Annotated in this window: 47 protein-coding genes, 2 tRNA genes and 1 other RNA gene (2 of these 50 cut by a window edge); 21 read left to right on the forward strand and 29 right to left on the reverse strand. The window is 45.3% G+C overall.

The window, feature by feature from the left end; genetic code table 11:
• From ACVA6Q_RS14435 to ACVA6Q_RS14470, 8 genes are all read right to left on the reverse strand, one after another.
• Positions 1–808, reverse strand: partial view of a di-heme-cytochrome C peroxidase gene (locus ACVA6Q_RS14435; protein ID WP_446647964.1) — the beginning only. It extends 1,241 nt beyond the left edge of the window; the window shows 808 of its 2,049 coding nt (coding positions 1–808); its start codon is at positions 806–808; its stop codon lies beyond the left edge, outside the window.
• Between the two features lie 276 nt (positions 809–1,084).
• Complete coding sequence (locus ACVA6Q_RS14440) at positions 1,085–2,086, reverse strand: LacI family DNA-binding transcriptional regulator (RefSeq protein ID WP_446647965.1); 1,002 nt, start codon at positions 2,084–2,086, stop codon at positions 1,085–1,087.
• Positions 2,087–2,175: 89 nt separating this feature from the next.
• Entirely contained in the window at positions 2,176–3,615 is a 1,440-nt protein-coding gene (locus ACVA6Q_RS14445) for a 6-phospho-beta-glucosidase (protein ID WP_446647966.1), read from the reverse strand.
• Between the two features lie 11 nt (positions 3,616–3,626).
• Positions 3,627–5,504, reverse strand: a complete 1,878-nt coding sequence (locus ACVA6Q_RS14450; protein WP_446647967.1) for a beta-glucoside-specific PTS transporter subunit IIABC — start codon at positions 5,502–5,504, stop codon at positions 3,627–3,629.
• A 285-nt stretch (positions 5,505–5,789) separates the two neighbouring features.
• Positions 5,790–6,671: a 5'/3'-nucleotidase SurE gene (gene surE, locus ACVA6Q_RS14455; protein ID WP_446647968.1), complete on the reverse strand. Its 882-nt coding sequence runs from the start codon at positions 6,669–6,671 to the stop codon at positions 5,790–5,792.
• 16 nt (positions 6,672–6,687) lie between these two features.
• The gene (locus ACVA6Q_RS14460) at positions 6,688–7,986 is read right to left on the reverse strand and encodes an OprD family outer membrane porin (RefSeq protein ID WP_446647969.1); all 1,299 of its coding nucleotides are present in this window, start codon (positions 7,984–7,986) and stop codon (positions 6,688–6,690) included.
• Between the two features lie 103 nt (positions 7,987–8,089).
• Entirely contained in the window at positions 8,090–8,740 is a 651-nt protein-coding gene (gene pgmB, locus ACVA6Q_RS14465) for a beta-phosphoglucomutase (protein WP_446647970.1), read from the reverse strand.
• A gap of 58 nt (positions 8,741–8,798) precedes the next feature.
• Positions 8,799–10,484, reverse strand: coding sequence for a glycoside hydrolase family 3 protein (locus tag ACVA6Q_RS14470; RefSeq protein ID WP_446647971.1), 1,686 nt, complete (start codon positions 10,482–10,484; stop codon positions 8,799–8,801).
• 361 nt (positions 10,485–10,845) lie between these two features.
• Between ACVA6Q_RS14470 and ACVA6Q_RS14475 the strand changes: the two genes are divergently transcribed.
• Together ACVA6Q_RS14475 and ACVA6Q_RS14480 are read left to right on the forward strand one after the other, a co-directional pair.
• Positions 10,846–12,180, forward strand: a complete 1,335-nt coding sequence (locus tag ACVA6Q_RS14475) for an MFS transporter (protein WP_446647972.1) — start codon at positions 10,846–10,848, stop codon at positions 12,178–12,180.
• Positions 12,181–12,396: 216 nt separating this feature from the next.
• Entirely contained in the window at positions 12,397–14,847 is a 2,451-nt protein-coding gene (locus ACVA6Q_RS14480; protein ID WP_446647973.1) for a GH39 family glycosyl hydrolase, read from the forward strand.
• A gap of 81 nt (positions 14,848–14,928) precedes the next feature.
• Here the strand turns inward: ACVA6Q_RS14480 and ACVA6Q_RS14485 are convergent, their stop codons facing one another.
• Together ACVA6Q_RS14485 and ACVA6Q_RS14490 are read right to left on the reverse strand one after the other, a co-directional pair.
• Positions 14,929–15,180: a hypothetical protein gene (locus tag ACVA6Q_RS14485; RefSeq protein WP_446647974.1), complete on the reverse strand. Its 252-nt coding sequence runs from the start codon at positions 15,178–15,180 to the stop codon at positions 14,929–14,931.
• Positions 15,181–15,410: 230 nt separating this feature from the next.
• Positions 15,411–16,154: a hypothetical protein gene (locus ACVA6Q_RS14490; RefSeq protein ID WP_446647975.1), complete on the reverse strand. Its 744-nt coding sequence runs from the start codon at positions 16,152–16,154 to the stop codon at positions 15,411–15,413.
• Between the two features lie 383 nt (positions 16,155–16,537).
• Between ACVA6Q_RS14490 and ACVA6Q_RS14495 the strand changes: the two genes are divergently transcribed.
• On the forward strand, positions 16,538–17,404 hold the full coding sequence (locus ACVA6Q_RS14495; RefSeq protein ID WP_446647976.1) for a GNAT family N-acetyltransferase: 867 nt from the start codon (positions 16,538–16,540) through the stop codon (positions 17,402–17,404).
• A 339-nt stretch (positions 17,405–17,743) separates the two neighbouring features.
• The gene (gene nagE, locus ACVA6Q_RS14500) at positions 17,744–19,192 is read left to right on the forward strand and encodes an N-acetylglucosamine-specific PTS transporter subunit IIBC (protein WP_446647977.1); all 1,449 of its coding nucleotides are present in this window, start codon (positions 17,744–17,746) and stop codon (positions 19,190–19,192) included.
• Positions 19,193–19,381: 189 nt separating this feature from the next.
• On the opposite strand, the gene ACVA6Q_RS14505 is transcribed toward nagE, so the two are convergent.
• Both ACVA6Q_RS14505 and ACVA6Q_RS14510 read right to left on the reverse strand, forming a co-directional pair.
• Positions 19,382–20,605 carry an HlyD family secretion protein gene (locus tag ACVA6Q_RS14505; RefSeq protein ID WP_446647978.1) on the reverse strand — a complete coding sequence of 408 codons (1,224 nt, stop codon included), beginning with the start codon at positions 20,603–20,605 and terminating at the stop codon, positions 19,382–19,384.
• Positions 20,599–20,919, reverse strand: a complete 321-nt coding sequence (locus tag ACVA6Q_RS14510) for an MFS transporter (RefSeq protein ID WP_446647979.1) — start codon at positions 20,917–20,919, stop codon at positions 20,599–20,601. Before ACVA6Q_RS14510 ends, ACVA6Q_RS14505 begins: the two co-directional genes overlap by 7 nt.
• 122 nt (positions 20,920–21,041) lie before the next feature.
• On the opposite strand from ACVA6Q_RS14510, the gene ACVA6Q_RS14515 reads away from it, so the two are divergent.
• Positions 21,042–22,052: an AraC family transcriptional regulator ligand-binding domain-containing protein gene (locus ACVA6Q_RS14515; RefSeq protein ID WP_446647980.1), complete on the forward strand. Its 1,011-nt coding sequence runs from the start codon at positions 21,042–21,044 to the stop codon at positions 22,050–22,052.
• A 58-nt stretch (positions 22,053–22,110) separates the two neighbouring features.
• Here the strand turns inward: ACVA6Q_RS14515 and ffs are convergent.
• Together ffs and ACVA6Q_RS14525 are read right to left on the reverse strand one after the other, a co-directional pair.
• Positions 22,111–22,207: signal recognition particle sRNA small type (ffs, locus tag ACVA6Q_RS14520), an RNA gene on the reverse strand.
• Between the two features lie 217 nt (positions 22,208–22,424).
• Entirely contained in the window at positions 22,425–23,165 is a 741-nt protein-coding gene (locus tag ACVA6Q_RS14525; RefSeq protein ID WP_446647981.1) for a hypothetical protein, read from the reverse strand.
• 51 nt (positions 23,166–23,216) lie between these two features.
• Between ACVA6Q_RS14525 and ACVA6Q_RS14530 the strand changes: the two genes are divergently transcribed.
• Positions 23,217–23,519 (forward strand): MGMT family protein, encoded by a 303-nt coding sequence (locus ACVA6Q_RS14530; RefSeq protein ID WP_446647982.1) that lies wholly within the window; start codon positions 23,217–23,219, stop codon positions 23,517–23,519.
• 19 nt (positions 23,520–23,538) lie between these two features.
• Here ACVA6Q_RS14530 and ACVA6Q_RS14535 read toward each other — a convergent pair whose 3' ends face one another.
• Positions 23,539–24,012 carry a YbaY family lipoprotein gene (locus tag ACVA6Q_RS14535; protein ID WP_446647983.1) on the reverse strand — a complete coding sequence of 158 codons (474 nt, stop codon included), beginning with the start codon at positions 24,010–24,012 and terminating at the stop codon, positions 23,539–23,541.
• 222 nt (positions 24,013–24,234) lie between these two features.
• Between ACVA6Q_RS14535 and tesB the strand changes: the two genes are divergently transcribed.
• A complete protein-coding gene (tesB, locus tag ACVA6Q_RS14540) occupies positions 24,235–25,095 on the forward strand; it encodes an acyl-CoA thioesterase II (protein WP_353498212.1) in 861 nt (286 codons plus the stop codon).
• 59 nt (positions 25,096–25,154) lie between these two features.
• Here tesB and ACVA6Q_RS14545 read toward each other — a convergent pair whose 3' ends face one another.
• From ACVA6Q_RS14545 to ACVA6Q_RS14555, 3 genes are all read right to left on the reverse strand, one after another.
• A complete protein-coding gene (locus tag ACVA6Q_RS14545; protein WP_446647984.1) occupies positions 25,155–26,603 on the reverse strand; it encodes a coniferyl aldehyde dehydrogenase in 1,449 nt (482 codons plus the stop codon).
• Positions 26,604–27,779: an iron-containing alcohol dehydrogenase gene (locus ACVA6Q_RS14550; protein WP_446647985.1), complete on the reverse strand. Its 1,176-nt coding sequence runs from the start codon at positions 27,777–27,779 to the stop codon at positions 26,604–26,606. It lies immediately after the preceding gene.
• A 172-nt stretch (positions 27,780–27,951) separates the two neighbouring features.
• Positions 27,952–28,413 (reverse strand): Lrp/AsnC family transcriptional regulator, encoded by a 462-nt coding sequence (locus ACVA6Q_RS14555; protein WP_446647986.1) that lies wholly within the window; start codon positions 28,411–28,413, stop codon positions 27,952–27,954.
• 123 nt (positions 28,414–28,536) lie between these two features.
• Between ACVA6Q_RS14555 and ACVA6Q_RS14560 the strand changes: the two genes are divergently transcribed.
• The gene (locus tag ACVA6Q_RS14560; protein ID WP_418641627.1) at positions 28,537–29,604 is read left to right on the forward strand and encodes a PLP-dependent cysteine synthase family protein; all 1,068 of its coding nucleotides are present in this window, start codon (positions 28,537–28,539) and stop codon (positions 29,602–29,604) included.
• A 71-nt stretch (positions 29,605–29,675) separates the two neighbouring features.
• Here ACVA6Q_RS14560 and ACVA6Q_RS14565 read toward each other — a convergent pair whose 3' ends face one another.
• Positions 29,676–30,419, reverse strand: a complete 744-nt coding sequence (locus ACVA6Q_RS14565) for a methyl-accepting chemotaxis protein (protein WP_446648070.1) — start codon at positions 30,417–30,419, stop codon at positions 29,676–29,678.
• Positions 30,420–31,222: 803 nt separating this feature from the next.
• Positions 31,223–31,561 carry a Grx4 family monothiol glutaredoxin gene (locus ACVA6Q_RS14570; RefSeq protein WP_446647987.1) on the reverse strand — a complete coding sequence of 113 codons (339 nt, stop codon included), beginning with the start codon at positions 31,559–31,561 and terminating at the stop codon, positions 31,223–31,225.
• 299 nt (positions 31,562–31,860) lie between these two features.
• Between ACVA6Q_RS14570 and sodB the strand changes: the two genes are divergently transcribed.
• The 3 genes from sodB (at position 31,861) to ACVA6Q_RS14585 (ending at position 33,964) form a co-directional block, all read left to right on the forward strand.
• Positions 31,861–32,445 (forward strand): superoxide dismutase [Fe], encoded by a 585-nt coding sequence (gene sodB, locus ACVA6Q_RS14575; protein WP_042499104.1) that lies wholly within the window; start codon positions 31,861–31,863, stop codon positions 32,443–32,445.
• Between the two features lie 111 nt (positions 32,446–32,556).
• Positions 32,557–33,060, forward strand: a complete 504-nt coding sequence (locus ACVA6Q_RS14580) for a VC2046/SO_2500 family protein (protein ID WP_353498205.1) — start codon at positions 32,557–32,559, stop codon at positions 33,058–33,060.
• 229 nt (positions 33,061–33,289) lie between these two features.
• On the forward strand, positions 33,290–33,964 hold the full coding sequence (locus ACVA6Q_RS14585) for an SDR family oxidoreductase (RefSeq protein ID WP_446647988.1): 675 nt from the start codon (positions 33,290–33,292) through the stop codon (positions 33,962–33,964).
• A gap of 124 nt (positions 33,965–34,088) precedes the next feature.
• On the opposite strand, the gene adhE is transcribed toward ACVA6Q_RS14585, so the two are convergent.
• Positions 34,089–36,788, reverse strand: coding sequence for a bifunctional acetaldehyde-CoA/alcohol dehydrogenase (gene adhE, locus ACVA6Q_RS14590; protein WP_446647989.1), 2,700 nt, complete (start codon positions 36,786–36,788; stop codon positions 34,089–34,091).
• A gap of 657 nt (positions 36,789–37,445) precedes the next feature.
• On the opposite strand from adhE, the gene ACVA6Q_RS14595 reads away from it, so the two are divergent.
• Positions 37,446–38,084: a YchE family NAAT transporter gene (locus ACVA6Q_RS14595; RefSeq protein ID WP_353498202.1), complete on the forward strand. Its 639-nt coding sequence runs from the start codon at positions 37,446–37,448 to the stop codon at positions 38,082–38,084.
• A gap of 195 nt (positions 38,085–38,279) precedes the next feature.
• Positions 38,280–39,134 carry an ion transporter gene (locus tag ACVA6Q_RS14600; RefSeq protein WP_353498201.1) on the forward strand — a complete coding sequence of 285 codons (855 nt, stop codon included), beginning with the start codon at positions 38,280–38,282 and terminating at the stop codon, positions 39,132–39,134.
• 63 nt (positions 39,135–39,197) lie between these two features.
• On the opposite strand, the gene asd is transcribed toward ACVA6Q_RS14600, so the two are convergent.
• From asd to yejK, 4 genes are all read right to left on the reverse strand, one after another.
• Complete coding sequence (gene asd, locus ACVA6Q_RS14605) at positions 39,198–40,316, reverse strand: aspartate-semialdehyde dehydrogenase (RefSeq protein WP_446647990.1); 1,119 nt, start codon at positions 40,314–40,316, stop codon at positions 39,198–39,200.
• 175 nt (positions 40,317–40,491) lie between these two features.
• On the reverse strand, positions 40,492–41,685 hold the full coding sequence (locus tag ACVA6Q_RS14610) for a chemotaxis protein (RefSeq protein WP_446648071.1): 1,194 nt from the start codon (positions 41,683–41,685) through the stop codon (positions 40,492–40,494).
• A gap of 163 nt (positions 41,686–41,848) precedes the next feature.
• Complete coding sequence (locus ACVA6Q_RS14615) at positions 41,849–43,201, reverse strand: Hpt domain-containing protein (RefSeq protein ID WP_446647991.1); 1,353 nt, start codon at positions 43,199–43,201, stop codon at positions 41,849–41,851.
• Positions 43,202–43,290: 89 nt separating this feature from the next.
• Positions 43,291–44,289, reverse strand: a complete 999-nt coding sequence (gene yejK / locus ACVA6Q_RS14620) for a nucleoid-associated protein YejK (protein ID WP_112462213.1) — start codon at positions 44,287–44,289, stop codon at positions 43,291–43,293.
• Between the two features lie 84 nt (positions 44,290–44,373).
• On the opposite strand from yejK, the gene ACVA6Q_RS14625 reads away from it, so the two are divergent.
• The 4 genes from ACVA6Q_RS14625 to ACVA6Q_RS14640 all read left to right on the forward strand — a co-directional run bounded on the left by ACVA6Q_RS14625 (position 44,374) and on the right by ACVA6Q_RS14640 (position 46,843).
• Positions 44,374–44,601, forward strand: a complete 228-nt coding sequence (locus ACVA6Q_RS14625; RefSeq protein WP_042474173.1) for a YejL family protein — start codon at positions 44,374–44,376, stop codon at positions 44,599–44,601.
• Positions 44,602–44,629: 28 nt separating this feature from the next.
• Positions 44,630–46,450, forward strand: coding sequence for a DUF3413 domain-containing protein (locus ACVA6Q_RS14630; RefSeq protein WP_446647992.1), 1,821 nt, complete (start codon positions 44,630–44,632; stop codon positions 46,448–46,450).
• 65 nt (positions 46,451–46,515) lie between these two features.
• Positions 46,516–46,592: transfer RNA gene (locus tag ACVA6Q_RS14635), tRNA-Pro, on the forward strand.
• Between the two features lie 160 nt (positions 46,593–46,752).
• Positions 46,753–46,843 (forward strand) — tRNA-Ser (locus ACVA6Q_RS14640).
• 131 nt (positions 46,844–46,974) lie between these two features.
• Here ACVA6Q_RS14640 and ascB read toward each other — a convergent pair.
• Positions 46,975–48,405 (reverse strand): 6-phospho-beta-glucosidase, encoded by a 1,431-nt coding sequence (ascB, locus tag ACVA6Q_RS14645; protein WP_446647993.1) that lies wholly within the window; start codon positions 48,403–48,405, stop codon positions 46,975–46,977.
• A gap of 142 nt (positions 48,406–48,547) precedes the next feature.
• Here ascB and ACVA6Q_RS14650 point away from each other — a divergent pair, with 142 nt between their 5' ends.
• The 4 genes from ACVA6Q_RS14650 to ACVA6Q_RS14665 all read left to right on the forward strand — a co-directional run bounded on the left by ACVA6Q_RS14650 (position 48,548) and on the right by ACVA6Q_RS14665 (position 55,194).
• Complete coding sequence (locus ACVA6Q_RS14650) at positions 48,548–49,042, forward strand: peptidylprolyl isomerase (protein ID WP_353498196.1); 495 nt, start codon at positions 48,548–48,550, stop codon at positions 49,040–49,042.
• 320 nt (positions 49,043–49,362) lie between these two features.
• Positions 49,363–51,141 (forward strand): S8 family peptidase, encoded by a 1,779-nt coding sequence (locus tag ACVA6Q_RS14655; protein ID WP_446647994.1) that lies wholly within the window; start codon positions 49,363–49,365, stop codon positions 51,139–51,141.
• Between the two features lie 12 nt (positions 51,142–51,153).
• Positions 51,154–51,597, forward strand: coding sequence for a hypothetical protein (locus ACVA6Q_RS14660; RefSeq protein ID WP_446647995.1), 444 nt, complete (start codon positions 51,154–51,156; stop codon positions 51,595–51,597).
• Positions 51,598–51,858: 261 nt separating this feature from the next.
• Positions 51,859–55,194 (forward strand): hypothetical protein, encoded by a 3,336-nt coding sequence (locus ACVA6Q_RS14665; protein WP_446647996.1) that lies wholly within the window; start codon positions 51,859–51,861, stop codon positions 55,192–55,194.
• Positions 55,195–55,287: 93 nt separating this feature from the next.
• Here the strand turns inward: ACVA6Q_RS14665 and ACVA6Q_RS14670 are convergent, their stop codons facing one another.
• The 3 genes from ACVA6Q_RS14670 to ACVA6Q_RS14680 all read right to left on the reverse strand — a co-directional run.
• Positions 55,288–56,946: a PKD domain-containing protein gene (locus ACVA6Q_RS14670; RefSeq protein ID WP_446647997.1), complete on the reverse strand. Its 1,659-nt coding sequence runs from the start codon at positions 56,944–56,946 to the stop codon at positions 55,288–55,290.
• A 392-nt stretch (positions 56,947–57,338) separates the two neighbouring features.
• Complete coding sequence (locus tag ACVA6Q_RS14675; RefSeq protein ID WP_353498192.1) at positions 57,339–57,536, reverse strand: DUF2986 domain-containing protein; 198 nt, start codon at positions 57,534–57,536, stop codon at positions 57,339–57,341.
• An 81-nt stretch (positions 57,537–57,617) separates the two neighbouring features.
• Positions 57,618–57,671, reverse strand: partial view of an NUDIX domain-containing protein gene (locus ACVA6Q_RS14680; RefSeq protein ID WP_446647998.1) — the 3' end only. 441 nt of this gene lie beyond the right edge of the window; the window shows 54 of its 495 coding nt (coding positions 442–495); the start codon falls outside the window, past its right edge; the stop codon is at positions 57,618–57,620.

The following is a 57,671-nucleotide window of genomic DNA, read 5'->3' on the forward strand; positions in this document are numbered from 1 at the left end:
GATTGAAAATGGCGCCAATCGCATCCAATCGACCATACCCATAGGGCACTTGATGTGCATCCGTGACGTTGATGGTATTGCGATGATTTAGAACGGCTGTCTGAGATTGCAGCGCTTGTTTTAACTCTTGCTTACTATCGGCAGAGGGTTGAGCCTCATCTAACACCTTGCTCGCAAAACGCTCAAACTTGCTATCACTCGCTAACGTTGCTTGAAGTGCAGCGACTAAATCGACATTGAAAGCTTGAAAGTCAGCCAACGTCGGCCCACCATCAATACGCATTCGCATATCTTTATAGGTGACTTCTGTGGTATGACAAGCAGCACAGGTAAAGCCCATCCACTCGTTGCCTTGGCTGTCGACATCTTTCACAAAGCCGACACTCAATCTGTCTGGATTTCTCTTGCTCACGTCACTGGGGAGATAGCCATATTTTTCAATATTTTCTTGGTTACGAAATAGCGTATCTGCACTTGCTTGCTCTAAATACAGGTACCATCGATAGGGCAAAATTTGCGAGCCTTGGCTGGTGTAATAAAACTCTTGCTGAGAGCTTTGCGTCCAACCTTGCTGCAAATTAATAGCACCATTAGGACTGCCCAGTACAGGTTCTGAAAAACTAAGCTCATTGCCTTCCTGATAGGGTATCAAAGAGATCCTCTGCTCTTGTGATAGCTCTTTAATGGTTTTTTCAATCACATTACGTTGCTGCTGAATGACTTCCGATACCTCGGAGCTCCCAGCAAAGCTGTTTACAGACACAAGCGCAATGGATGCTAACAAACTGACATTACTATATTTCATCATTAATCCCTTCCTAGCTGATTTATTGTTTTATGCCGACGGAATTGGCTTGATTGCGGCTGCTAAGGAAGGGTTTTGGAGTTTATAAGAGGGAGCTTTACACTGATAACGAGAGACAATGGTGGCTCGGTTCAATTTAATATTCATGATCTTTCCTTTGATTAACTTTCATTGGGGTTTTGGGTACATCCCAAGTAGTAATAGGAAAGTGAAAAGCAAATTCAACAAATTGCATATTAATATTGCACAGCATTATAGCTACGCTTGTACAAGTTGCCGTTACCACCTTTTTGTGACAGAGTCTCTGATGATAATTGACCCAGTGGTTTCAATGCATGATGCTTCCTCATGCTTACCCAATAGTTTTAAGATTGCTTTTTGAGTCATCTTCTCAAGTGGGATATCGACACTTGTCAAACTTGGACTCAGAAACTCACCGACATTACTATTATCGAAACCTGTTACCGAGATGTCTTCAGGTAGTCTCACCCCTGCTTTGTTAAACGCTTTGCTGGCTCCAATCGCCATGTCATCGTTACATGCCATGACAGCAGTCACATCAGCAGACGCCTGTAGCAAATTCTGAGCGGCTAAAAAACCACCTTCTAGCGTCCAATTACCCTGCTGTTCATAGACTTTTTTATAAGGCAGCTGATGTTTCTTCAATACGTCTCGATATGCCTGATAACGCAACTGATCGGTACCTGAACATACGTTACCGCGAATAATGGCAATGTCTTTATGGCCTTGTTCGACAATGTATTCCATCATCTGAAACGCACTTTGATAGTGGTTTGTGGTTATTGAACAGTGAGGAAGTTCCTCTACGGTGTGATTAATCACCATAATTGGTACATCCGTGTTGGAGATGATAGTGGCGAGTTCTTTTTCGTTGAGGTACTTGGGATAAATAATGATCCCTGCACAGCGCATATCGAGCAGGAAGTTAATAGCGTGTCTTTCCTCCACTTTACTGTGCTTGCCATCCGTCATCACCAGCTGATGTCCAGAATCTTCACAAAAAGAAGCGGCGTGATACATCATCGATGAAAAATAAGGACCATCAAACAAAACGTTAGCAATAACAAACCCTATAAAGTTCGTCTGTCGTGTAGAAAGGTTTTGAGCCAGTATATTAGGGCGATACCCAGTCTCTTGAATAGCATCAAAAACACGAGCGACCAGATCTGGGCGGACTATGTTTTTTCCGTTGAGCACTCTTGATACTGTCGCTTTGGAAACCCCCGCTTTTTGAGCGACATCCAACATAGTAACTGACATCTCACACCTTTATATCAAATAGACTTTAAACATTGTGCATCGACGTTACATGTCGATGCACAATCTCTGTGACATGATGATATCAGCGGTTAGACGGTTTCACCGTTGCTTGAAATCACATCTTGATACCATTGGAACGATTTCTTGCGCTTACGCTCTAGCGTGCCACTACCGTCATTATGTTTATCAACGTAGATAAAGCCGTAGCGCTTTTTCATTTCACCAGTGGTGAACGAAACTAAGTCAATACATCCCCAAGGGGTATAACCCATGAGGTCAACCCCATCTATCGCAACGGCTTTACCCATCTCATCAATATGCGCCTGCAAATAGTCAATACGATAGTCATCATTAATCGAGCCGTCCGATTCAATCGTGTCCACAGCGCCAAAACCATTTTCGACGATGAACAAAGGCACTTCGTATCTTTCATATAACGAGGCTAAACAGTATCGCAGACCTGTTGGGTCAATTGGCCACCCCCAATCACTCGACTTAATGAATGGATTGTCTACCGAATTCTCGTGACCACCGTCCATACTCTCTTCAGTGGACTGAGAAGAAGTTGAGTCTAGTGTATTCGACATGTAATAGCTAAAACCTAGGTAGTCAGCTTTGCCTTCTTTTAAGATGGCTTCATCTTCCGGTAACATCTCAATGTTGTAACCCTTCAAAGCCCAGTCGCGCTTAGCGTAGGTTGGATAGTGTCCACGAATCATCACATCGGAGAACAGATAACGATCTCGCATCGCTTGCTGCGCCAACATCACATCTTCTGGCTTTGAACTTCTTGGATAGAACGGCACCATCGCACACATGGCACCAATTTGCATGTCTGGATTAATCTCATGGCCTTTTTTCACTACCAAAGCACTGGCGACAAACTGATGATGAACGACTTGGTACATGGCCTGCTTTTTATTTTCAAAGTCAGAGAACTTGACGCCAGAACACATCCAACCAAAAATATCGGCCGACACATTGCTTTGGTTATTAATCTCATTAAAGGTCATCCAGTATTTAACTTTGTTTTTGTATCTTTCCATCACGATTGATGAGTAGTGCACAAAAAAGTCAATGACCTTACGGTTCATCCAGCCGCCATACTCTTTCGCTAGGTGATACGGCATTTCAAAGTGACTTAACGTCACAACCGGTTCAATATTGTATTTCAGCAGTTCATCGAATAGCTCGTCATAAAATGCTAAACCTTCCTCGCAAGGCTCGGTTTCATCACCATTCGGGAAAATTCTCGTCCAAGCAATACTGGTTCGAAAGCACTTAAAGCCCATTTCAGCGAATAACTTTATGTCTTCCTTGTAGCGATGATAAAAGTCTACGGCGACTTGGTTTGGGTAATTTTCTCCCTCCAATACACCATCTGTGATGCGACGCTGAACACCGTGCTCCCCTGCGGTTAGTACGTCAACAACGCTGACGCCTTTTCCTTGTGCATCCCAGCCACCTTCAAGCTGATGCGCGGCCACCGCGCCACCCCATAGGAAATCTTTTGGAAATACGTTACTCATGATACTGCTCATTATGATAATTGAATTAATGGTTGGCCGAACTTAACTTGGTCTTCCTGATGGTTTACCGATAAGGAGAACTCATCACTGTTAAGCACGATAAATGGTGTGGTTAAGTCATAGCCAGCATCTTCAATGGCTTGGCTATCAAACTGGATAAGAGGATCTCCAGCTTTTACCTGTTGGTTTAAGGTCACCAAAGATTCGAAATGTTGACCTTTTAAATTCACTGTATCCAAACCTACGTGGATCAAGATTTCTGCGCCGTTATCACTTGTTAGACCGATTGCATGCTTACTCTCGATTACAGAAGAAACAACTGCATCACAGGGCGCCTTAATGACGCCATCAATCGGTTTAATTGCGATGCCGTCACCGAGTAGCTTCGCTGAGAAACTTGCGTCGTTAACATTTTCTAGAGCGACCAGTTCACCATTGGCTGGGCTGATAAGTGTCATTGTTGCTTTCGGTGTCAGAGATGACGTCTCCGACTTTTCAAGCTCTGACTCTTCTTGCTGCTCTGAAACTGGGTCATCGAAGCCAATAACATTGATTAAAACAAAGGTAGTTGCGATTGTGACGGCAACACCAGAGGCCATCCCAATGAAGGATTGTGGGTTCTCGATGCTGATGGAGTTCATGATGGTCAATAGACCAGGCAGACCAGCGTACGCGTAGTAGTAGGTACCAAACAGACTTGCTACGAGCGCACCCGCTGCACCGCCGATACAGCCACATACAAACGGCTTTTTAAGGCGAAGAGTCACGCCATAAAGCGTTGGCTCAGTGATACCAAATACAGCGGTAATACCTGCGGAGACGGATGTGGTTTTTAACGCTTTGTTACGAGATTTGTAAGCGACAGCAAAAGCGGCTGCCATTTGCGCGATTACGGCCATTGACTGGAAGGCTTGGAATGAATCTCTGCCATACATGTCAAAGTTCGCCATGATCACTGGCGTAATTCCCCAGTGAACTCCAAACACAACCACAATCTGCCAGATACCACCGATTAATGCTGCCGCTAGCGGTGGGAAAGTTTCAAACAACCAGTTGTAACCAATCGCGACACCTTCTGCTGCTGTACTTGAGACAGGGCCAATGACAATAAGTGTTAGCGGTACCATCACAACCACACAAACCAGTGGCGTCAACAGTTCACTGACAACAGCCGGAATCACTTTTTTAGCGAATCGTTCAACATAGGACAGTCCCCAAATCATGAAGATAGGTGGCAGAACTGACGATGTATAGACCGTTTTTGCTAGCGGGAAAGATAAGAATGTAATCACTTCCCCACTGCTGATTTGTGCTGCAATAGCCGCCCAGTCTGGGTTTATCAATACGCAGCTACAAAAAACCGCAATAAAAGGGTTACAGTTAAAATGTTTGGACGCTGTGATTGCAATAAAAACGGGAAGGAACGCAAACGGAGTCCAAGACATAAAGTTTAGGACCGCGAACGTACCCGTTTCGGTAAACGCAGGCGCGAAGTATTTGCCAACAATCAAAAAGCCTTGTAGTAAACCTGCCGCTGCCAAAATGTAAACTATCGGTGCGAAAATTGCTGACATGGATGCAATTACTGCGTCCAAAACGCGAGTTTTCTGACCATCACTACTCAGCTTGCTAGAATCGACCAATTCCATCATATTTTCGTAGACATCAGCCACGTGCGTACCGATAACAACCTGGAACTGACCACCGCTTTCTACAACAGTAATGACACCAGTAAGCTTCTGAACCTTTTCATTTGCACTTTCAGGAACTTCTTTTAAAACAATGCGTAAGCGCGTAGCGCAGCGGGTAAAGCTGACGATATTGTCTTGTCCTCCGACCTCGAACAGTATGTCCCGGGCAAGCTTTTTATAATCTCTAATTTTTGCCATTTAGTTTCACCAGTTATTGTGTGGGTATGAGGGCAAGATTATTTCTGAAACCGGTTTCAGCCATAGCCAAAACGAATGAATGTGAACTTTATCACAACTATATTGGTTGGAGAGTGGTTCTACTACTTGCCAATAACAATTTCACATTGCTGCATAGAAGAGACTTATAAAACATCGATTATGTTGAAGCCAATAAACAGGCTTTCTTGAGCACAAAAAGGCCAAGCATGAAGTTAACATGCCTGACCCTCTTGGGTTAAAGCGAGAGATTTCAATTCCACAAAATCAATTCAATATGGACTTATACTCCTGTTCATATTGAGTCGCATTCCAGTGTCCCTGAAATACTGAATAGGTAATATGTTTGCGCATAAGCTGAGTAGTATCGTTCACAATCTCTGGGTTAGAAGCATCTTTGAATGGTTGAAAGTTAGCTTCCTGGACTGTCTTACCATCTCCTAATATCTTGAAGTAGTAGTTGTAGTCAGGACTGACTTCATTCGCCACATACTCTATCCCCTTCACCTCTTCTGCCGGATAAGGGGGATAATTAATGCTTAAACCGGTTCCTTTCGGCAATAGTGGCTCTCCGACAACTCTTTTAGAGTCCAGCTTTTCTACGATTGATAGCGTATGCGCCACACCATCGGGAATATACTTCAGTGAACTAGGCATCCCAATTTTTAGCTCTTCTAAGCGGAACCCCATAGAAACGGCGAGTGCAGGAACTCCATGACGCACAGCGCGGGCGGCTGCGCCAACGGTACCTGAGTTAAATTGGTTAACACCAACATTAGGGCCATCATTAACTCCTGAGATAACTAAATCTGGTTTTTTATCCGCCATGAGACCCGTTAATCCAAACAACACGGAGTCTACTGGCGTCCCATCAAAGCAATATTGCCTTTCCGCTATTTTCTTATACTTTAACTCTTTTCCTAATTTAAATGTAACTGCTGTCCCAGTGCCACTTTTATTATCTAATGGCGCAGACAACCAGACATCATAACCTTTATCATTCAACGCCTCGAACAATGCTTGACTACCTTCACTCTGGCAACCATCGTCACTAACCACCAATATTCGCATTGGCTCAAGAGTATTTGCAGAAACTGTTGCTGGTGCTAACACTGATCCCATCAGTGCAAATAGTAGTGAGTATTTCATTTTAATCACCTCTTAATCAAAGTATGTTAAATTTATAATCCATTTTGAACATGCCACCAATAGTTGGTGCTCGCTTCCAACTACCATTTTCAATCACAGGGTTTCGAGAGCTATCCGTTGCGAATGAATAACCAGGGCCAATACCAAGCATCATGCTCAATCCCTTAATTTCTTGGAAACTATACATAGCGAGTAAGTCTAAAGATCCTTCATGAAGCTTTTGCCCCTGATATTCAATACCAAAGCCATAAGTCAGTCTCCCACCAAGTTTTAGACCCGGAATACCAGAATTCGACATGTCATACATTGTTTGGAATGCAACCATGTGCTCGCCATCTTTATTAAAATCAATTCCTGGGCCATCAGCGACACTATTAAAGTTACCATCTGTGTTTTTCCCAAGATCCCAGTAAAAAATACCTAGGCCATGATCACTTTTGGCATCGGTATAAGCATAACTTCCACCAATTTTCCAACCAGAAAACAAGTAGTCTAAGTTAATATTGTAATGCGTCGCTTCACTCTCAAAAGGAATACCTTCCCAGTCATCTAGCCCTTGGTTATGATATAAATAGCCAGAGAAAGCTAACGCGTTATAATTCGGTAATCTATGCTGCCATTTGGCTTCTAAACCGCTGCGTCTCAAGTAATCCTGACTTTGCCCGGAGAATAGTAAAATTGAGTTCTTTTTTCCCCATCGATAGGTCAAGTCCCCAGTAATGATGTGATTGATTTTCTCACCACTAAGTGTTTCAAAGTCCTCTTGTAATGGCGTGTCTCTGTCGGAGAAAGTATCAACAAATGCGCCCCTTAGTTCTAAACCTTTGTAACCTATCTCGCCGCTGGCGCCTTTGTAACTACTCACCACTGCTCGGCTTTTTGAAACAGTAATGGCTCCGAATTTGTGAAGTGACTTCCAGCCATAGTATCCACGTGCATAACTATCATCACCCTCAAACTTTAGCTTTCCGTAAACTTGGCTAATCTTATTGAAACCTTCGGCTTCGCCGTTATTGTTTCGTAATAGATTACGTCCAGCAAAGTATTCATTTGCTCCTAACTTGATTGCACCAGAGTAAGTCGCATCGATGCCAATAAAATTACTTAAGTAGCCTGATTTATAGTCAATAGCGACACCCTGAGCCCAAGCAAACTGCTCAATATCGTCGTTAGTATCTGTGTCTAAGTACATGGCGATATTTCTAGTAGATAGTGTCACTTTACTATCCTCTAACAGTCCCTCTGCGTATGAAGCAGAAGAAACTGCCAGACCAGATAGAAATATCGCATTTATTGCGTAATCTAGTTTCTTCATATTAACCTCTTATTCCTTTGTTATCCCTTTAGGTTAATAGTACGGTTTAATATAAATGTCAGTAACGGTATTGTTTGTGATGTTTATTAGTAGATATTTGTCATTAATATTTATTTGTGATTACGTTCAAATATTCCGCCATATCTTTAACAACTTTATTAGCATGCCCTAACTGTGCTTCATCACCAATAGCAATGACTTTCATGCCCGCAGATAATGCTGCATTAACACCGGCTATCGCATCTTCAAATACGACACACTCTGCTGGTTGACCGTAAAGCTTCTGCGCTGCAATTAAGAATACTTCCGGGTCTGGTTTAGCATTGGTCACACTATTTCCATCAACTACGGCATCAAAGTAATCAAAGATCCCTGTCGTCTTTAGTATCTTAATCGCATTTTTACTAGCTGAGCCTAGCGCCATTTTTATATCTTGTTCTTTAAATAAAGATATTGTCTCGATAACACCTGGTAGTAAATCACTTTCCGACAGCTTTTCTATATAGCTCAGATATATTTCATTTTTTCTAGCTAACCATTGAGACTTATCTAAATCTAGGTTTTGGGAATTATTTATTTCCAAAATAATATCTAAAGACCTATCTCGACTCACACCTTTTAGTTTTTCATTATCAGCAATTGAAAAATTTAAACCTAGTTCGTTAGCGATCTCTTTCCACGCCATATAGTGGTACTTCGCGGTATCAACTAAAACACCATCCAAATCAAATATTGCAAATTTCGGTAATAACATTGTGGCCCTTATGGCGGGCAGCCCCGCCATTATCAATAACTTCGACAAGTAGAATGAATTAGATTCTGGTGTCCCATTGGCCGACAAATGCATCGACCGGGCTGATACCAGTGAAACTGGAGTACCCAATTAGCTTCGAAGCAACTGCATTGATGGTCACTTGATTTGATGTATAGGCATTGATATATGTTGGGACTCTTGGCACATCCATTAGGTGGTATGGACTACCAAAGGATACAAAGATTGTCGGAATCTCTTCACTAAACCAAGGAGCGTCAATCCCCATTGGGCGTGCCCAATTAATGCGCAACGTTGTTTTATTACTGGCCGTTACATACTTAGCGACGTAGATAACCACATCATAATCGGCAACAAAGTCTTCTACCGATTGCAGCATGTCACGCATGGTAAATTCAGAAGTGTCATAGATGCTAGCGTGAAAGCCATGTAGCTCGAGTACAGACTTGAACGACTCAACAGTCGATGACTCATGACCGAACATGTCGGGATCATCGCCAAGCCCAATAAGAAGCACTCGACTATGCTGCTCTAGGTTTAGTGGAAGAATGTCATCACGGTTTTTCACCAATGTAATCGACTTATCAGCACACTGTTCAGCCATTCGCTTATGCTCTTCACAGCCAACAACTGACGAATCAAGTTCAGCTTCTAAATCGCGCTTGTGCAGCCCCAATGCGGCTTTCGTGGCTAATGTTCGGGTAACGGCTTCATCAACGCGCTCTAGTGTTAACAATCCGTTTTCTATGCCTTGGCGCATATAGCGGACATCTTCTTCCAAATCTTTGTTGAAGAGAAAGAGATCGCACCCTGCAGCGATACACTTTGGTACGGCTTCCTCACGTTTCATTGCAACCGTGAAACCGACCATGCTGGTTGCATCGGATACAATCATGCCGTTAAACCCAAGCTTTGTGCGCAATAGATCATTGAGCAATTCAGGTGCGAGCGACGCTGGCATAACCTCAGTATCCGTTAATGCCGGATTGAGCTGTTTTGAATACTCTGGCATCGCGATATGGCCAGCCATTACCGTCAATGCACCCGCATCAATTGACTGTTGGTAAACCTGACCAAACGTACAGTCCCACTCCTCTGGCTTCATTGAGTTAACCGATAGCACTAAGTGCTGGTCTCGGTAGTCCACGCCATCACCAGGAAAATGCTTGATTGATGTGGCCATTCCCTGTTTCTGAACAGCTTCAACGTAGGCTTTGCCCATTGCGCCCACAAGCTCTGGGTCACTGCCATAAGTGCGTGTATTAGTAATCGGATTATGGGGGTTATAATCAATATCAATGACGGGGGCAAATGCCCAGTTACAACCTACTGCACGTCCTTCTTTCGCAACGACGGTACCTAAATTTGTCGCCATTTGAACATCTGCCGTTGCCCCTACTTGCATTTGGCGACCAAACTCAGTGCCTTCAAGAGCAGACCCATTACCACCGCTTTCCAAATTTGCGGCGATTAACATTGGGATCTTACTGTGTGATTGAAGGTAGCGGTGCACGCTTTGTACTTCTTCAGTTGGTCCAGGGCGAAACATAACGCCTGCGGGTTTATAGTCTTCCAATAGTTTAGATAAATCGCTTTCTTCAGAACTTAAGCCAATAGGGCAAAACAAGTGTCCTATTTTCTCTTCTAGACTCATACCGGATAATGTTTGTTCAACCCACGCAATATCTTCATCTGAAAGATAAAATGGATTTGCTCTTAAATTCATAACGCTTGCTCCTATAACAATTTCCGCCAGTATAGAATCAAGCGAAATATCAAACTTCGTATAGGTTTGTCTGATCGTATAGGAGATCTTTGTGGTCAAATAAAAAGTGTGATCTGAGTACTACCTGAAACAGAGGGATTTAAATTCATTCATTTCTCGATAAATGCCTAGATATTTGGTAATAAACAAGGCTGTTCAATGAATTGATTGCTATCGAGAGTGTCGCTAGTTTTGTATTGAGCGATATCACAGAAACCACACAACCACAAAGATCACCCATATAGCGAGTTAAATAGGTCCCTTATTCACTCGCTCAATAGCCGCCATGATAGTGACAGAATCAATATCATGGACACTCACTATGCAAACACTCAAGTTTAAAGAAAAGATCGGTTACGGGTTTGGCGATTTGGCTAGCTCGCTCATTCTTACTACCATAAGCACATTCCTGATGTATTTTTATACTGATGTATACGGACTCTCTGCGGCGGCTGTCGGTGGGCTGTTTTTCGTTGCCCGAATGATCGATGCAGTCAGTGATCCACTAATGGGCGCTATCGCCGACCGAACGCAATCACGTTGGGGAAAATTTAGGCCTTACATTTTATTTGGTGCCGTACCATTGGCTCTATTAGCCATTGCAACGTTAACCACACCAGACTGGTCGATGACCTATAAACTGGTATACGCATACGTTACCTATATTTTGCTTATGGTTTGCTACACCATCGTCAATATTCCGTACTCCTCTTTGCCTACGATGATGAGCTCTGATCCGCAAGAAAGAACGCAATTAACAAGCTTTCGAATGTTTTTTGCCTTCTTTGCCATGCTGATTATTTCTGGCGGTACTCTTCCTCTTGTTGGCTTTTTTGGTGGTGATGACCAACAGTATGGCTTTCAGATCACTATGACTCTGTTTGCATCGATCGCAGTTATCCTATTCTTCCTCACTTTCTTTTTAACTAAAGAGAGAATCAAGCCCGTCAATCAGACTACATCACTCAAGAGCGATCTGATGACCGTCATTCACAATCGTGCATGGTGGGTACTTTTAGCCGTTGGTGTACTGTGCTTTAGCTTTACCATGCTTCCTTTCGGTGTTGGTATGTATTACTTCAGTTACAACATTGGTAACACCGACCTTGCTACTGGTTTCTTTGTCTCGGGTAACCTTGGAATGCTCGTCGGCGTTGTCATCACCGCTATTTTGGCCAAACGCATCTGTAAAAAGAGAATGATCATTATTGCTCAACTGGTGGCCGCTGTTCTTATCTCGAATCTTTATTGGATGCCGACAAGCAATATCTTTTGGGTCTACGCTCTGTTCTTCTGCGTCATGATTGCTCAGGGTGCAAGCGTGCCAATTATCTGGTCAATGGTGGCAGACGCCGCAGACTATTGCGAATGGAAACAAGGTAAACGTGTGGTCGGCCTAACCACCAGCTCGGTAACCTTTTCACACAAGTTTGGGATGGGGATCAGTGGATTGATTACCGGTGCCGTACTTTCCTTCTATGGCTATCAGGCTGGCGGTGAACAAAATGCAGAAACATTGAATGGTATTCTTCTCATGATGAGCATACTCCCTGCTGTTGGCTTCCTAACCAATGCCTTGGTTCTGACTCTTTACCCCATAGATAAAAAGACCGGTGCTCAGATGGAATTAGAACTTGCTGAAATACGCGCCCTATAACCTCTGAGCGGTCAATCCGCCTGATTCATACGCCTCGGCAAAGCGTGAACGTAAATTGTCGAAGTGAAATAGTAAGACCGATGCTATCAACGCGCAGAGAGCGGGCTTCACACTCTCACTCATTCATGGTTGGCTTAACCATAACAGCAGTATGTTGATAGCGTCGTTTCGCTTATCATTGTGAAACGTTCAGCGTTTCCCCTTAAGGACTTACCCATGCAGTACCGCCACGAACTCATCAGCCTTGACGAAGGAATCAATGCAAAAATCTACATCCACTCTGTATTGGAAGTCACGTCACACTGGCATCAAGAAAGTGAGCTGCTCATGGTTCTCAAAGGCGATGTGGTGGTCAGGAAGGAAAACCAAACTCACACTCTCCATCAAAATGACATTGTATTATTCAACCCAAACGAACTGCATTCCATTAAGTCAACCAACAGCCAAAATGTGCTACTCGCCATCCAATTTCCTACCGATGTAATAGAACGTTTTTACGCAGAACTCAACAATGTTCACTTTCAGATTAATAGCGCTCTAGATGCAGAAAACCACCAGTATGATGCTTTGCGTAAACACTTAGCCGAGATCATTTGGGCTTATGTCAAAAAGAAAGCATGGTACAAACTTGCGATTGAAAGAGAGATTTTGTCCCTTTTTGAAACCGTGCTGAGCTACTTTCCCCATCAAATATCCAAGGACAGCAATCATCAGCTAAGAGAGCACGAATTGGAGCGACTTGCTCGAATCGTCGCACACGTTGAACAGAACTACAGCAATAAGATCCAACTTCAAGAAATCGCAGCCATAGAGTGTGTAACCACTCACCATCTTTCTCGTTTCTTCAGAGAAAGGATGGGCATTACGTTTCAGGAATACCTGTTCGACTACCGCTTGCATTGTGCTGCGGCAAAAGTGATCACGACAACGGACAAGATTTCAGACATTGCCTTTGAGTGTGGGTTTACAGACCCGAAGTTATTCTACAAAAAGTTTAAACAGAAATACTCGCTAACCCCAATAGAGCTTCGCAAGGAGCGATACACTCCCCATAGTAGTGAGTTAAATTCGAGTTATATGAGTGTCAGTGATAACGAGATCTATAAATCACTGTTTCAATATCTAAAAAAAGCACCGTCTACCATAATTCAGCCCGAGACCGAGCAGCCGCCTATCCCGGTTTCTTTTGTATCACAACAGGCAAACCTCAACCCGATATGGGGCAAGGTCATGACATTTGGCTGTGCACACGAAGCACTTCGTCCTAAGATGCAGCAGCAAATGGCATTCATGCAGTCCAAGCTCCATTTTCAACACGTCAGATTCCAAGGTATTTTTGTCGAACAAATGCAGATAGTCGTCAACCTAGGTCAATACAACTGGAGCTACGTTGATGAGTTATTTGATTTTTTACTATCAATAGAGTTAAAACCGTTTGTTTGCCTCGGTTATACGCCCGACACTTTTGCCAGTGGCACTCAATCCGTCGCCCACTGGAAAGGCAATATCACCCCTCCACAGGAAATGGTTTGGTGGCAGGATTTACTCGTGCAATTTTTCCAACATATCTTGCAGCGCTACGGTGAGGCCGAAGTCACGACGTGGTATTTCGAGGCTTGGAATGAGCCTGACTTAGCTGGCATTTTTTGGTCCGAAGACCAAACAACCTATCATCAGCATTACTTAAACACTTATCAAGCGATTCGCTCTGTCCATCCGGGCATAAAGATTGGTAGCCCTTCGGTTAGCCATATGTCATTTGCAACAAGCGACTGGCTAAATCACTTTGTCGATTTTTGTCATGAAAACGAACTCACTCCTGATTTCTTCTCACTTCATATTTACCCAGAGGTTTATGATGCCTTCAGTTCGTTAGAAAACTCAGGCAACGTCATTCGTCGCTCCCTTGGTGAATTTGGAAGTCGAGAACTCATCACCAAAGGCAAACAACACATCGCCTCTCTCGCGCCTGAGGAGGTTCATGTAACCGAGTGGAATACTTCTGCTTGCTGGGGCAACAAGCTGCTCGACACCGCTTATATGGGTAGCTTTATCATCCATAACGCTATCGATCTCATCAATGAGGTTGACTCTCTGGCTGTTTGGACTTTTAGCGATCTGTTTGAAGAGCGTGGGCCGTCCGCATCGACTTTCCATGGAGGATTTGGACTACTTACCAGAGAAGGTATTCCTAAGCCTGGTTTTCACGCGCTTGCCCTACTTCAACAACTCGGCAGTATCATCATTGAACGTGGTCAGGATTACTTGATCACTATGAAAGGCCAGACTGTTCAAATCCTAATGGTAAACTACGTTCACTTTGACGATCTTTACGCCAGTGGTGATGTCTCTGCTGTTGAGGCATCCAATCCTTACGCCGCGTTTAACGATCAAGAAAGCAAGCAATTTGCATTTGAAGTTAAACTGCCTTCAGGTCATTACCGGCTAACAAGACATCAGTTAAACCAAGAACACGGCTCTGCTTATGATGACTGGCAGCGTATGGGGAGCCCTAATCCTCTACACGTTGAAGATGTTGAACAATTAAAACGCATTGCTTGGCCAAAAAGGACTGTTAACACCCTTCTGCATCAAAATGAATCTTTAGATTTAAGAGCGGTTATACCACCGCACGGCGTGGAATTGTTGACTCTATCGCCTCAATAACAAAGGCGCTTGAACAATTCGTCTTCTTACAAGACGCTGCGTAGGTTTCTAGTACTGAAAGAGGCAAAATACCTCTTTCATTTATTCTTTAGCCATGTCAATTTGCTCAATGGATAGGTAGTATCTTTGGACTAGCACTTTGAATACAACAAAAGCAGCAGCACCGCCGAACGTTGGAAGTATTCCGTCCACGATTGGATCTACTATAGCTTGAATACCAAAATAAACAGTCACCACTAAAATAAGCGCCGAATCGACAATGTCATACATTGGCAACAGAGTTTTAATTTCAGAGAACGTCAATTCCGGCACCTCATACATTACTCTTTTCATAAAGTATCCCTCGATAAAAGGGACCGAAGTCCCTTTGATTATCTTTCTATACGTTCATACTTGAAATATGAATCCCCCAAAAATTGGCAGTGAGGGGGATGGTTATTCCGCTACTCGACTTATGTTAATAATTGACAAGAAATCGAATAGCAGGAATTCTTTAGAAATTGAAACCCTAACCAATGAAGAGTTGTTTTGGATTGAGTATCACTTCTTAACTATCGCTTTAATTAGAATTTCACAGAAAGGCCAAATTGAGCGGCTTTTTCTTCAAAGTGGTCAGCAACAAATGACGCTGTTGTGTTACGAAACTCGGCGTATGGCTGAATGTCAGTTTCTGAATAAGTAACGCGTATCTCATAGTGGCGATTATCTTCGCGATCATAATTAAGCTCACCTTCTAGCTGCTTTTGAGTAACGTAGTTAAACGACACATCAAACTTTTCCAGAAGGTCATAAGCAAAACCAAGTTCCGCACGAGCAATTTTAGAGTCGTGCTTCGAACCGTATCCGTTGTGGTGATCATGCCCGTGGCCTGTTTGATACTCCATCCAAGTTAGCCCCTTAACACCTCGGTCGTATCCTAATCGACCGTTGACGGTTAAACCGTGCCCTACGGCATAGTCGGCGCCGAAACGCGCACGTATTTCTTGCTCTCCGAAACCACCGTCGGCATATGAGCCATAAACAAACGTTCCTAGATTTTCGGTCGTGTTGAAGTATTTACCTCCACCAATTTGATAGAAGTTATGCGCCCCTGTCTCACCCTCTGCATATAGAAAGTAACCAGAGTCATCCATAAGGACCGTTTCAAAACCGTAACTCTCGTCACGCTTAGTCGAGCCGTGATTCGCTTCACTCTCGAACACGGTATAAACCTCAACTTGTGAACCTTTAGAAAGATCCACGTTGCCGTGCGCAGCCACTCCTGCAGAAAACGTGACAACTGAAATTGCAACCAATATTTTATTCATCTTCTCGCCTCATATGCTCCGTTTGGGGTAGTAAACAAAACCCACCCCATGACGGTATTCGTGAATATCAAAACCCTTAATTTACGGATACCTGAACTTGAAATTCGCCAGGTAAAACAACCGCTTTACGTTGGGGGCTGTCCTTTGCCACGGCGTGCAAGATACAAGGCGATGAACAACTTGTAATGTTATAGAGACGATAACCTTCGCCTATATATTTCAAATTATTACAAACTCAAAAAGTAATATAACGCTTGATGCAAAAGGTTGACCGAGGGGTGAAATATACGTCAAAGTGAAAGGGAAATGGTTTTAGCGTTACTGTACGAATTGCGTAGCGACCTAAGTCAATTCATATTAGATTCACGTTGCGAGGTAAATCTGTGACAGTTCCACATTTAGACACTGAAGAAGCGAAGCGCGTCCTTAGACTTATGGCCAGAATAGAGGCTGGCTCGAGAGAACATCAGAAACACGAGAGCAATATCGAGTTTTACGCTGATGTATTATGTGATTTTGTAAACCGATATGGGACATACAACCAAGAGATTTTAAGCCGCCCTGGGCGCGGTTCGTCCTCCTCTAGGGTCGGTGACGTCTATTGGTTTGACGGCGTCGATAGTGTGGACGGGAATACCCTGTATTACCTTGCTTATCTTGCCGACCGAGAGGATAGAGGTTATCGATACGACTTCGACAATATTGTCGAGCGTATCAAATACCGAGTCGCGTACAGGCTAATGCATAACCTAGATCTAGACGAGTCTCTCGATATCGAAATCATAAGGGGCGGAACGACAGCGATCCCTTACATTCGACACGCCGAAAAGATATACAACGAGGCTAACCATCTCCCAGATCCAGCGCGAATGGAGATTAAAGACAAAAGGTCGGTGGTTATTATTCGCATTCCGGGCGTTTGCGTGGCCGTTGGCGATAGAATTCGACACCCTGAACATCCTGACAAAACAAGACATCTCATCATGTGTCACTACCTTTGCGTCGAGAAAGAGCACCGCGGAAAAGGGATCGCTACAAAGCTTATCAACTTTGCCAAGGAAAACGCGATCAGCAATGGCACTAGGTTAATTGGGGCATATGTTGAGACAGATGAACAAAGAGAATTATGGAAGGCTTTAGGCTTCCCATATCAAGGAAACATCGGGTTAAATCAGACTATGTTTGACCGACCAACCGAACACCTTTGGGATAAAGAATGGCACCCATCTGACGATGCTGAGAAACGATAAAACAAGAATAAAAAACGCAACTTCATCAATATTAACAGTGTATCGAACTCAATTTTAACGATTGAGCAAGCCTAGCCCGAATCACAATCGGGCTTTTTTGTATCTGTAATAAATTAAATTGGCTCAAGGGCAATGAAGGGCTGAGATAATACTCAACTCAAGCGAGCACTGGTGTTCTAACTCAAAACTTAATCCAAAAAGCTCTCAATACAGCAATAACATAACTAGAGGTCATACTGACTATAAGGTGATACTTCGGCCATAACAAAATAAGTTAAATTCGAGTCACGAATTAACTTGGATGTGACCATCATATCGAAAGCAAAGTAGGTAAATTTTATGTCACCTTTAGATTATATGCAGAAAGTGGGTAAAGCCCTTATGGTTCCAGTTGCCGTTCTACCCGCTGCGGCCATTTTAATGGGAATCGGTTACTGGTTAGATCCCGTCGCGTGGGGTGGAGAGAATGCAATGGCGGCATTTCTCATTAAGTCTGGCGGTGCCGTCATCGAAAACATGCCGATACTATTCGCTGTTGGTCTCGCGTTTGGACTATCAAAAGATAACCACGGCTCAGCTGCTCTATCCGGCCTAGTTATGTGGCTGGTTCTAATGGCGCTGATGTCCCGTGAAATGATTGGGCAGATCCAAGGCATCGCGCCCGAAGACGTAAACTACGCATTCGACAAGGTATCGAACCAGTTTGTCGGTATCATCTGTGGCATCATCTCCTCGGTTATCTATAACCGTTATTCAGGCGTTGAACTACCTAAATTCTTGGCTTTCTTCTCTGGCAAACGCCTTGTTCCTATTCTAACTTCTATTGCAGCCATCGCCGTCGCAGCCGTTCTTATGTTCGTTTGGCCTGTCGTCTTCGACGCATTAGCCGGCCTTGGCGAGAAGTTTGAGAACATGGGTTCCTGGGGCATCGGTATTTATGGTGTGCTAAACCGTCTAACTTTAACCGTCGGTATGCACCATGCTTTACAAACGGTGGTTTACTTCGACGTTATCGGTATTAACGATATTCCTAATTTCTTAGGCGGTGCCAAGTCTATTGCAGAAGGAGTGGGAATCCCAGGCGTAACAGGTCGCTATCAAGCGGGTATGTTCCCTGTAATGATGTTCGGTCTCCCAGCAGCAGCGCTTGCTATCTACCACTGCGCTGACAAAGAGAACAAAACAAAGGTTGCTTCAATCATGCTTGCCGCAGCTATGGCGTCATTCTTTACGGGCATTACCGAACCAATTGAATTTTCGTTCCTATTCCTAGCACCAGCACTTTATGTTGCTCACGCGGTGTTGGTTGGTTTAAGCATGTACATCTCTGCAGCAATGGGATGGATGGCTGGATTCGGTTTCTCTGCAGGCTTTGTAGACTTCCTACTCTCAACTCAAAACCCGTTGGCAACTCAATGGTATATGTTAATCCCTCAAGGCCTAGTATTCGCAGTTCTATACTACGTAACGTTCCGCTTTATGATTACTAAGTTTAATTTCAAGACGTTAGGTCGCGGCGGCAAGATGGACGACGACAATGCGGAAGTCAACGACGAAACCACAACCAAATACATCGTTGGGCTAGGTGGTAAAAACAATATCAAAGTCATCGACAATTGCATTACACGACTACGCCTAGTCGTTGAAGACTCAAACAAGATTGACGAGGAACTATTGAAAGCTGCCGGCGCGATTGGCGTGATAAAAATGGGCGAAACAGGCGTCCAAGTTATCGTAGGTCCAGGCAAAGTCGACAAAGTCGCAGCATCACTCAAAGAAGCTGTCTAAACGGAATTAGCGACTCCCCCTATAGGGTTGATTAGTCACCAACCTTAAACAGTCGCTTGTACCCGCCCCCTCCTAGTGAGGGGGTTTTCGTTGAGAGATAAATCATCGAAACAACATACTGCGCTCGGGTACATACACGCGCTAATAGTTACGCAATGCAGCAAACTTCTAACGCATGTCTATGCGTTTCTAGATTGAATAGAAGAAATAAAGCTGCGACTTCATTCTCAGGATAATACCGCGAATAACATCAAGGAATGCAAGGAAGCCTATAGGCTTATCGCCACTCACCCAAGCGAGACCAACAGCGCCGACCGGAATGTCATAACCTTCGGTTTCATAAACTCTCAAACGGACAAAGTGGTGTTTATTGTTGACGTTCTGGCCTGTCGTTGCGCGTACAGATTGGTCCATCGCCAGCAATGTCCCTTGCGATTCTCCCGTTGCTTCAACGATACCTTCAACTTCCGCGGCAAACACATGTCCTGGATAGACAGATGTTGAAAATTCCGCAGGTTGCCCCGCATGGATATTTCGAATGGCTTGGTGATTCACTCGCATCAACACATACTTTTCATTGGTGTACATCTGCAGACGGGGGACTCGCGAAAGCAATTGCCCTTCTCGCAGAATAAAATTAGTGACAAACCCGTCTGCTGGCGCGTAAACCTTAGTGCTATCCAGATCCCATTGCGCTCGCTCCACATTTTCTTGTGTGTTACGAAGCTCTGCGCGCTTACTCTCAACAGCGAGCTCAGACTTACTTATTGCAAGTTTAGCTTTATCGGAATCGACACGTTTTTTATCGAGCTGAGCTTCGATAGTCGTGACTTTATGGCGCGCCACTTCTACCAAGCTAACCTGCTTATCGATATCACTCTCAGTAATAGTGTTACTCACAACTGAGTTTTGCTCCTGAAATCGCTTAAGCATTTTATTCTGCAATTGGTAATCGACCACTGCAGCCTTGAGCTGACTTTGAGATGTCTCTACCGCTTTAAGTGATGATAAGTAGGTAGACTTCGCTATTTCAACATCTTGAATCGCACTGTCGAGAGACACGTCAGCAGCCTCATTTTGAATAGCGGCTTGATCCAATGCAATCTGAAACGGTTTTGGATCGATTTCGTAGATGAGTTGCCCCTTCTCAATCTGTTGATTAGGCTCTATATGAAGTTTGATCACCTTACCTGAAACATTCGATGAATCCGGGCGTAATTGAATATGCGGTGCTTGAACCAAGGATCCTCCCGATAGATCCATCGGTGTATAGTTAATCAGCCCAACCCAAACAAACATTAGCCAACCTGTACCACCAACATACGCAAAGCTCTTAGAGAACTTGTTCCAAGGCATGCCAATGAGTCTAAGTAAGTAGATGAACAGAGCCCAAACCGCTAAACCTTCTAACATGCATCATTCTCCGGTTTTTCGCTGTCACTATTCCAAACATCGCGTAGGCGAACAATGGCTTTTTCCATATCTACAAATGCGATAATCACGGCCAACACCCATACCCAATGCCAGATAAAACCAATCCAAGTGAGTGCGGTAATGAGCCCAAGCTGGTGATGGTCTCGGCTGTGGGCTTTATTGATAGGAAGTTCATGGATTCGCCAAAATCCATAAATAGCAGCACCAATACTGGCTACTAACACAACGGCTGACACGACGTGAAGCGCGGTATCAGCCCCCGTTCCAACGAAGGGGACACTCACTAAACTCATTGCTTGCTCTCATAAATAAATCGAGTCGGGAGTGTAAATCAGCATGAAACAATTGGTTACAGTGTGATAGATTCAATCAAATATCCGTTATTTTTGATTGAATCAATGTCTAAGGAAGAGTCATGTTTCACAACGTTCACTTTGTTCGAGTGATGGGAATCAAAGGGTTAGTTGACCGCCTGCAGTTAACTTACAGTATTACGCCCGACGCACTCGGCATACCACGCTCGGTGTTGGAGTATGATATGAACCTGATTCCGGTTTCAGTACTCAATCAATTTTACGAAAACCTAGAGCGCATCACTGGAGATCCAGACGCAGTGTTGACGCTTGTTCGACAAATGGATCTCAGCAAGCTTGGCTCATTGAGTCACTGGTTCTTCGCAGGACATGACTTAGCTACAACGATTCGTCGCATCAACTCCGGTATTACCTGCATCCAATCTGGCGCCTTTTTTGGTGGGGAAATCGTCGGTCCCATCGTCAAATGGACTTACAAAAACGACTCGATCACCGCTAACGCTAAAGCACAAGATGGCGTGCGTGTCGCCAACTTCATGTTCAATGTGCTCAAACATTACTTAGGGCAAGACTTTACGCCCAACAGAGTCTGCCTTCCCGGCTCCCTAACCAACAAAACTAAGTACGAAGACTATTTTGGGTGCCAAATTGAATGGGGGCACAATAAAACCGAAGTGTGGCTGCCGAATCGCTTGCGTTTACAAGGCAATAGAGCCCCGAAACTGCCCGCAGAAAAACTATCAATGAGCTTTGCTGACTTAGATGGCTATCTCGATATGCCCGATCCTCAAGATGAGATGAAAGTACTTTACGAAGTCGTTAATTACTCGAGACATTTTGGTCTGCCAACACTTGCCAAAGTATCACAGCTTTTAGGTCTGTCTGAGCAGCAACTACAGCGGCGGCTGCAATTTTCTGGGCTTAATTTTACTTCTATCGTGGGGTTTGTACTTTCCGGGGAAGCCGTAAAGCAAATTGTCTTGGGTGTGCCATTAGAGATCGTCGCAAAAAAAATGGGCTATACCAACACGACAAGCTTTAGTCGCATGTTTAAAAAATACCGTGGTGTAACACCAAGACAGTACGCTCAAAATTACGCTGACGCTTATTGATTTGATGAGATTCAGATAGCAAAACGCCGCTAATAAAAGCGGCGTTTTTAATGGGTGGAGACCCCAGCCACATCCCGGCACACAAGTCACTCGCTGCGGCTGCTTCCTTCCGGACCTGACCGAGTTCACGAGCTATTGTTGCGGGAGGACCAGGGCCTCCATAGATTTTGTTGCTGTTGCGCTGTGAAAGGTCACTGCTGCAAAGCGTGGGAGGATTATCTGGTATCGGGGCGATGATTGCAAGGGCTTGCGAGCAAAACTGTTTGCTTTATCTGTTAAGTGCTTACAGATTAAACAAAGCGCCCAACATTGCTTCGTTTGTGAAGCTGCTGAGCGCAGGTTATCCCCATCGATGTCCCTTGCTTAACACGATTATGTCCCTTGGTGCTCTTCATCAATGTTGATGATGTAGTCAGTCATCCACGCAGTGCCAAGCAGACACAGCCAAACAACGAAGACAGGTTTAGGAACATCAATCGTTGGAACCACAACTATCGCCGCGAAACCAACCGTTGGTAGCGTCCAGCAAAGTAGCTTATTCCACTTAAAGGTTTTTAGCCTGCCTAGGCTTTCCATTGATGCGAGCATACCCGTCATACATAGCGAGATTAATGCCGCATAAGGCAAACCCGCAGCCCACATGGGTAAGATTAGGAGCAGTGACCACCAGCTGTGTTCCGTTGAGCCCTTCCAGTTTCTCGCCGCGAACCAAGCAACAAAAACCGAGAACCCCTGTACAAGTGTCACCATCGGAGTTCCGCCTAGTTTGCCTGCTGACTGCGTCAGCATAATACCGACATTCAGAGTGAGGACGATAAGCCCGACGATACTGACTACCCAGACATTACTGCGCTTAGAAAAGACGACCATAAAGACCGGGAGTAATATCCATACCGCCACTGACATCGCAATAGATTGCAGTGGAAGCGTGAGACCGTAAACAATCATGGATGCGAGTAGCATTAACCCAGCGACACCACCTTGAGGCAGTATCCATAAAGCTGGAATCATCACCGCAAGTACAGGGATATCCCCTTCAGTAACACCAATGGTTCTAGCACAAATCATCGCCAGCACACTTGTGATTACGAATTGAAACACCGAAAATACCATAGCTCCCCCCTCATACCTTTCCATGGCAAATAAATCTGGGACAGTTTCAGTATGGATCAATTCAAGGCGCAAATCTTTGCAGTAATTCACCAAATTCCATTTGGGAAAGTAGCAACTTACGGTCAGATTGCAAAAATGGCGGGCTATCCGGGCTACGCAAGGCATGTTGGCAAGGCGCTTGGTAGCTTGCCTGAAGGTAGCCGCTTACCTTGGCACCGTGTCATCAACGGCAAGGGAGAAATCTCTCTAAAGGGAGATTCGTTTTTGAGACAGAGATCGATATTAATGGAAGAAGGCGTGGAGTTTTCAGTGAAGGGGCGAGTGCGCTTAAAAGAATTTGGTTGGCAGCCCTAAGACTGCCAACGCATGTTCGTTATCTCACGCCCACCAGCAACAAGTTCACTTGCTCAGTGCTATTCGCATCGGTAATAACCGGGTAAGAGGTGTCAGAGATGAAACGCAGCTTACCTTCCACTTCGATACGTGCGCTCACACTGTAGGTATGCTTTGGATTGATCTCTTGAGTGTCGTAGCTTAATTCAAAATCGAACGGCACTTGCGCACCATCCGTTGTGAAGGTTTGCTCACTGATCACTTTCGCCGCCACATCTTGTAGCGATACGTCTTGAAGTTTCACCGTCACAACAGCATCAGCCGGTAGCGCAATTCTTTCTCGGTAAGCGATGGTGCCTTTTACTGATGCCATTGTTTCTTGCTCTGAGACAGTAGTTTCTTGCTCCGCAGAGGTTGGTTTTTCGACTTCCGTTTGCGGGTTTAATTGAGGTGCAGTTTGGCAGCCAGCTAGGCCAAGGATAAGCGCCAATGCGCCAAATTTTAATAGTTTCATGAAACCTCACTTGATGGGGCGATTAACTCTGTTAGCGATAGTTTTATTAGAAACACATCGCTACGTTATGCAATAAAGATAACAGAATTCTACAGTTGCGACGCTCAAGCTCGGTCATTTTGCGGAAAAAACCACTCTATTCCTACAAACCTCCGTATCCCTTGACGAATCCATCAGTAAAATCCACACTTTGCCCATTACGTACAAGAAAAAGACCTATCTATGAGCAAACCATTAACTGAATTACTCGAACTGTTGCAATTAGAACAATTAGAGCAAGGGCTATTTCGAGGTCAAAGCCAGCACTTAGGCTTACCTCAAGTGTACGGCGGCCAAGTCATTGGTCAGGCACTGTCTGCTGCGCGCTATACAGTGGCAGAAGATCGCACCGTGCACTCATTCCACAGCTACTTTCTTTACCCGGGCGATCCGCTAAAACCGATTATCTACGATGTTGAGAATCTTCGAGATGGCCGCAGTTTTAGTACCCGTCGCGTAAAAGCGATTCAAAATGGTCGCCCTATTTTCTATCTTACGGCTAGCTATCACTGTGAGGCGCCAGGCTTTGAACACCAAAGCACAATGCCAGAAGTAGCAGGACCTGAGAACTTTGCCTCTGAATCAGAGCTGGCGATGCGCATTGCCGATTTCTTGCCAGAGCAAATCCGTGAGGTGTTCTGCAGCGAAGAAGCGATTGAAGTACGTCCGGTACACGTTGTTAACCCGTTGAAACCTGAGAAGATTGAAGCCAAGCAATATCTTTGGATCCGTGCGAACGGTGAGGTTCCAAACAATGAGCTCATTCACCAGTATGTGCTCGGTTACGCTTCTGACTGGCGCTTCCTCACTACCGCTCTGCACCCTCACGGCGTCTCTATCTTCGCGCCTAAATTCCAGATGGCAACCATTGACCACTCCATGTGGTTCCACCGTCCAGTGAACACTAACGAATGGTTGCTGTATGCCATTGATAGTCCTAACGCGAGCAATTCCCGTGGGTTAGTACGAGGCGAGATCTTTAACCAGAAAGGTGAACTGGTTGCCTCTACGATTCAAGAAGGTGTACTTCGATTTAACGAGTAAAACGAAAACGCGCCTTATCAAATCGATAAGGCGCGTTTTTTAGTTTACCGTGATTCGCGTTACTGTTTCGGATTTGGATATTTACCAAACTTTCGATTAATCAGATAGTTAATCACGCGTCTTGCAAACCCAGAATACGGAGAATACAAAAAGCCTGTCGACGCCCACTTACCTTGCTGCATCACTGGGCGCATTTTTGAAAAGGTCTCAAACCCTTCTTTACCGTGATAATGTCCCATCCCACTTGGTCCTACACCACCGAACGGCAAGTCATGCTGAGCCACATGCATCATCACCTCATTAATGGTCAACGCGCCAGACATGGTGTTTTCCATCACTGCATGTTGCAGCTCTTTGTCATCAGAAAATAGGTACAGTGCCAATGGTCTATCACGCTCTCCAATGAAGTGATAAACATCGTCCATCGACTTGTAAGTGATCACCGGTAATATCGGTCCAAAGATTTCACGCGTCATCACAGCTTCATCGGTGCTTGGTGAAACAACCAGATGAAGAGGAAAACGGCGCGTCTCCGGATCCGGCTCACTCGCTGGGATCAGGTTAATCACCTCCCCCTGCCCCTCTTTTGCAAGCGTTAGAGTTTCCTGTAAACGGTCAAAAGAGACAGTATCAATCACTGCGGTGTAATCAGGATGGTCGATGGTTTTAAAGCGGCTTTTCATCACCGATTTCGCGGCTTTCACTACCTGGTTCAGTTTTTCTTCTGGAACCAACAAATAGTCGGGGGCGACACACGTTTGCCCTGCGTTATAAACTTTCCCCCCTAAAATCCGTTTGATGGCTTTTTTAACATCGTAATCGGGACCAATGATAGTCGGCGATTTACCGCCAAGCTCTAAAGTCACTGGTGTTAGGTTTTCGGCGGCGGCAGCCATTACCTTGCGCCCCGTACCACCAGAGCCGGTAAAAATCAGATGGTCAAAAGGAAGCTTAGCGAACGCTTGTCCGGTACCGCCCGTTTCAGCAATAAAGCAAATCTCATCTTGGGTAAACGCGCTCGAAAAGATTTTGGCTAGCGTTTCGCAAAGGTGCTGGGAATTTTCTGACATTTTGACCATCACACGGTTGCCCGCAGCTAGCGCTGCCGTCATTGGCCCAATCGCTAGAAAGAGTGGGTAATTCCATGGCACTATGATCCCTACGACCCCCAGAGGCTGAGGAACCACTTTGTTTTTTGCCGGCCAGAACCAAATCGAGGTATGACGTTTTTTGTCACGCATCCATTTCTTAAGCTGCTTACGAGAGTCGACGATACCTTCAATGGAGGAAAACAGTTCGAGCAACGCCGTCTCGGTTGACGAGCGGTGACCAAAATCTTTGCCAATCGCCTCACAAATGGCTTCTTGGTTATCTCGCAATACTTTTTCGAGCTTGAGTAAGTTCGCCCTTCTTAGCTCACGACTGATAAACGGCGCTTCTTTAAACGCAGCTTGCTGCTCTTGCAGTCGCGTCATCATTTGCTGTTCATTTAGGGTAACCATACTCATTTATTGTGCTCCTTTAACAAGTAACGCTGCTAATAATTGTTGGCATTGGTGAACGTTCATCTCTTCGGGAACCGGATATTCTCCGAAGGCTTCTTTAATTGCTTGCTGGGCAAGCGCCGGGATGTCCTCTGCTCTTAACTCAGCAATGTGTTTTGGGATGTTCAGTAAATCCAAAAGCTGCTCGACATCCTGTATCAATGCCTGACTGTTGTTATAACCGAGGCTATGCGCCAGCGTTGTCAGCCTCTGGTTATCTCTTTGTGCAATAAACTTGAGAACATGTGGCAGCACCATGGCATTCGCTCTACCATGAGGCACGTGATAAAACGCGCCAAGCTGATGGGCGATGGCATGGACGTAACCGATGTAGGTGCGAGTAAACGCCAAACCCGCTTCAAAACTGGCCACGGCCATTTTCTCTCTTGCTTCGCTGTCTTGACCATTTTGGTACGCCCGAGGCAAGTATTCAAAAATCGCGGTAATCGCGTTTAGCGACAAGGTTTCGGTTTTGGCGTTGGCGTATTGGCTTAGATAGGATTCAATCGCATGCGTGAGTGCGTCGATACCGGTTTCTGCAGTGATTTGCGGCGGAAGACCTAGCATGATCTGTGAATCAAGCACAGCTGCCTTAGGCACTAAAAATGGATCGGTTATGGCGCGTTTGGCCTTGGACTCTATATCACTGACAACCGCAGCAACCGTCCCTTCAGAGCCAGTACCTGAGGTTGTCGGGATGGCAATTAACGGCATAATTGGGCGATGCACTTTCAGTAAGCCAGGAAGCTTTGCGACATCTTTCTTGGTTCTTACACTTGCCGCAATGGCTTTCGCGCAATCAATGGGAGAACCACCACCAAACGCTATAATCCCATCACAGCCAGAATGACGATAACGTTCTGCCCCAGCGCGAACCGTCGCGTAGTCAGGATCGGGCTTTACTTCATCAAACACGGTAAAGGGCATATCGGCGTGCTTTAATGCTTCTAGCATACCATCAAGCAATCCTAGACCACGTAGGACGCTGTCTGTAACGATAAAAGGGTTCGTCACAGAAAGATCACGGCAATAGCTCGCTATATCAAGCACTTTACCATTACCAACTATGCACTGAGGCTCGGGAACAGGCACCATTTTGATAAACGGTTTTTTCACCGAGACCAACATCTGATGCAGCATAAAAACACTCCTTTGTCTTTACCAATCAACCTATATTTGAGCCGCTACTATCAACTGATAGGTGGAACTGTTTATAGGTTATAGAGTGATTACTCAGAGCTGGCAAGGCTGCCGAGTCTAAGTTGAGAACTATTACCAAATCAATATATTGGCAAAGTGACGTATCGGCGAATCAACGTATTGGCAGCGCCGTCGTGTATTTCAATGGCTCCATCGCAAAGGTTGATGTGACATTAGACAATCCATCGATGCTGTTGACCAATTTCTTATAGAACTCATCAAAGCACTTCATGTCTTTTACCAGTACTTTCATCATATAGTCATACTCCCCCGCCATCCGGTAGAACTCCATTACTTCTGGGAACAATGACACCGTTTCGACAAACGCTCGATACCATTCATGAGAGTGATTTGTGGTCTTTATTTGAACGAACGCGGTAAACGACAACCCCAGTTTCTCAGGATCTAGAAGCGCGACGCGTTTATCAATCACACCACTCTCTTCAAGCTTCTTGAGGCGCTTCCAGCACGGCGTTGTCGTGAGGTTTACGGCTTCAGCAAGGTCGTTCAATGACAACGTGCCATCTTGCTGGAGCAGCGACAACAGCTTCTTATCTGTACTATCTATATCCAAAATAGCTCCAATGTAGAAAATTTTTCTACCAATTAGCGAAAACAAAGTAAATATAGCAAAGTTTTTCTCTCAGTTAGTAGGTAAATTATCATCATCGAAATCGTGAAGCAGGAAACCGCCGCCATGTGTACTGACCATCAATGGATTAACAACTCTGTTCGTAAACTTGAAGCTGACTTTCAACGCTCAGCTGACACACACCTAATCAAGCTGGATTTGCCTAGCATTGATGGGATTGATGTTTATCTAAAAGACGAGAGCACACATCCGACGGGCTCACTGAAACACCGTTTAGCACGTTCCCTGTTTCTGTACGCGATTTGTAATGGTTGGATTGGCCCTGAGACAACCGTCATTGAATCTTCTTCTGGCAGTACCGCTGTATCAGAAGCGTACTTTGCGCGTCTACTTGGGCTGCCTTTTATTGCTGTGATGCCAAAGTGCACTGCACGCAAAAAGATCGAACAAATTGAGTTTTACGGTGGTAAAGCACACCTGGTTGATCGTTCAGATCAAATCTATGCTGAGTCACGCCGACTTGCTGAAGAGTTAGACGGTCACTACATGGACCAGTTTACTTATGCTGAGCGTGCGACTGACTGGCGTGGTAACAACAACATTGCTAACTCTATTTTCAGCCAAATGAAGATGGAAGATCATCCGGTACCAAGCTGGATTGTGATGAGCCCAGGTACAGGCGGCACGTCTGCAACCATTGGACGCTTTATCCGCTATCAGCAGCACGACACCAAACTGTGTGTGGTTGATCCTGAGAACTCAGTGTTCCATGACTACTTCAAAACAGGCAATGCCAACATCACTGGCGACTGTGGCAGCAAGATTGAAGGCATTGGTCGTCCACGTGTTGAACCAAGCTTTATCCCTGGTGTAGTAGATGAAATGCGCACCATTCCGGATGCGGCAAGTATTGCAACGATTCATTGGCTAGAGAAAACCTTGGGTCGTAAAGTCGGCGCATCTACTGGTACTAACCTTTATGGCGTACTGCAACTGGCGAGTGAAATGAAAAAGCGTGGTGAGACAGGATCAATTGTGACTCTACTTTGTGACAGTGGCGAGCGCTATCTGGATACTTACTACAACCACGAGTGGATTAATAACAATATTGGCGATCTGCGCCCTTACCTGGATAAGCTCGAGACATTCGAAGCGACCGGTGAGTTGGCTTAACAGCGGTCTTTAACTAAATAAAAACAATCAGTTGGCAGGGAGTGATTCGTCACTCCCTTTTTTTCCATGCGTTATTTATGTTCGTAAGACGCTTTCACTTTATCCTGCGCTAGAGCGATGTAAGAAACTAAATCGCGATACGCAATATCCATTTGCTCCACAATACCCACATCATGACTGCCATCGGCAACCATTCTCAGCCCATCGTGAAGCGCTGTTGCCTTAATATGGAAGTACTCTAATGGGCCACCAACCGATGCCAACTGCTGTGTTTCCTCATGGCCAGCAATCACTTGACCAAAAATCGTGTCGTGTTCACCTAACGTCAGCAGTGATGCATCAAAGTCAGCGCCAATCAGTTTAGAATGCGCAGTCGCCCACATGTTGGTGTATTGCGCGATGGCGCTTGAGGCATAAATGTCCACTGTGGTGGTGTAAATCACATCAACAGTGTCAGAAGAAAGCGACAGAATCGATTGAGTATCGCTTACGATATCAGCGGCTCCCTTAGAGGCATCCGCCACCTGAACCGACACGAGTTCGATATTTTCACCCGCTTTGTTGGTGCTGCTTTCAATTCGCTCGACCAAACCCGAGATCTCGCTGGCAGCTTCATTCGCTCTACCCGCCAATGAACGCACTTCATCTGCAACCACGGCAAATCCACGGCCATGTTCACCCGCACGAGCCGCTTCAATAGCAGCATTAAGCGCAAGCAAGTTAGTTTGTTCAGAGATCTGGTGAATGATGCTAATAAATTGCGTGATATCCCCAGTAAGCACTTGAAGCGCAGCGACGGTTTCTTTGCTCGCCATCGCCGATTGCGACACTTGATCCAAAGATTGATACATCTCTTCCAACTGCTGTTGAGTGCTATCAAACACACCCAGATTGGCCTGCAATTGATCGCTTTGGTTGATCAGTTGATTATTAGCCTGCTCGATATTGGCTGTGGCGCCAACAAGCTGTGAAGTCACACTACTTAAAAACAGTCGCGAGCGCTGTTTTTGCTTCTCTAGCTGGGATTCTAATTTGTGTATCTGCTGCTCTTTGTCAGCTAACTCTTGTTGCAATTGCGCCAGTTGGCAAGCGAAGGCATCTTTCTGTTCGGTTTCAGACTGCAACTGCTGCTGGAGTTGTTGTACTTGTTTTTTTGATGCAAACATAAGACCACTTTTCGGTTCGTGCTTTATTTATCGTTATTGTCTTATAACGGTAGCATTGATGCGGGAAATGAAAATGGCTGGAAGAGTAAGTTGTGATTGGGGGCCGGTGGTATCACCCGAATAGGGTATGGACTTGAGGGGAGTTGGGTGGGTGTTTTCGCTGGTGATGCGGCGGTAGCTGCTAGCAAGTGGTTCTCCCCCTTAATAAGGGGGCGCGTAGCTGGGAGGGGGCTTTTTCCTCAAGCATTTTTAGATTACTAATAAAAACCTAAGAGCACCCCCTATAACTCCCCCTTATTAAGGGGGAGAACTACTGCTCGCTCCTATCGTCGCATTGCAGGCTTATCAGATAAAGCGAGGCGATAGCGAGCCTGTTGTTCCTCCCATTTATAAGGGGAGGCTAGGAGGGGTGCTCTTAAGCTATTCAAAGAATACTTAAAAGCCTAAAGGAATTAAGCGTCCCCTTCCTCAGCATTGCGCGCTGCAGCTTCTTTAATGATCGGCTGAAGTTCACCCTTCTGGAACATTTCCACGATGATATCGCAGCCGCCGATTAGCTCACCTTCAACCCATAGTTGTGGGAACGTTGGCCATTGTGCGTATTTTGGAAGTTCAGCACGGATGTCTGGGTTTTGTAGGATGTCTACATAAGCGAATTTTTCGCCACAACCCATCAATGCCTGAGCCGCTTGAGAAGAGAAACCACAGCTTGGTAGCTTAGGTGAACCTTTCATGTAAAGAAGAATCGTGTTCTCTTCGATTTGCTGCTTAATTTTGTCGATCGTTTCCATTACGTCCTCGAAATACTTGTACTGCGAATGTGTTCACATTCTAGCGAATCGCCGCAGAATAAAAAGCACATTAATAGTGTGGTTATATCTTTGTTACTAGGTTGTGATGTAGTATACCCAAATACCTTGCAAACAAAGGTGATGTAAACAAATCATCACAATTATTTTATCACGGACTCTTTTAATAAAGTAAAAACTTGCTAAAATAGCAAGCAGTCGGTCATCACATGACTCAACAATAAATATACTTGGAAGCAATCAGGGTAAAAACCCTCTAATAATCAATGGAGAAGCGAGCAATGGCATTCGAACTACCAGCACTTCCTTATGCAAAAGATGCTCTAGAACCACACATCTCAGCAGAGACTCTAGATTTCCACCACGGCAAGCACCACAACACTTACGTGGTTAAGCTAAACGGCCTAATTCCTGGTACTGAGTTTGAAGGTAAAACTCTAGAAGAGATCGTGAAAACCTCTTCTGGTGGCGTATTCAACAACGCAGCTCAAATCTGGAACCACACGTTCTACTGGCACTGCCTAGCGCCAAACGCGGGCGGCGAACCAACAGGTGCAGTAGCAGACGCAATCAACGCAGCATTCGGTTCTTTCGAAGAGTTCAAAGCGAAGTTCACTGATTCAGCAATCAACAACTTCGGTTCTTCTTGGACTTGGCTAGTGAAAAAAGCTGACGGTTCTCTAGACATCGTCAACACGTCTAACGCAGCGACTCCACTAACAGAAGAAGGCGTAACTCCACTACTAACAGTAGACCTATGGGAACACGCTTACTACATCGATTACCGTAACGTTCGTCCAGACTACATGAATGGTTTCTGGGCACTCGTTAACTGGGCATTCGTAGAAGAAAACCTAGCTAAGTAATCAGTTCTTCCTAAGTTTCTTTTAAAGACCTGTCTCGACAGGTCTTTTTTTATTTCTAGGCTAAAGCTCCCTCCCCTCTTGCCGATAAAGTCATTGTAACGAGAGGGCTTTATGCAAATTCATCACTTAGACAAAGCAAATTTAATTAACGAACTGCAATGTGGTACGTCGCTGAATCGCGCCGTAGAACAAGGCAGACGTGCCGACTTTGCTCTAATGCTCTCTATGTTCTCTCAAGACTCGCGTGAGACGGCAGTCACCGAGGATGTCGATACCAACGTCACCGATGAAGCAATATTAAGAAAACGCTTTGACGTACCCACAGCTCAGAAACTGCAAGGTGAGCTTGATGACTACGCAGTGTCCGCCTCTATTGCCAAACAATTTCATGATGGTGGCCTCTCTAGTGCGAAGCTTCAGCACTACAGCACCCCAGAGCCTTTGAACTACAGCCCAACCGATACCCACGGTCTTGCGGAAGAGGTCTATCACAACCTATCGGGTCATACGCGCCGCCAACTCGGTCAAAAATCTTTACCAAAGCCAACGGTGGATGTGCTTTATAACCAATTGACGACAGCTAACCGAAAAGACGCCCTATCTATTCAACTCTAGTCCCTCTCTCTACAAAGCCATCTCTTTAAACCATACTTTTTAAGTGGTTTCTAATGTAACGCTGGCCACTCTTTCTGTGCAGAGTGTGATTCAATGCAAAGTTACCAATCCTTTCCGATTTCTATACACAAAAACTTGAAGTTATTCACATTTGAATCACAGTTTTTCTACCAAGTTATTACCTAGGGAATGGCATACGTAATCTGTAGCCTACTTTTTGGGGATAAACATGATCATTAAAAATTCAGTCGTGTTAGTGACATCTGCTGGTACCAGTTTAGGTGCGATGATGGCTCTGCATTTCGCTAGGCTCGGTGCCTATGTGGTTTTGTGCGATGTCGATGAAGGCAATTTGACCTCAGCCTACCGACGCTGTTTAGAAGTCACTGAGCACGTAGAAAAGGCGCACGTGAGCGATTTATCGCTTCAAACCATCGAGACCCTGTTTTCTTCTATCGAATCCAAACTAGGCCGAGCCCCGAACGTTCTAGTTAACCATTGGACTTCCCTACCGAAACAGACCCTGACCGGTGGACACTCTGGCGGTAAATTCATTACTCAGTTTTCCTTGCTGGCATCGAACCTATTCTTGTTTGGCCAAGTCGCCGCAGAGCGAATGTCACAAAGCCAATCAGGCGTGATTGTCAATGTGGTCGCCCAGGAGCCCGATCAGTATTACAGTGATTTAGACAATACCACATCGATGGTGACTGGATTTACTAAGAGCTGGGCGAAAGAGCTGAAGCAGCACAACATTCGAGTGGGTGGTGTGATACCTGTAAGTAGCCATAGCCATCATGCCAATGGCAACTGGTCTCAGATCCAAGATGAATTGACACGGACTACAGAATACATAGTCAGCAACGACTACTTTAGCGGACGTGTAGTGAGTGCAGAAACTTAGATAAACCAACGCAAATAATACGGCTGTACTCCTACTCTCCTTAAACGTAAAAAGCCCCTTCATTTCTGAAGGGGCTTTGTCATTTTTCCCGTAAATTTCGTGCTAGCGAAAATCTACTACTGAATTAAGCTTCAGCTTTCTCTTTTTTAGCTTTAGCAGCTGGCTTCGCTTCTTGGTCTGCTTTCTTCTTGATAACAGTTGTACCTTCGAAAGTTTCGCCTTCAACGAATGCGTTACCGTAGTAAGCCGCTTTCAGAACTTCTTTAAGCTCAGAGATTAGTGGGTAACGTGGGTTCGCACCAGTACATTGGTCATCGAACGCTTCAACCGCTAGCTCATCAAGCTTAGCTAGGAAGTCAGACTCAGCAACACCTGCAGCTTGGATAGAAGTTGGGATGTCTAGGTCTTTCTTAAGCTCTTCCAACCATGCTAGTAGACGTTCAATCTTCTGAGCAGTACGGTCACCAGCTTGGCTTAGGCCTAGGTGGTCAGCTACTTCAGCGTAACGACGACGTGCTTGTGGACGGTCGTATTGAGAGAACGCAGTTTGCTTAGTTGGGTTGTCGTTCGCGTTGTAACGAACAACGTTAGAGATTAGTAGTGCGTTCGCCAAACCGTGTGGTAGGTGGAACTCAGCACCAATCTTGTGAGCCATTGAGTGACAAACACCTAGGAATGCGTTCGCAAATGCTACACCAGCGATAGTTGCCGCGTTGTGTACTTTTTCACGAGCGATTGGGTCGTTTGCACCGTTCGCGTAGCTTGAAGGTAGGTACTCTTTAAGCATCTTAAGTGCTTGCAGAGCCTGACCGTCAGAGTATTCGTTCGCTAGAACTGATACGTAAGCTTCTAGAGCGTGAGTTACTGCATCGTAACCACCGAATGCTGTTAGAGACTTAGGCATGTTCATAACAAGGTTCGCGTCAACGATAGCCATGTTAGGAGTTAGTTCGTAGTCAGCTAGTGGGTACTTAGCACCAGTCTCGTCGTCTGTAACAACTGCGAATGGCGTAACTTCAGAACCAGTACCAGATGTTGTAGTGATACATACAAGCTCAGCTTTTTGACCCATTTTAGGGAACTTGTAGATACGTTTACGGATGTCCATAAAGCGCATTGCAAGCTCTTCGAAGTGAGTTTCTGGGTGCTCGTACATTACCCACATGATCTTAGCAGCATCCATCGGAGAACCACCACCTAGAGCGATGATTACGTCTGGTTGGAAGCTTTGCATTGCTTCTGCACCTTTCTTAACTACAGATAGCGTTGGATCCGCTTCTACGTCGAAGAAAGTTTGAACTTCCATGCCTTGAGCTTTAAGCAGCTTCACTACTTCATCACTGTAGCCGTTGTTGAATAGGAAACGGTCAGTTACTAGGAATACGCGCTTCTTACCTTCTAGGTCGCTCATTGCGATTGGAAGGCTACCACGACGGAAGTAGATAGACTTAGGTAGTTTGTGCCACAACATGTTTTCAGCTCGCTTCGCTACAGTTTTCTTGTTGATTAGGTGCTTAGGACCTACGTTCTCAGAGATAGAGTTACCACCCCAAGAACCACAACCTAGAGTTAGAGAAGGCGCTACGTTGAAGTTGTAAAGGTCACCGATACCACCGTGAGTAGTTGGGATGTTTACAAGGATACGTGCAGTCTTCATCTTGTCACCGAAGTAACGGATGCGGTCAGCGTTTACATCTTGGTTAGTGTACAGACCAGATGTGTGACCGATACCACCGATTTCAACCATAGTTACCGCTTGAGCAACTGCGTCTTCGAAGTCGTCAGCGCGGAATAGACCTAGAGTTGGAGATAGTTTCTCGTGAGCAAATGCGTCGTCGTAAGAAACTTTACCTAGACCTTCACCAACTAGAACTTTAGTGTCAGCTGGAACTTTAACGCCTGCCATCTCAGCGATTGCTGGAGCTGGTTGACCTACGATCTTAGCGTTTAGGTTGCCGTCGATTAGAAGAACTTTACGTACTTTCTCAGCTTCAGCTTTGTTTAGAACGTATGCTTTGTGTGAAGCGAAACGCTCTTTAACTTCGTCGTATACAGAGTCAACAACGATTGCAGCCTGCTCAGAAGCACAAACTACGCCGTTATCGAACGTTTTAGACATAAGGATAGAAGCCACTGCACGTTTGATGTCAGCAGTTTCATCGATAACTACAGGAACGTTACCTGCACCTACACCGATTGCTGGCTTACCAGAAGAGTATGCTGCTTTAACCATGCCTGGACCACCAGTTGCAAGGATAAGAGCGATGTCGTCGTGCTTCATAAGAGCGTTAGAAAGCTCTACAGATGGTTGGTCGATCCAACCGATAATGTCTTTTGGAGCACCTGCTGCTACTGCTGCGTCTAGTACTAGTTTCGCTGCGTCGTTAGTAGAGTTTTTCGCACGTGGGTGTGGCGAGAAGATGATACCGTTACGAGTCTTCAAAGAGATTAGAGATTTGAAGATTGCAGTAGAAGTTGGGTTAGTTGTTGGTACGATACCGCAGATGATGCCTACAGGCTCAGCGATAGTCATAGTGCCTAGGTTGTCGTCTTCTTCAAGAATGCCACACGTCTTTTCATCTTTGTATTTGTTGTAGATGAACTCAGACGCGAAGTGGTTCTTGATAACTTTGTCTTCAACGATACCCATACCAGACTCTTCAACTGCTTGCTGTGCAAGAGGAATACGAGCTTGGTTAGCTGCTAGAGAAGCTGCACGGAAAATTTTGTCTACTTGCTCTTGAGAGTAAGTTGCAAATTCCGCTTGCGCCGCTTTAACGCGTGCAACCATTGCATCTAGTTCAGCCATATTTGTTACAGGCATAATGAATCTCCTAAAATAAAAAAACTAAAAACTTTTTAGTAAGTTAGCTACTTCTGCTAATGAATCTCTTAACTAAAGAACAACTCTACTTAGTAAACTGCTTTCAGAGCTGAGTATAATCTTTCACGCTTTGAAAAAAATTGACTCAGATCAGTTCTGAAAAGTAATTTACCTACATAGTAGTAACCCCAAAGGGTTGCGCGACGTAAGATATTGTTTTTTAAGGTGTTACCCGGGTAAAATACCAAGAACAAAAAAACACCGATCAGTATTTTTTTTTCATAACCCTAGCAAATTGTGTAAAAAAGTTTCACTTTCGTACCAGAAAAACAAGTAAAACGTCGCCATCGTGCTACTAAGTATATGTAGATGACATTAGTTTCTTTCAACCCATGATGCAAAAATAATCAAAACTAGACAAACGCAACACTTTGGCAACAAAAAGGTATGTTACCTCAGTTGTGGCACGAACTTTTCCTTCATATTCCATTCATATTTTCACATCACTCCGAAGGGCTGATTCATTGGTGTTATACGTTAAAAATAGTCATCAAGTTTTAGTCGATTCTCTGCCCACAATGTCGTACATTAGCCGCACTTTTTACCCGGGCATAGATGCCTTGCATTGTGTCCCTCTTCTATCATCGAGATTCGTCTATGAGTAGCATCGAATTTGCAATCTATTTGCAGTTTTTCTTAGGTTTGGTCGCTGCGGTAAACCCTGTTGGGATCATGCCAATTTTTGTGTCTTTAACCAGCCACATGTCTCCAGAAGACAAGAACAAAACGGCTGCGACGGCCAATATTGCCGTTGCCGTTATTCTGATCACCTCGTTACTGGCAGGTCAGATACTTTTGGATATGTTCAGTATTTCTCTCGATTCGTTCCGTGTTGCGGGCGGCTTGCTACTTCTCAGCATCGCTTTTTCGATGATGTCGGGTAAGCTCGGTGAAGATAAACAGAATAAACAAGAAAAGTCGGAGTACGTCAGTAAAGAGCAGATTGGTGTTGTGCCCCTAGCCATGCCTTTGATGGCGGGTCCTGGTGCAATCAGTTCGACCATTGTTTATGGTGCTCGGTATCCAGACATGGTGGAAACGGTTGGCATCATTATCAGTATCATCGTCTTTGCTCTTTGCTCATGGTTACTGTATCGCTCGGCTCCGCTCATTGTTCGCTTCTTGGGACAAACAGGTATCAACGTGATCACGCGTATCATGGGTCTGATCCTCGGTGCGCTGGGCATTGAATTTATGGCCAACGGGCTAAAAGCTCTTTTCCCTGGCCTCGCTTAACCTACCCTTCAATTTCATCACTTGTTTAAACTCTTCAAGCATTCTTTTCCAAGGATGCTTGATTTGCCTCTCTACACCGTATGGCTACATCTGACATACCGACAGAGCACCAGACGTAGCACTAGCATAGCAAAACTGCCCCTTCGCGCTACTTGGGTATATACTAGCCATATTGAAGGCTTATAGACTCTTGCTATGGAAAACAACCGCTTAAAGCACAAGCTTTACATCATTATCTTTGGTCATCACACCCGTGCGGGTCGAATTTTTGATATTGCCCTTATCATTGCCATTCTGATTTCGCTAACGGTGTTAGTGCTGCACTCTATCGAAGGGTTAGCTACAGAGTGGGATCAGACCTTTGTGATGCTTGAATATTTCTTCACCGCGATATTTACCGTTGAGTATTTATTGCGCTTATATTGCTCACCAAAACCTAAGGCCTACGCCACCAGCTTCTATGGTGTAGTCGACTTACTATCGATTCTCCCAACCTACTTGGCACTGCTTTTCCCATCGGCCACCTTTATGGGGGTGATACGTCTACTTCGTGTCATGCGAATATTCCGTATCCTCAAGTTGGTTCGCTACCTGCAAGACTCCAATATTCTGCTGCGTTCACTGTTAATGTCACGCCGTAAGATCCTCGTTTTCTTCAGTACCGTCGCGATATTGGTGACAATATTTGGTGCTTTGATCTTTGTCATAGAAGGACCTGAGAACGGATTTACCAGCATTCCACAAAGTATCTATTGGGCGATTGTGACCATTACGACTGTTGGCTATGGAGACTTGGTGCCAAGCACACCACTTGGCAAAGGGCTGGCTTCACTGACTATGCTGCTTGGTTACTCCATTCTGGCCGTTCCTACCGGGATAATTACCGCAGAGCTCAACCAGGAAATGAAAACTCACCGAAACTTAGTGAAATGCCCAAACTGCTCGAAATCCGGCCATGAGAGTGATGCGCTGCACTGCAAGCACTGTGGGAGTGAGTTAGCAACACCAGAAAAGAGAGTGGTTGAAGTAGACTCCGAAGATTTAAAATAGCAGACACTAAAAAGCCCTCAGAAGAGGGCTTTTGCAAACTTAGGTTCAACCAAGCTATGACGCTTAACCGGCCTTCTCAGCCAAGATAATGCGCAGTGTACGACGTAACGGCTCTGCCGCGCCCCACAATAGTTGGTCACCCACAGTGAATGCGTTTAGGAAGTCGTTACCCATTGCCATTTTTCTTAGGCGGCCAACAGGGATAGACATCGTACCCGTCACTTTCGCAGGTGTAAGCTCTTGTGCAGTGATGTCGCGATCGTTTGGAATCACTTTCACCCAATCGTTGTGCGTAGCGATGATTTCTTCAATCTCATCCATTGGTACGTCTTGCTTAAGCTTGATAGTAAGCGCCTGTGCGTGACAACGCATTGCACCAATACGCACACATGTGCCATCAATTGGAACTGGGCTGTCTTGCAAGCCTAGGATCTTGTTCGCTTCAACTCCGGCTTTCCACTCTTCTTTACTTTGGCCGTTTTCACGCTTCACATCGATCCATGGGATCAACGAGCCTGCTAGTGGCACACCGAACTGATCCGTTGGGAACGAAGAAGAGCGGATAGTCTCAGCCACTTTACGGTCAATATCAAGAATAGAGCTTGCAGGATTGGCGAGTTCAGAAGTCACACAGTCATTTACTACACCCATTTGAGAGATAAGCTCACGCATGTTCTTAGCACCTGCGCCAGAGGCCGCTTGGTAAGTCATCGCGCTCATCCACTCAACCATGCCTTTCTCATAAAGACCGCCAAGACCAAGAAGCATCAAGCTAACCGTACAGTTACCGCCAACAAAGGTGTTGGTACCTTTAATAAGGCCATCTTGGATTTGACCAAGGTTTACTGGATCTAGGGTAATAATTGAATCTTTGTCCATACGGAGAGTAGAAGCAGCATCAATCCAGTACCCTTTCCAACCAGCTTGACGAAGCGCTGGGTAAACTTTCTCAGTGTAGCTACCACCCTGACAGGTAATCACAGCGTCCAGTTGTTTTAGGCTTTCAATATCAAAAGCGTCTTGCAGAAGACCCGCATCTTTACCAAAGTTTGGTGCAGGGATGCCAATTTGAGATGTGCTATAGAATACGGGCTCGATGACATCAAAGTCTTTTTCTTCGACCATGCGCTGCATTAGTACCGAACCCACCATGCCACGCCAACCGACTAAACCTACTCTCATTGAATTACTCTCCGTGTGAATTGAAATAAAGGCTCCCCCATCTATAAAATTTTCCGAGCCATAACACAAGAGCTAATTCACAAATTAAAGCAACTTTTTTCACAAACCCAACCAGTTAGTACTCCATAACCGTTCAATAAATAGTAAAAAGGCTCCTTTCGGAGCCCTTTTAATGCTAGCTTGTGATTTTGGTTTCTTTTCTCAACTGAGCCCTTTTACCTAGAGCATAGCCAAGCCCTAAAGGAGCAAAGAAGATCACTAAAATAAACAGAATAAAATAGACAATGGTGCTCTTAATCAACTGAATGAGCTTTTCTACTGCAAGAGTTAAGACATCTTGAGATATTTTGTCGAGATCTTGAGCAAACAACTCTCGCTCGCTGTTTACGATGACCGCAATTTCTTTACGCTCACGCTCAATCATCTTGATAAGCTCTTCACGTTCACGCGCCACCATGTCATCCAGAGCTTGTCGCTCTGCACTGAGCTGTGTGAGCTTATCTTGGGTCTTAACGTCTAAATCGTTGAGTAGCGGCTGAAGCTCAATCGCCATTTTTTGAGCTAAATCGCGCATGTATTCAGGGTTATTTTCAACAAAGTCTTTAAACGCATCGGCACTGATTTGGAAGCTCTTAATCGCGCCGCGAATATCATCACCACTGACATTGCTATTGAGTGCAATAAGCCGGGCTTTCCAAGTCATCAATTTCGGTGTTTGCTCCGACATCAAAGATAACCTATCAGACACATCGGAAAGCGCCTCTGGCATGGTACCGAGAGTTGTCGTCACTTCACTTTCATCAATACCCTCGGCTTTTAACCACTCGCGATAAGCCGGCACACGAGCAAAGCTCAAGTTTTCAAACGGATGCAGCGCCGCAAATTGATCAACAAAGACCTTGGTTGAGCCATAGTTATCTGACTTAAATAGAGCCTTTGCCAACTGTTCGATTTCTTGACTCAACTTAGTCGCCGTTTGTGCAGCCTCTTCAGTGACAAACAGTGTTTTGCCGTTACCTTTCGTGAAAAACTGCTCCATCTGCACCGTGAATACCCAAGTATCAATTAGGCCAGCGGTAGGAGACACTTGATAGGCTGACTGCCCTAACCCTTCTTCAGCATGAATCTTCCATAGTAAAATATGAGATTGATTCACAATGTCAGTTTCATCGTACTTGGCGGCTAAAGAATCGGATGTCGCTTCAACTTGAGTGAAGAACTCACGACTAAACTCGCGCGTCATTAAGCGCATATTGAGTTCTTGTTTCGTCAGTGGCGTAGTTTGGCTATCGAGCTGAACTTCTAGCAATGAACAGCCAGAAATTAGAGAAATAAACAGCATTAGAAGTGCGCAGCGCAAGCGGTGCATTGGTTTCATCGTAAGCCTCAACGTTGAAAAGTAGCGATTGTCTAGTCACTTCACCTGTATGGTGAAGTCACTTAGCCATATATTATCGCCACTATAAATCACCCAGGTAAAATTCACGTTAACTATTGATATTTATAGTCTAAATTTCGCGATTTACTAGACGTTATTGTTGACTTTGGTTGGAGATGTAGTCTTCAGCCGACACAATCGCTTGTTTAAGACGCAGCTCTAGTTTCTCTATCGCCTCAGAGTCTATGGATTGGGTTTGCTTTAGTTGCAGCTCAGCGGTGATTGCGGTTTGACGGAGCTGCTCTGCGAAGATGCTGCCAGAGACCCCTTTTAGGGTATGTGCGACGCGGGTCGCTTGGTCAATATCGCTATCAGCAAGACTGCGTAGTTTGTCTGCATCTTGACTGTGCTCGGAAACAAAAACGCTTAGCAGTAGCAGCATCGACTCTTTGTCTCCATCCAAGGTATTGAGCATTTCAGAAAACTGGATCGGCGCGCCCTCTTCAGCCGCCTCTGATGGTGCGGAGATACCCTCGTCACGAACGACTTCTAGCTCTATTCGTTCTGTTTCATTCACCGGCTCTATCTTTGAAAAAGACGGCGTCACGTCATGCGGTTGTGTGACTTCTTCGGCTTGTCCCTTTGATGTTTCATTCGCGCTATTTGCCCGTGCATATTGTGGCTCGCGAGTCACCGAAACAGGCTCATAGCCATCCAAGTCATCACGGCCATTTGCCAGCAGTGGTTCAGACTGTTTTTTGAAACTGCACAGCAATAAACAAACAATCGCCACAAGGCTGACCAATACGACGATCAGTACTTGTTCATTCACTATGCGCTCAGATTGCAGTTCGCGCAGCGATAGCTCTGTCATAACAGGGTGGTTAACCACACGCTCGACCAGAAACTCAGTATTCGCCGCTTGTGACAACAGCACCGATGCTTGAGAGTTAAGCTCCAAAACGTGTACGCGGTCACCACCAGAAAGCCCATAAGCTTCGCGCTGAATGTCTTCAAGCTTCAAATACACCTGACGCGGTTCAACCGTGTCATTGAATAAGGTATCCAGCACCACCGCAGAGAGTCGGTCACTAAGCGAAATCGCCGCTTGGCTTAACCGTGTTGGTTTGGCATTAATGCTGGCAACAAAAGTATCCATACGCGCTTCATCTTGCGCTAGGAGCTGAGCCTGCTCTACAAATCGTTCGAGTAGATAGACGGTATGAGAAACATCCGAGAGCAAATCCGATTGAGTCAATGATTTGAGCTGCACGGTTTGGGCATGTATAAGCTGTATTTCAAGCTCGAGTTGCTCAGAGAAACGTGAGCGATAAGGCTGGGCTAAGAAAAGGGTTTGCCTTAGCTTGTCGATGCTAAACGAGATCTCGTCAATGAGATGGGTAATCTTCTCTTCTTGCGACGAAATATACACTACTGTAGTCACGGCAATAGACCATAGCAGCACGATGGTTACGGCAAAGCCATTAAGACGTTTTAATACATTCAACCGTCGTTCCCTCTCAACAACAATAAGGCTTATCCCTGGCCTTTCTTGACCCTGCAAAAAAGCGCTACAAAGTAGCGCTTTTTATCTGCTTAACGATTTCGAGTCAGTTGATCTCTTAGGTTTGGCGGTGTGCCTTTGATAGTAAGAGTATCGGTATCTGGATCGTAAAACACGCGCTCACCTAGAAGCAGGCTATCAAAACTAAGATTCAATCCGCCACCCGCACCAACAAACTTTGTGAGCTTGCGTACAGTCGAGCGATCAGCTGGAAAACTCTCTTCCAATTCATAGCCTTGTTCTTGAGTGTAATCTAAAAAGCTCGAACCTTCATTGCTTGGAAGCTCACCAGATAACTCTTTGATTTGCACTTCGTCGCCTGTTTTTAGCTGATCATTACAGTAATCGTAGACCTGCTTTTTGTAGTTGACGGTTTCATCTTTATCAAGCTGAGCGTCGGCACAGTAATCTTCTACCGCTTGCATCAACAAAGAGTTCTGCTGCTTAGTATCAAGCCCCACTTCGGCTTGCAAAAAGTCTAGGAAGAAGTCCGCCACTTTGCGTCCAACGCGGCCTTTGATATAAGTGAGGTAACGATTTGAGCCTTTATCCAAATCGTAGCTGGTTAAATCGATGCGTGCCGCAATATCCATTTTCGCGATATCAAGGTAGTCGATTGAACCGATGTTCAAGCCTTCTGTCACTTGTAAGCTGTTGTATGATGGCAGCAAACCGATAAACAAGTAATCCGTTGCTAACGATTGATACTGAGCCATAACCAGTGTGCCCGCTTCGGCAAATGGGTATTTTGCAAGCTCGGTCTTAAGGCGCTCGGCACTTTGTTGAGAGAAGCTGTAAAAGTCTTTCTCACCCTTGAGTAGCTCACTTAGCCAAATCTGAAAATCACTCTCGCTGGTAAAGGAACCAAATCCTTTTCCTGCTTTCGAATTAAATACACGATGCAGTTCAGCCACTAAGGTTTCGGTTGAATTGTCGTTGTGCAGCATCTCTTCGCGATACTGAACGACAAGCTCTTCCTGCTCATTTATCGCTAACTGGTGTAAAATAACGTTAGATAGGTTCAAACTCATTGTGAATTTATCATGGTTGCTGTTTCGTTTGTGATGCAGAGTAGGGTATCATAAGCCGCTTTCATTATCATTAGCAGAGTCTTTATGCCAATTACATCTAAATATACCGATCAACAAGTTGAAGACATCCTTGCCGAAGTTGCCGCTGTTCTAGACAAGCACGGTGCAAGCGCGGAACTTTCACTTATGATTGCAGGTAATATCGCAACCAATGTCTTAAATCAAAACGTTGCTCCTTCACAACGCCAAGCAATTGCGGAAAAATTCTCTAAAGCTTTGATTTCATCATTAGAAACTAAAGATCAACACTAATCTCGACAACGGATAGATTACACGGCAGATGGTAGATAGCGAAAATTCATACGGAGAAAAGGTCTCCCGCCTAGTGGGCTGGGGTCACTGGTTTGCGTTCTTTAATATAATTGCGGCAATGCTGGTCGGTACCCGCTATATCGCCTCTTCTCCGTGGCCTGATACGTTGCTGGGACAGTTTTACTTGTTCGCATCGTGGATCGGCCACTTTGGCTTTTTGGTATTTGCCCTCTATCTGTTAGTGCTGTTTCCGCTGACCTTTATTGTTCCCTCGCGAAAACTGTTTCGATTGATTGCGGTGTGTTTTGCTACATTTGGCCTCACTGTCCTATTAATTGATACCCAGGCTTATCAAACCATCAATTTGCACTTGTCTCCGGTGGTTTGGGATCTGCTATTTAGCGACGAAAACAGCACCATTAGCTCCGATTTACAGCACCTGTTCATTGTCCTGCCACCGATTTTCTTAGCTGAGCTTGCGCTCGCGGAATGGGTATGGCGCAAACAGCGCAAACTGTCTCATAAGCATGTCGGCCGCCCATTGGCTGCGCTGTTTTTCGTGTGCTTTATCGCCAGCCATCTAATTTTCATTTGGGCGGACGCGTTTTTCTATAACCCTGTCACCGTGCAAAAAGCCAACTTCCCTCTCTCCTACCCGATGACAGCGAAGTCATTTATGGAGAAACATGGCTTACTGGACAGAGAAGAATACTTACAGAAACTCAAAGATAACGAAGGCGCTGCGGATTTGGTTCGCTACCCGCTAACAGAAATTGAGTTCAATCGCCGCTCTGAGAATTTGAATGTACTGATTGTCAGCATCAATAACCTACGCAGTGACATGCTGAATCCAGAGACCATGCCTGTCGCGTACGGATTTGCTCTCAACAATCAAAACTTCATTAACCACTACAGCTCAAGCAATGACGACTTTGGCGCTTTCGGCTTGCTTTATGGTCTTCCAAGCAGCTACGCCAGCAGCATTAAGTCTCAGGGAACTGAACCCTTGCTGATGTCTGTACTTGCTAATCAAGGTTACCGATTTGAGCTTTATAGTGGCGATAACTTTGAAGATGACCTCTACAGCGAGACCATCTTCAGAAAATTCCCAATGGTTGATTTAACCGCAACCAAGTCGGAAACGCTGGATAGAACCATCTCTGATAATGCAGCCATTGAGCAGTGGAGCGATGCCATCATCAATGGTTCAAACAAACCATGGTTTGGCTTTATTGAGTTGTCCACTGTTGATAACTTTAGCGACTACCAATCACAAAGCGACGCGCAGACAGCCGAAGAGCGCTTTGTGAGTGCTTACTCAGCTGCAGCTACCGCTGCTGATGCCGAGTTTGGCAAAATTCTGCAAGCATTAGTTGATCAAGACTTGCTAGAAAGTACCATCGTGATTTTGACGTCAAACCACGGTACCGAGTTCAACGAAACGAAGACTCGAAGCTGGGGGTCAAATACCAACTACAGTCAATATCAGTTGCGTGTGCCTATGGTTATTCATTGGCCAGGTAAGCTTGCTGCCGACTACGGACATATGACCAGTCACCTCGATCTTGCTGCGACCATACTGGAAGATCTGAGCGGTGTTTCCACCAATGCGAAGAACTTCAGCAGCGGACGCAACCTGTTTGATGAAAGAAAACGTAAGTGGATCATAGCAGGTGATACAAGAGAACTCGCTTTGGTGACTGCAAATGACACCACGGTAGTCGACAAGTTTGGTAACTACAGCCTGTATGATAAAGATTACAACAAGCTGGATAACACGAATCCGAAGCTTCCTATCTTGATGCAAGGCTTCACGGAACTACAACGTTTCTACGCTAAAAGTCAGTAAATCAAGCAGTTAATCACATGAATTGCCCTTGACCAGTAAAACGCTCTGGTTTAGATTAAACCCATCGGACTGTAGCGCAGCTTGGTAGCGCACCGTCATGGGGTGTCGGGGGTCGCAAGTTCAAATCTTGTCAGTCCGACCATATTCAAGCCCTAAGACTCGTCTTAGGGCTTTTTACTACTTAAATGTGTAGTTTTTAGACACCCAAACCATTATTTTGAATCAGTTGCTTATAAATAGAGCAAACAGTAAAAATAAGGGTTTACAAACAGTAAGATGCCCATTATTATGCGCATCAACACGGAGAGATGGCTGAGTGGTCGAAAGCACCGGTCTTGAAAACCGGCAACCGTTAATAGCGGTTCTAGGGTTCAAATCCCTATCTCTCCGCCACATTCTAAAAAGCCGCTGATAATTCAGCGGCTTTTTTCGTTTTAGCAATCCAGACCCACGAAGTGTTGCAGCTAAATGCTGAAACTAAAAAGGACTGCGCCTGACAGCCCTTTTATCGCGAACCGCAAAACCTACGATAAATCGCTGCCGTTGCTGGCGATAACCTGCTTGTACCAGTAAAACGACTTTTTAGGAATTCGGTTCAAACTGCCGTTACCTAGATTGTCTCTATCAACATAGATAAAGCCATAGCGTTTGCTCATTTCACCTGTCGAGGCTGCCACAAGGTCAATACAGCCCCAAGGGGTGTATCCCATTAGTGGAACGCCATCTTCCATTGCTTCATGCATGGCGATGATATGCTCGCGTAGATAGTCGATTCGGTAGTCATCGTTCACTTGACCATCTTCAGTTAATTGGTCGTGTGCGCCCAATCCGTTTTCAACCAAAAACAGCGGTTTTTGGTAGCGGTCATATAGAGTATTCATAGTGATTCGCAGACCCGTAGGGTCTATCACCCACCCCCAGTCACTCGCCGGTAGGTGTGGATTTTTGATCGACTTCACTACGTTCGCTTCACTGGTATTTCCAGCGTTCATATCGGCAGAAGCGCAGCGAGAGGCATAATAACTAAACGAGATGAAATCGACAGTGTTCTTTAGGATCTCAAAGTCTTCTTCTTCCGTCTCTAGCACCACACCCTTTTGGTCAAAGACTTTTTGAGCGTAAGAGGGATAATAACCGCGAGACTGAACATCAATAAAAAACAGGTTCTCACGATCCTTTTCCATCGCCATCAGAACATCTTCTGGCTTACAAGAATATGGATAGAAATTGCCACCAGCCAGCATGCAGCCGACTTGGTTTTGCTCATCAACTTCATGCGCTATTTTTGTTACAAGCGCACTAGCAACAAGTTCATGGTGGGCCGCTTGATACTTCACTTGATCATGATTCTCACCTTCTTGAAACAGCAGTCCTGCACCAGAGAACGGACTCGCCAAAAGAATATTGATCTCGTTAAAAGTCAGCCAATACTGCACCAGCCCTTTGTACTGCTCAAAACACGTTCTTGCATAGCGAGTGAAGAACTCGATCATTTTTCGATTGCGCCATGAACCGTAGGTGTTAACCAAATGCATTGGAACGTCGAAATGACAAAGCGTGACTAAAGGCTCAATACCGTATTTTTGGCACTCTTCAAACACACTTCGATAAAAGTCCAACCCCGCCTGATTCGGCTCTAACTCATCACCTTTAGGAAAGATGCGACTCCAGGCGATAGAGACGCGAAACACTTTAAAGCCCATCTCAGCCAATAAGGCGATATCCTCTTTGTAACGGTGGTAAAAGTCGATGGCGTTATGACTTGGGTAAAACTCACTTTCAGATAGAGCGACCCTATCTACTTGGCCAAGCTTGATTGGCATACGGTTGTCACCATAGGGGATCATATCGACCGTTGTGAGCCCCTTACCACCAGCTAAATGAGCACCTTCTGACTGGTTTGCGGCAATCGCCCCGCCCCATAGAAAATCTTTTGGAAATTGGATATTTGACATTGAGTACCTCGAAAACAACAAAAACCACCTCACTCGAAAGAGATGCAATTATTCTAAATACAACCCATTAGTTCGAATCTGAAACCTGCTACAATCAACGTTAATTCAACCGATCATAACTTCAACCAGCTAGAGTACCACCATGATTATCTTAACGACGACCTATGGCGACATTGAAATTGAACTTAACATGGACAAAGCGCCTGTCAGTTCAAAAAACTTTCTGCGCTATTGCCAAGAAGGCTTCTATGAAGACACCATTTTCCATCGTGTTATTGACGGTTTTATGATCCAAGGTGGTGGTCATACCGAAGACATGACCGAAAAAGAGACTCACGCACCTATCGTTAATGAAGCAAACCGTGGTCTTAAAAACCTAACCGGCACCATTGCCTTTGCTCGCACCGATGCGCCGCACTCGGCGACAGCTCAGTTTTTTATCAACTTAGATAATAATGACTTTTTGGATCACACCGGTAAGACAAACTCCGGTTGGGGCTATGCGGTGTTTGGCAAAGTGACGGCGGGAATGGACGTGGTCAGCAACATTGGTAAAGCCATGACTGGCATAAAAAAAGGTCATGATGATGTGCCGCTAGACACGATTAAAATCAACAAAGTCACCATCGTTGACTAACCCCAAAACACATCACGTTGGCCTACAACAGTCCTTCTGTTGTGGGTCAGCATGGTAAAAAGTAAAGCGTGTTTTCGACGCCCTTTGACCAACCGCTAAAATTGCCACCTATCGCAATCCCCTCCTCTCTAAACTGCTGATTTCAAGCAGCTAAAGTATGCAACAAAGCACATTTCAACAAAATACAATGTGATGCCTCGAAAAACGAATGTAAACATAATGTGAACGGTTTTCGCCACCCTATTTCCTCGTTAATTTAGTCTCGCCTGTCTTAAGGAGTATCAGACAGGAACATTCTAAATAAAGACATGAGGTCACAAATGAAAATTCGCATTAGTCGTTTATTTGCGGCGATGCTGACCGTAGGCATTGCCCCTACAGCATCCGCATACGATCCACTCTATTCTGAACAATGGCATTTAAATAACACCGGGCAAACCTCCTTTGCTGCCAATCCTGGTGTTGTCGGCAATGACCTAAATACACAGCTCACCCAAGCGATGGGAATTGCTGGTGTTGGTGTGAAGGTCGCCGTGATTGATACCGGGGTGCAAATTGATCACCCAGATCTAGCTGCCAACGTGGTTGCCGGTAGCCGAAACCTAGTCGAGGACTCCGAATTTCCAATTGACTACCCTATTGATGAAAATGGTCACGGCACCGCTGTTGCTGGTTTGATAAGCGCTGTGGGCAATAATGGTGAAGGCGGCCGTGGCGTTGCTTCTCGCTCTTCATTAGTGGGCTTTAACTGGCTTGATAGCCAAACCGTCGAGGGCTGGCTGATATCTCACGGTGCAGACCCGTCAACCAGCGATGTTCGCGTGTTTAACCAAAGCTATGGCTTTAGCCCTACCACACCGATTCCATTTGATGAGACTGATCCTGAGTTCAAGCTTGAACTGGACGTGATGAAAGATGTCAGCAGCTATAACGCATGGGGACGCGGGGCAATATTCGTTAAATCAGCGGGCAATGGTTATCGCTACTTCAATACCGGTCGCTTCTTTGTTCTGCCTAAAGATTTCTTTGCCGGAGGCAATAATCTGGGACTGCCGATGCACAACTCTCAGCAGTCTTACGACAACGCCAACTACTACAACCTGGTTACCAGCGCGCTCAGAGCCGATGGCACTCGCACTAGCTACTCTTCTGTCGGTACGAACGTCTGGGTAGCGGCACCTGCCGGTGAATACGGTCAAGATTACCCTGCAATGGTCACCACAGACCTAATGGGCTGTGAGCAAGGACAAAACACCAGCAGCGACTTAGGTATCAATGGCCTGCATGGTGGCACTGAGTTCGATCCAAACTGTAACTACACCAGCACCATGAACGGTACCTCTTCTGCGGCGCCGAATACTTCCGGTGCGATTGCAACAATCATGTCAACCAACCACGCGTTAACCGCGCGCGATGTCCGTGCTTTACTCGCAGAGACCGCAAGTGTTAGCGATGCGGACGATCCCGGCGTGTCACTGGACTTTGTGAACAGCGAAGGTCAACTGGTGAGCTACCAAGCGATCTCCCCGTGGCAGAAAAACGCGGCTGGTGTTGATTTTCATGCCTTCTATGGGTTTGGTGCGGTTAACCTAGATGAAGCGATGAAACGCGCTCGTATGACTAACAATGTCCTACCACCGCAGATCATCACGCCATGGGTTAACAATGCCTCTAAAGTCACAGTGCCAGATGCGAGCCTAGCAGGAGGCGAGTCATCAATTAGCGTTTCCGATGAACTCACGGTCGAGTCAGTACAGGTCAAGCTCACACTCGATCATACTCGCCTACCAGACCTAGCCATTGAGCTTATCTCCCCTTCCGGCACTCGCTCAGTACTGCAAACGCCTCGTAATGGCTTAGTTGGTCAATCGCTTGAGCCAGACGTAGCGGGTTACGACAACCAACTCATGTTATCGAACCAGTTCTATGGTGAAAGTGCCAAAGGCGAGTGGACACTACGCGCTATCGATACCAACGGTGATGAAGTGTTCTCATACTTAGCCTACTTCAACTCTTCCACTATTTTTGAAGTGCCAATGGCCAACAACACACAACCAGGCGTTCTCAAAAACTGGTCTATGCGTATCTTCGGTCATTAAGGAGCCCACCTCATGAAAACAATTACATTCTCAATCCTTGCGCTGTCGATGACAGTCTCCAGTGCGAATGCAAAACAGCTAGCCGAACAAGCAACACCCGATCTCTTTGCTCCTTCTAATGCGCTAGAAGTCAATGGCGAACAGTATCGCACGCTATCCGTCGACGAAATTGCTAACGTGGCTGAACTCCACGTGGGTGATGAAGTGTTTAAAAACCCATTCAGTAACGTCTCCAAGGCGACTGGACTGGTGTTTATTACCGTCGACAATGCCAGAGATGCCAAGGCAGTTGCTACCGAGCTAAAGCTTGAAGTGGTCTTCGCACAAGGTGAGTCAGCAGTGCTTCGTGCATCACAAGGCCAAGATCTACTCGCGATCAGCGATTACCTCAATGCGGATAGTCGCGTGAAAGCATCAAAGATTGAGCTCAATAGTAGTAAATATTTGCAGCAGTAACGCTCAACGACCGATAGAAGTAAGTAGCTAAACATGACAATGCCCCGCTTTGCCGGGGTATTGTCGTTTATCGCTATAAATGAACAGTATTAGCCAAATCGACAGCAGTAAGAGGCCACATTGTCGTCGCTTTGATTAGAATTACGCCACATATGACACACGTCGCATGTGCGTAATGTTTTTTATTAGAAAGGGCATTTTTAAGATAACCTAACCCCTCGAATATACGTTTCAACTTTCAAATATACGGTTTGATCAGCCATGTGTAACAACCTTATTAAAATACTACTTTTATCTACCACTTTTCTACTTTTTGGCTGTGGCGGTGGCGGTGGCGGTGATTCAGACGACAGTGAGAATGCTAAGAGTTCAACCGAACAAGCACAAACACTTTTTAATCAAGCTCTGTTAGCAGAAGAAAACAAAGAATATTATTTAGCTCTAGAACTATATAGCAAGTCTGCCGACCTTGGTAACAGTAGTGCTCAAAACAATTTGGGCTTAATGTATGAGTACGGTATCGGTACTGAGGTTGATACTGTAAAAGCATACGAACTATATACTAAATCTGCCAATCAAAATAATGTTTATGGACAGTACAACCTAGGTTGGGCTTATTATGAAGGTTCCGGAACCGAGCAAAACTTATCCGCAGCATTCCATTGGCTGAGCAAAGCCGCAGATCAGCAGCACCACGACTCACAAGCAATCGTCGCGTATATGTATGAGAATGGCGAATCAGTTGACGTGAATTTTGAAAAAGCTTACCAATTATATCTAGATTCAGCCAATCAAGGGAATGTATTTGCTACCGACAGCTTGGGTCGATTCTATCAATATGGAATCTATGTATCTAAGGACATGAAAAAGGCATTCTCCTATTATAAAGAATCGGGAGAACAAGGACATACAGAAGCGCAATATCGTCTTGGAAAAATATACAGGAGCGGAACGCTAGAAGGTGAAAAAGTTACGAGTATAGATTTTCGCGTAGCAAGAGAATGGTATCAAAAAGCCTCAGAACAGGGACATTCGGGGGCGTTGAACGATCTGGGTTTGATGCTAGCACATGGACAAGGTGGCTCAATTGATTATCAAGCCGCATTTGAGATATTTTTAAACTTAGCAGAAGGCCAATACCTGACAGGTCAATTAAATCTGGCACAAATGTATGAAATGGGTCATATCAATGGCAACGATTTCGACAAGGCATTTTATTGGTATAACGAAGCAGTCAAGTTATGCCAAACAGAGCAACTAAATGGATCTCTATGTGGTGTCGCTGAAGTCGCCTTAGGAACCCTCTATGAAAAAGGGCTCGGAGTAAGTATCAATTACAGCACTGCTATGAACTTTTATTTGGATGCTGTCGCACGAGATCACTTAAACGGGCTCACTTCAATAGGAAAGTTGTATCTTAACGGTCTAGGAGTAGAAAAAGATGTAACTATCGCCAAAATGTATTTCGAACTAGCTATTACCGAGCACGAATCTGATCCAGAAGCACAGGTGCAGCTTGGCAACCTCTATGAGACAGGCAATGGTGTAGTTCAAGACCGAAACAAAGCCAGAAACTTGTATGACATGGCTGCAGAGAAAAACCACATCTCCGCTTACACGTATATTGGTGACTTTGTTGAAAACTATCAAAAAATGAAATGGTATCGCAAAGCAGTTGAAGGCTACGTTTATGATCCAAGAGCAATGCTAAAAATAGCAGAGTTATGTAGCATAATTAACTACAACTACTGCACTGAGGATGAGAGAAAAACAGATTGGTACCAACTAGCATCTGACGCAGGAAGTATTGATGCGTTGTTTCACATCGCATCAACAGAATATGATTTTGGTTATTACGACATGGCTGTGGAATCATATAAAAAAGCCGCGAGCCGAAACCACACAGAAGCTGCTTTAGCGCTCGCTAAAATATACTCAGATGATCCTATTTTTAAAGAAGATCCTGAACAAGCGGCATTTTATGCGCTTAAATCAGCAGAGTTAGGCTCTGCCGAAGCTCAATTAAGAGTCGCTCTTTACTACTTTGATGGCTACGGCATGCCGATAGATTATTCAGCCACCCTGCTTTGGCTTGAAAAAGCCCATCAGCAAGGCATTCGTCAAGCTGCTACAGAGCTTGGAAAACTTTACGAACAGGGCTATGGAGTAACTCAAGACCACAAGAAAGCCCACGACTACTTCTTAGAGGCAGCTAATCAAGGTGACCACATTGCTCAATACCACATCGGCAAAATGTACTTGCAAGGAGTTGGAGTAGAACTGGACTTAACACAAGGTAAAGCATGGCTTATACAGGCAGCTTCGAAAGGAAACTACGATGCCCAAGCACTTGTATATTCACCAATAGCGGCCATAGCCAGCCATAGCTACTCTACTGCTGTACTCCGTGAAGACGGTTCGGTTATAACATTTGGTCGAAAAAACTATAACCAAGAAGAAGTAGGAGGAAACTCTTCATCGGTTAGAGAGCGACTAAGCAGTGGTGTCACATCAATTCATGCAGCGAACGACAGCGGCTTTTACGCCTTGAAAAACGATGGCAGCCTCATTGGCTGGGGAAACAAGAATTTTGATTCATACCAAGCTGTGTCCGAATCGTTAGCCAGTGGAGTCGTCTCCTTGCACCATGGATATTTGTGTTTCGCTGCTCTAAAAGAAGATGGCTCTGTCGTAACTTGGGGCGACATAGATAACGGCGGAGACTCCAGTCAAGTTAAACAAAGGCTCCAATCAGGTGTTGAAAAGATAATTACTGGTGAGTGGTTTATGGCTGCCATCAAAGCAAATGGTGAGCTGGTGGTTTGGGGGGATGTCGCACAAGAAAATCTTCCAGACGAACTGAGTAGCGGAGTGATCGATGTGGCATCTTCGTCCAAAGGCGCTGTTGCCCTAAAAAAAGACGGCTCGTTGGTTGGCATTCCGCGTAAAGGTTGGGTTAACCTCTATCCGTCACATGTACCTAGCGATAAAATAGGCAGCGTTAAGTCAATTAACAGTGGCTATAAAATCAGCTTAATAAACTCATCCAATAATTTTGTTTTGTGGGACAGTAGCGACTACGAAATGCCTTTTAAGGCTAACGTCGTGAGCGTGCACTCAAGCAACTACAACGATCATTATCAAAGCTGGTTAGCTCTTCATGCTGATGGAAGCCTCCAAAACTGGTCATACAAAGGCGAGCTATTTGAGCCAGTGTATGAGAACTCAGCTATCAAACAACTTCTCACCACAGCATCGGGGTATGCAGTTTTGAGGGAGAACGGCTCACTGACATCTTGGTACAATTCTCGAAATGGGCTTTACGACTTTCAAAATGCACCAACCCAGAATGTTTCCTCTGTATACAGTAACAATGCAAACTTTTCGGCGATTAAAACCAATGGGGATATCAACTTTTGGGGAGCAGAACTGCCGAAGAATGACAGCAGACTTCAAGTTACTGGAAACTTCACTAAAGTATTCCCAACATATTCCGGTTTTTTTGTAGTTGATGATCAAAATAACGTAATCAAGTGGGGAGACATTGATCATGAAGAAGGACTTGATATTGAACGTTTACTTAGCTCTCCTGAGTAGCGATAGGTGTAATTAACAAGATACCCAGTGTTTTCATTCGCCCATCAACCCTTCAAAGGCTGATGGGCTTCATCAAAAATAAGAGTTTATTGTTTACGGACAAACTCCCACCAACGTCCACACATCCCACTGCGCTGAGTTATCAGCAGGGTTATCACCGCGTGTCCACCATTTAGCTTGATATTTAGAGCCTTGATGTTGCACGTTATCACCGCCTAAATAAGTTTGAGAAGCCGACCACGAAGTGAGCGCACCACAAGTGCCATTGGAACTGTCTTGCACGCTGACCACCTGAGTTGTAGAGTCTGACAGGCCTTGATTGTCGGTAACGGTTAGTGCCACTGTGTATTGCCCCGATGATACGTAGCTATGGCTGACGCTTACGCCTTGACTGCTCGCCCCATCACCAAATCGCCAGCTGTAATTGGCAATGTTGCCATCAGAGTCGCTAGATTGATTGGCGTTAAACTGGCAAGAGAGTACGGTGCAATTCACATCCATTTGAGCGATAGGAGCCTGATTACCACCCGATGGGCTGCCGACATTGCTAGTAGGGACACCAGCCGGAAAGTGCGAGGAAACTAAAGGCCAAATTTTGCTGATGTGGGCACCTTTGTTGTAGCAGCCGCCCAAATGGTGCAAGGCAACAACACGGTGGCTGCTCGCGGCCAGTACCGGAGAGCCCGACGAGCCGCCTTCGGTATCACAAAGATAGCCAGAATCCGTGTTACTGCCGCGACCGTTGGTTACCGGTCGGTCTACCACACAACGTGCACCGCTGTCTGTTTCTACGCCAAGCTCTTTCAAACGACCACCTGGGTGCTGAGGTATGTAAATGGTCTCTAACAAGCTTGGAATACGCGGGTCGAGGCCAAGATAACCGAAGGATTGAATGGTCGAAAAGTTTTTAACAGTAAACAGACTAAAGTCCAAGTCGTAGCCCGTTTCCAGCAGCTTGTCGGCTTGCACCTTCACTACCGTGCCTCGGCTGCCACCACATTGACTGAGCTGATAGTTAAACCATACTTCGGTATTTGCAGCTTCACTCGCCGACTCAATACAGTGATTGTTGGTCATCATATGGTTGTTGGGACCAACACGCCACGCGGTACATAGACTTCTACCACCAATGAGAATGCGCGCAACAGGTTTACTGTGCGCCACCTCTTTCCCATATTTATCATCAAAACACGCTACAGCTTGCTTGTTATCCGAGCCACAGATTGACTCCTCTCCGGAAGGACTCGCGTTAATCACTTGCTCAAGCTGGCCTTGAGGTAAGCCAACTTGAATATAGTCAACGACCGCACTGCCCTCGCCTATCAGTGCCACTTCAACCGCATCACCGGCTATCGACATGGCAGCGAACTGCGTTACGCCGTCATCACCTTGACTACTATCAATTGTCATCGGGGTGTTGTGCTTCGCGCTATAGACATAACGCTCACTCCCGTCACTGCTCACGACTTCAATCGCTGCGCCTTCAGCCAATACCACATCGCGAAAATGCACTTTGATAAAGCTCGCACCTGGCTCAGAAAAACCAAACACTTCTGAGGTAACAAGAGCCGATTCCGTTTGTTCAGAGCTCACGCTTAGGGTGTGATTGGTTGTACTTATGCTAGAAACGCTAGGCAGCTCAGTTTGGCCATTAACCAGTGCGTGTGAAGAAAAACTCAAGCTAGACACGGCTAGCGCTAAGCTCAACCCTTGCCAAATAGTCAAGCGTGAGCCAGATAGTGGTCGATCCATGAAAAGGTTCCTTACTGTTAATGAGTTAAACACCTAGGTGTTACACATTCACAGTAGTCAGGCTTATTGGAACCTAACGGATGATTTGGTGGTGAGTATGAGGTTTTACGAGTTGATATAGGCTCAACCGTAACTGATATGTTACTCGAATTACAGGCTCTGTGATTTGAATCTAGCTACGTTCAGCCAAAGCGACGTCATTCTCGTGAAAACGAGAATCTTCTGCAGCGCGCTCTAGGTTATAAGGTCACATTGAGTGAGTCACTTGTGGTGAAAGATCCTCACTTTCGTGACGATGACGAGGCGAAGTGAGGATGACAAGGTAAAGTTAGGATGACGAGGTGAAGTTAGGACGTCGGGATAGCTTGAGAAAAGTAGGATGATTGAAACGCCTACGAATCTGCAGTTCCTTCCGTAGCTTCTACCGTTTCAACCACTTCAGCTTGCTCTGAATTCGCCGCTTGCTCCGCTTCCATTTTGGCGCGCTCAGCTTTTGAGATATAGCGCGGCTTGTTGCTTTTCTGATTTTTAGCGTTGCCTTTTTTCGCTTTCGCTTTCAGGATCTGGATGACCTTCTTCTTTCTGTTCATAAACGGCTCTATTCTCTAGCGGGTTTTCATGGGCTGCGCATGATAGCGCTCTCTTGGGTGTTAATCCACTGCTAAGCACTATTACTCGCCATCGAGAACATTAATCTCATCCCCTTTACCTTGTACGTAGCTGCC

It is taken from the genome of Vibrio sp. DNB22_10_4, assembly GCF_052879755.1.

Coding starts and splice junctions, on each gene's coding strand:
- ACVA6Q_RS14440 (WP_446647965.1), bottom strand. CDS start 2,086: ATGTCAGTTACTATGTTGGATGTCGCTCAAAAAGCGGGGGTTTCCAAA.
- ACVA6Q_RS14445 (WP_446647966.1), bottom strand. CDS start 3,615: ATGAGTAACGTATTTCCAAAAGATTTCCTATGGGGTGGCGCGGTGGCC.
- ACVA6Q_RS14450 (WP_446647967.1), bottom strand. CDS start 5,504: ATGGCAAAAATTAGAGATTATAAAAAGCTTGCCCGGGACATACTGTTC.
- surE (WP_446647968.1), bottom strand. CDS start 6,671: ATGAAATACTCACTACTATTTGCACTGATGGGATCAGTGTTAGCACCA.
- ACVA6Q_RS14460 (WP_446647969.1), bottom strand. CDS start 7,986: ATGAAGAAACTAGATTACGCAATAAATGCGATATTTCTATCTGGTCTG.
- pgmB (WP_446647970.1), bottom strand. CDS start 8,740: ATGTTATTACCGAAATTTGCAATATTTGATTTGGATGGTGTTTTAGTT.
- ACVA6Q_RS14470 (WP_446647971.1), bottom strand. CDS start 10,484: ATGAATTTAAGAGCAAATCCATTTTATCTTTCAGATGAAGATATTGCG.
- ACVA6Q_RS14475 (WP_446647972.1), top strand. CDS start 10,846: ATGCAAACACTCAAGTTTAAAGAAAAGATCGGTTACGGGTTTGGCGAT.
- ACVA6Q_RS14480 (WP_446647973.1), top strand. CDS start 12,397: ATGCAGTACCGCCACGAACTCATCAGCCTTGACGAAGGAATCAATGCA.
- ACVA6Q_RS14485 (WP_446647974.1), bottom strand. CDS start 15,180: ATGAAAAGAGTAATGTATGAGGTGCCGGAATTGACGTTCTCTGAAATT.
- ACVA6Q_RS14490 (WP_446647975.1), bottom strand. CDS start 16,154: ATGAATAAAATATTGGTTGCAATTTCAGTTGTCACGTTTTCTGCAGGA.
- nagE (WP_446647977.1), top strand. CDS start 17,744: ATGTCACCTTTAGATTATATGCAGAAAGTGGGTAAAGCCCTTATGGTT.
- ACVA6Q_RS14505 (WP_446647978.1), bottom strand. CDS start 20,605: ATGTTAGAAGGTTTAGCGGTTTGGGCTCTGTTCATCTACTTACTTAGA.
- ACVA6Q_RS14510 (WP_446647979.1), bottom strand. CDS start 20,919: ATGAGTTTAGTGAGTGTCCCCTTCGTTGGAACGGGGGCTGATACCGCG.
- ACVA6Q_RS14515 (WP_446647980.1), top strand. CDS start 21,042: ATGTTTCACAACGTTCACTTTGTTCGAGTGATGGGAATCAAAGGGTTA.
- ACVA6Q_RS14525 (WP_446647981.1), bottom strand. CDS start 23,165: ATGGTATTTTCGGTGTTTCAATTCGTAATCACAAGTGTGCTGGCGATG.
- ACVA6Q_RS14530 (WP_446647982.1), top strand. CDS start 23,217: ATGGATCAATTCAAGGCGCAAATCTTTGCAGTAATTCACCAAATTCCA.
- ACVA6Q_RS14535 (WP_446647983.1), bottom strand. CDS start 24,012: ATGAAACTATTAAAATTTGGCGCATTGGCGCTTATCCTTGGCCTAGCT.
- tesB (WP_353498212.1), top strand. CDS start 24,235: ATGAGCAAACCATTAACTGAATTACTCGAACTGTTGCAATTAGAACAA.
- ACVA6Q_RS14545 (WP_446647984.1), bottom strand. CDS start 26,603: ATGAGTATGGTTACCCTAAATGAACAGCAAATGATGACGCGACTGCAA.
- ACVA6Q_RS14550 (WP_446647985.1), bottom strand. CDS start 27,779: ATGCTGCATCAGATGTTGGTCTCGGTGAAAAAACCGTTTATCAAAATG.
- ACVA6Q_RS14560 (WP_418641627.1), top strand. CDS start 28,537: ATGTGTACTGACCATCAATGGATTAACAACTCTGTTCGTAAACTTGAA.
- ACVA6Q_RS14565 (WP_446648070.1), bottom strand. CDS start 30,419: ATGGCGAGCAAAGAAACCGTCGCTGCGCTTCAAGTGCTTACTGGGGAT.
- ACVA6Q_RS14570 (WP_446647987.1), bottom strand. CDS start 31,561: ATGGAAACGATCGACAAAATTAAGCAGCAAATCGAAGAGAACACGATT.
- sodB (WP_042499104.1), top strand. CDS start 31,861: ATGGCATTCGAACTACCAGCACTTCCTTATGCAAAAGATGCTCTAGAA.
- ACVA6Q_RS14580 (WP_353498205.1), top strand. CDS start 32,557: ATGCAAATTCATCACTTAGACAAAGCAAATTTAATTAACGAACTGCAA.
- ACVA6Q_RS14585 (WP_446647988.1), top strand. CDS start 33,290: ATGATCATTAAAAATTCAGTCGTGTTAGTGACATCTGCTGGTACCAGT.
- adhE (WP_446647989.1), bottom strand. CDS start 36,788: ATGCCTGTAACAAATATGGCTGAACTAGATGCAATGGTTGCACGCGTT.
- ACVA6Q_RS14595 (WP_353498202.1), top strand. CDS start 37,446: ATGAGTAGCATCGAATTTGCAATCTATTTGCAGTTTTTCTTAGGTTTG.
- ACVA6Q_RS14600 (WP_353498201.1), top strand. CDS start 38,280: ATGGAAAACAACCGCTTAAAGCACAAGCTTTACATCATTATCTTTGGT.
- asd (WP_446647990.1), bottom strand. CDS start 40,316: ATGAGAGTAGGTTTAGTCGGTTGGCGTGGCATGGTGGGTTCGGTACTA.
- ACVA6Q_RS14610 (WP_446648071.1), bottom strand. CDS start 41,685: ATGCACCGCTTGCGCTGCGCACTTCTAATGCTGTTTATTTCTCTAATT.
- yejK (WP_112462213.1), bottom strand. CDS start 44,289: ATGAGTTTGAACCTATCTAACGTTATTTTACACCAGTTAGCGATAAAT.
- ACVA6Q_RS14625 (WP_042474173.1), top strand. CDS start 44,374: ATGCCAATTACATCTAAATATACCGATCAACAAGTTGAAGACATCCTT.
- ACVA6Q_RS14630 (WP_446647992.1), top strand. CDS start 44,630: ATGGTAGATAGCGAAAATTCATACGGAGAAAAGGTCTCCCGCCTAGTG.
- ascB (WP_446647993.1), bottom strand. CDS start 48,405: ATGTCAAATATCCAATTTCCAAAAGATTTTCTATGGGGCGGGGCGATT.
- ACVA6Q_RS14650 (WP_353498196.1), top strand. CDS start 48,548: ATGATTATCTTAACGACGACCTATGGCGACATTGAAATTGAACTTAAC.
- ACVA6Q_RS14655 (WP_446647994.1), top strand. CDS start 49,363: ATGAAAATTCGCATTAGTCGTTTATTTGCGGCGATGCTGACCGTAGGC.
- ACVA6Q_RS14660 (WP_446647995.1), top strand. CDS start 51,154: ATGAAAACAATTACATTCTCAATCCTTGCGCTGTCGATGACAGTCTCC.
- ACVA6Q_RS14665 (WP_446647996.1), top strand. CDS start 51,859: ATGTGTAACAACCTTATTAAAATACTACTTTTATCTACCACTTTTCTA.
- ACVA6Q_RS14670 (WP_446647997.1), bottom strand. CDS start 56,946: ATGGATCGACCACTATCTGGCTCACGCTTGACTATTTGGCAAGGGTTG.
- ACVA6Q_RS14675 (WP_353498192.1), bottom strand. CDS start 57,536: ATGAACAGAAAGAAGAAGGTCATCCAGATCCTGAAAGCGAAAGCGAAA.